Here is a 57,671-nt window from a genome sequence, read left to right as displayed (position 1 = left end):
CGGCGAGCGCCAACCTGTCCCGCCAGCAGACCGAGGACCTCGAGAAAGGGCTCCGCGACGTGAAGGGCTTCCGCGGCCTCGCGCGCGCCAAGCTCGCCGAGGACGGCTCCTGGACGCAGTCGCCGCTCACGAAGTCGATCACGCCGGAGCTCCGGCAGAAGCTGAACGAGGTGCTCGGCGCCAAGCCGGGCGACGTCCTCTGCTTCCAGTTCGGCAAGGAAGCCGTTGTGCACACCGTGATGGCGAAGCTCCGCATCGACGTCGCGAAGAAGATGGGGCTTATCCCGGAGTACGGGCATGGCGACCAGTGGAGGTTCCTCTGGGTGACCAACCCACCTCTGTTCGAGTTCGACGAGGACACGGGGCGCTGGGCCGCCGCGCACCACGCGTTCACGCGGCCGATCGACGAGCACGTCGCGCTCCTCGAGAGCGATCCGGCGCGCGTGGAGTGTTACCGCTACGATCTCGTGCTGAACGGGTTCGAGATCGGCGGCGGCTCGATCCGGCTGCACGATCCCGAGGTGCAGGCGCGCGTCTTCAAGACGCTGGGCATCGACGAGAACGACGCGCGCGACAAGTTCGGGTTCCTCCTGGACGCGCTCCGCAGCGGGGCGCCCCCGCACGGCGGCATCGCGCTCGGCATGGACCGGCTCGCGATGCTGCTCAGCGGCGCGCCGACGCTCAGGGACGTCATCCCGTTCCCGAAGACCAACCAGGGCACGGATCAGATGACCGGCGCGCCCGTGATCGTCGACGCCGCGCAGCTCACCGAGCTTCACGTGAAGACGGCGGTCGCGGCCGCGGACGCCCGGCAGGGCGCGACGGGCACCGGCAGCGCCGGCGCCTGATGCCAAGTCGGGGGACGCGCGCGCGATCGGGCGCACCTCCGGCGGCGGCGGCGCGGCGGCGCGGCGGGCCTCTCGCCGGTCGCGCGCGCCGCCGCGACCGCGCTCGCTGTGCTCTGCCTCGCCACGCGTGGCCGTCCGCGTTGGCCTTTATGTTTGCAGGCCGCGCACTTCTGGTAGGGTAGGGCCTGTATCCTTCGCCATGGCCTCCCCGGCGCGAGTCCTCGTTGTCGATGACAGCCCGACCATCCTGAAGGTCGTCAGCGCCATCCTCGCTCGCAATGGGTTCGACCCGACCGTGGCGCGCGACGGGCTCGCGGGGATCGAGCTGGTCAAGAAGGGGCCGAAATACGACCTCGTCCTCCTCGATTTCGTGATGCCGAGGATGAACGGCTACGCCTTCTGCCGGGAGCTCCGCTCGAACCCGTCGCACCGCAACGTGCCCGTGGTCCTGATGAGCGCCAAGGGCGACAAGCTCAGGGGGCAGTTCGTCCAGCAGACCGGCGCCGTCGACGCGATCACCAAGCCGTTCGACGCACGCGCGCTGGTCGCGGTGATCGAGGGCGCGCTCTCGAAGGCGGCGGAGGGGCGCGCGCGGCCCGTGCCCGAGGGCGCGAAGATGCCCGACGAGGACACGATCGCCGAGAGCGTGCGGCCGAGCCTCCTCGCCAGGAACATGCGCCAGCGCACCGGCGCGGAGTTCGCGCAGCAGCTGTCGACGGTGATGACGCCGGCGATCATGAGCCTCTCGCCCGAGGCGCGGACCAACGAGGCCGCAGTGATGCAGGCGGTCGCCCGCGTGATGACGAGCGAGGTCGTCTCCAAGCTGACCCTGACGCTCCGCGACCTCGACGATACGCCCGCGGACGCGAAGGAGGTGATGAGCGGCGACGTCTCGGCGATCCCGCTCGCCGAGATCCTCCAGCTGCTCCAGATGCAGCGGCAGACGGGCGTGCTCCGGGTGACCACGAACCGCGCGTCGGTCACGATCTCGCTCCGCCAGGGGCTCATCGATCTGGTGCAGGCGCGCAACTCGTCGGACGAGTTCAAGCTGGGCCGCTACTTCATCGAGCGCGGGCTCCTGACGCGGGAGCGGCTCGAGGCGCTGCTCCGCGCGAAGCGGCCGCACGCCCTGCTCGGCCAGGTGCTCGTGGAGGCCGGCGTCGCGACGAACGACGACCTCATCGCCGTGCTGGAGCGGCAGTCGAGCGAGCTCATCTACGAGGTGCTGCGCTGGCCCTACGGTCGCTTCTCGTTCACGCGCGAGCCGTTCCGCCCCGAGGTCGAGCAGGCGCACCTCGGCCTCCCGGTGTCCGCGCTGGTCCTCGAGGGGTTCCGGCGCGTCGACGAGTGGCGGCTCATGGAGGGGACGATCAACTTCGACCAGGTGGTGGTCGTCGACCAGGTCGCGCTCGACGGCGTGGGCTCCGGCAAGCTGACGCGCATCGAGCAGCTCGTGCTCGGCGCGGTCAACGGCTCGCGCACGGTGAACGAGGTGATCAAGGAGAGCGCGGTCGGCTCGTTCGACGCGATCAAGACGATCTACCAGTTCCTCCAGTCGCGGGTGCTGAGGACCAGGGCGGCCTGAGCGCCGCGGCCGCGAGGGCCACGCGGTCCCGCGTGAGGCCCGCGTGAGGCCCGCGTGAGGCCCGCGTGAGGCCCGCGTGAGGCCGCGACGGCGCGATGACCACCCACGCGCTGCTCGCCGCAGCGGCGCGCTCGAGCGCGGCCCGCATCACCCGCGGGTCGTCTGTTTGTGTTCGCGTGTTCGCGTGTTCGCGTGTTCGCGTGTTCGCGGTGCTCAGGCCGCCGCACGACGGGCGTAGCGCTGAGCGTTCTCGCGGCGGAGAGGGCGGGATTCGAACCCGCGGATCAGTTTCCCGATCGCACGCTTAGCAAGCGTGTGCCTTCAGCCACTCGGCCACCTCTCCTGGTACCCAGGATGGTCCACCCGCCCCGTGCTCAGCGCAGGAGCAGCGCGGACCTCGATGCATGACGATAGAAAGAACGCTGGCTCGTCCGACGCTCGGCGCGGCGGCGAGGGAGCGGCAACATACCAAAGAGGTTGTCGCCGTGCACAAAAGATCGTGCAGGGGGATGCCGGTAGCGACGGATCCCGAGCGGGCGGGACGGACGGCCCGGGAAGCGGGCTGCCAGGCTCGTCCTTTGGCGCTCGGATCGGCCGATCACCGTCGGGCGAACGGGGAGCGCTGAACGCGCCGGGACAGCTCCGGTCGCCAGGATCGCGCGTCCGTCATTGCGGCACCACGTAGGCCAGGGCCAGCAACACGGCGCCGAGCGCTGCGCAGACCCCCCACGCGCGGGCCGCGCTGCGGGCCAGGAAGGCGAAGCACATCGCCGCGAGCCAGAGCGGTACCACGAGCGAAAAGCCCAGCGCGGACCGCGTGTCCTCGGCGAGCGGCGCGAATCGCGCGAGACACACGCTCGCCAGGACGGCGAGCGGCAGGGTCCCGATCAGCGCCGCGAGCACGCGCAGCGCGGAGTCGAGGTGGGCGAGGCGTCGGCTAGCCATGGCGCGCTCCGAGGAGCGAGAGCGCGGCGATGGCCGGCGGACACAGGAGGGCGAGGCCCCAGACGGCGCGCGGCCAGACCGGCGCGAGCAGGACGAACGCGCTCGCGGCGCAGAGGAGCGTCGCGAAGGGGACGAGGAACGCCGCGACGCCGGCCTCGGCTCGGCTCCACAGCCACACCGAGAGCGAGAAGAAGGCGGCGGCCAGGACCCGGGCCGAGGCGCGCCATTCGCGCCTCGCGCGCAGCCGCGCCGCGACGCCGAACGGCAGGCGCTCCGGCCGCGCCCCGTGGAGCAACGCGAAGGCGAGATACGCCGAGAGGACCGACGCGGTCTCAACCATGGGACGCCGTCTGCCGCCTGGCCACGAGCCCTGCCCCGCCGTGGGCCAACGAAGGCTGCGGCGCATGGCGCGTCACCAGCAGCCGCGCCGCAGGTCGCGAGGTCGCCCGGCGAAGCGCCCACGCAGAGGCGCAGAGCGCCGCGGCCGTGAGCAGGAGCGCGACATCGACGGCGACGACGGCTCCGAGCTTCGGCCCCGCGCCGAAGAGCCCCGCCCCCGACCAGCGCGTCGCGAGCGCGGGGACCGGCAGCAGCAAGAGCCCCGCGAGCCCGAGCTGGCGCGACCAGAGGCGCCCGCCATCACGCGCGGCGAGCGCCCAGGCGATGCAGAGCACGAGCACCCCCAGGAACGTCAGCTCCTCGGCCGTCGCGCGCGCGCCCCAGTCGAGCGGGAACGCCCGGCTCACCAGGAAGAGCGCCGCTGTCGCGACGACGGTCCCAGCGCCGAAGCCCACGGTGAGCCGCGCGAGGAGGCGGTTGCCGAGGCGCTCTTGCCGCGCCTCCCGTCGAGCGAGCCAGATCCAGTTGCCGGTGAGGATCGTCGCGCACGTCGCCAGGGCGAGCACGAAGAACAGGATGCGAAGCGTGGTGCCGCCGAAATCGGCGTAGTGGAGGCCATAGATCCAGCGAAACACGTCGCTGCGCGCGCCCTCGGCGCCCGGCGCGTCGAGCGAGAGGACCGCTCCGTCGATCGCCCGCAGCCGCATGCGCACGCTGCCACGCGTGAACGGGACGCCCTCGAGCGAGCCGCGGATATCGACGGTCCCGCTGTCGAGACCGAGGTGCCAGATACGCAATCTCTCGGGCACGAGCCGGGGCTCCGCGGCGCGCGCGCGGGCCATGAGCTCGTCCAGCGTCAGGCCACGAGCGGGTGTCCCCTGCGCCGGCTCGTCCGCGAAGGACGCCCCCCAGGCGGAGAGGTCCGCCCGCGCGGCGTCGCCGCCGAACACGGGGCCCGTGAACACCCCGACGAGCACCCCCAGGAACACGATGAACGCGCCGGAGTACGCGTACAGGAGCTGAAACGGAAGGCCTATCACGCCAAGCACCTTGTGCATATCCGACCACAGGACACGGCGCGTCTTGTCCGGCCGGAACTGATGAAACTGCCGGACGATGTCCTTCAGGTGGATGAGCACGCCGGTCGCCAGCGCGAGCAGGAGCGCGACGCACAGGAGACCGGCCACATAGAACAGCCACACTCCGGTCGCTCGGTGCCAGAGGTAGTGCAGGTCGTAGAGGAAGTCGGACAGCCGCTCTCGCTCGGGCACGAGCCCCTCGTGGACCCACGCCGTGACCGCCTCGCCCTGCGAGAAGTAGAGTAGCCGCGCGGCGCCCAGCCCACCTTCCGGCACGTCGAACCAGAGCTGCTCCGGCGTCGTCCCCGCAGCGGCGAGCCCCTCATCGAGCGTGGCCTGGAGCCCTACCTGCTCGACGGTGGAGCGCTGCTGGGTCAGGGGCTCCTCCCACACCGCGAGCTGCCTGCGGAAGAGCGTGATCCCCCCCGACAGGAACATCACGTAGAGCAAGAGCCCACCTATCACGCCTGCCCATGCGTGCACGCTCCAGAAGGTCGTGAAGGCATGGCGGGAGAGCTTCTTGGCCATCGCGAGTCACCCTGTTCCCTCGCGCGGAGCGCCGCGCGCCGCGCGAGATTATCTCACCTTCGCCAGCCCGTGCAGGTATCCCGGCGTCTTCAGGCCGAGCTTCGGGCCGCCCTCGGCCGTGAGCTCGATCAGCGTGCTCTCCGTGGAGCCGCTCCCCTCATCGATCGTGAAGACCCGGCCGTCGACCTCGAAGAAGGAGACGTTCGCGGGCGAGGGGGCCAGCTCCCCGACCGCCGTGGCCTCGTTGGTCGCGGTGTCCCACCGCCACCAGTGCCACGCCGGCTGGCTCGTGACTCCTGACGTCTTGGTCTCCTCCTCGATCGTGGCGAGCTCCGGTTCGAACACCCGGAGGAAGAGGCTGTCCCCGCCCGCAGGGATGGGATCGCCCGCGATCGCGCCGTCCGAAAGCTCGCTCAGGAGCAGATGGAAGTCCGGGTCGAAGGCGTCCGCGTCCTTCAGGATGCGCAGCGCGCAGGGCTCGGACTCCAGGCGCTCGAGGTGATAGGCCGCCCCCGCCAGCGCCGAGCTCACGAAGTAGGCGTCGCCGGAGGCCGTCTCGATGGGCTGCGTGATCCCGCCGCACCGGTCGTCGACGTCGAACCGCACGACGGTGTCCGTCTCGGTGTCGATCGCGATGAGCCCGGTCTCCGGAAGAATGGTGTCGGTCGTCTTCCAGTCGAACCACCCCACCGAGATGAGCAGCGTCTTGCCGCGCAGAACAGACCCGTATCCGTACAGCGCCAGGTAGCCCTCGCGGTGCGTGTCCGGCAGCGGGATCGTCCCTTCTACCTCCATCGTCGTGGGGTTCCACACGACGATCTGCTCGCCCGCGCGATCCGGATGATAGACCTTCGTCGACGAGATGAGGTAATTCGTAGGCCAGAGGGACTGCACGCCGAAGGGCTGGAAGCTGATCGAGTCTCCCTTGACCAGCTTGTTGGAACCATCGAGCGTGTAACGCGAGATCGTCGGCGCCTCGGCCTCACCGATGCCGAACCAGCCCAGCCCCTCGAACGCGAACAGCCGTGCCGATCCGGGGATCTCGAGCGCCTGGGACGGGTCGACCTCCGTGCCTGGCTCGATCGACGGCAGCACGTGAAAGTAAGAGTTGGTCGCGGTGTCGTCCCAGACGCGCGTGGCGACGATGAACGCGTCGCCGCCGTCCTGCCCGCCGCCGCCGCCGCCCTGCCCGCCGCCACCGCCGCCCTGCCCGGCTCCGCCCTGCCCGCTGCTGCCGCTGTGATCGACGGGGTTCGACGTCTCGTCGTCGCCGCAGCCGCTGCCGAGCACGCCGGTCAGGAGCACGAGCACGAAGGCCGTCGCGCTCGTTCGGGTCGATGACCGCTGCTTCCGCTGAATCACACTCATCCGTGTCTCCTTCTGTCGTGCGAGCGAAAGGGCTCACCTCGACATCGTCGTCATCACATCTCCAGCGTCGCCTTGGAGAACAGCGTCCGCCCGGGTCGCTGGATACCGTAGAAATCGAAGGCCCGCTCGTTGGTGAGGTTGTGAGCCTCGATGGTGAAGCTCACCGTGCGCGGCTCGTCGCGCGCGACGTAGGTGAGCGCGAGCGAGTGCAGGAGCTGCGAATCCACCTTGGCCTTGGACTCGGGCTGCCCCCAGTTCTCGAAGCCGAGGTAGAACCCGTGCACGTAGCGCGTATCCCAGGTGAGCGAGATCGCGTCGCGCGGCGCGACGACCTCCTGGAGCTGCACGCGCGCCGAGCCGTTGGCGAAGAGCCACGGCCGGTTCGGCAGCCGTTGGCCCTCGGAGCCAGCGAAGTTCCCTTCGTCGGACACCTTGCGAAAATCGTCATAGGTGATGTTGCCGTCGAGGGCGAGGTGCTCCCCCGGCGACGTCCAGCCGGCGGCGGCCTCGACGCCCAGCGACCGTGCCCCCGAGACGTGGATGTACTGGATCGATTCCGTGCGGTTGTTCAGCACGATGAGCCGCTCGACCGCGCGGACGAACCCGTTCGCGTCGAGCCGCCACGCGCCCCACGCGGTGTCGCGCGCGTCGATCGTGAAGCCGAGGTTCCCGTTGTGGCTCGTCTCGGGCTTGAGCGCGAGGTTGGAAACGATCATCATCCCGTCGCCGAACACCTCGACGGGCCGCGGGAGCCGCGTCGTCCACTCGTACGACGCCTTGGCGTAGAGCCATTCGGAGAAGCGATAGCGGAGGCCATCGCCGACGCCGAGGCGGTGGGTGTCGCGCTCCCGCTGGTCGAAGTACCCGTGCAGCCCCGGGAGGCGCCCCGTCATGCGGAGAAGCTGCACGTAGTCCTTCACGAAGGAGCTGTTCTCCAGGCGATCGTCGAGCAGGTTGAGCTGATGCTCGACGCCGAGCACCAAGGTGAACAGGCTGTGCGCGCCCCTGAGCTGCTCGCGGGCATCATTGTCCAGCCTGCGCTCTTCTGCCGTGCGCGTGATGAACGTCGGAGACACGGAGAGCTGCAGCGCGTGCTCCGGGTGGGGCCGATAGCGGAGGTTCAGGCGGCCGAGACCGCTGTGCTCCAGGAACACCCGATCCCGGGGGGACGTCTCGTCCTCGCCTGGATTGGGGCGCTTGCTGCGGCAGCGACCGAACCAGTCGTAGTTGCACTCGCTGACATCGAGGAAGGTGGCGCGCCCGTACGTGTACCCGACGAGCGCTTCGAGCGCGACGCCGCGGCCGAGCCCTTGCTCGTACTGGAGCGTCGCCCCCGGCGCGGTCTCGCCGTTCGTGACCTCGCCATAGGGCGTCTCCATGACGCCGAACTTGTGCTGATGCTCCTTGTCGTAATCGGTGACGTAGGCGCGCAGGAGCAGGCGCCGCGCCCAGGGCCGATTGACGAAGCCGACCTCGGCGCTGGCGCCCGCCGCCCGGTAGGCGTCGTGGAATCGGCGGACGCGGGTGAGCTCGGAGTCCCTGCGCCCGGTCTTGAAGTCCACCACATGGACATCCACCGGATAGTCGTTCTTCGCGTAATCGAAGAAGCCGCTCACGCGGGTGAAGAAGCCGCTCGGCTCGTGCAGGTGCCGCGCCGAGAGCGTGAGCCGGTGGGTGTCGTAGGAGCCGACCTCGTACGACGCCGCGCCATGGGTGCCGCGGACGTCTCGATCCGTGACCAGGTTGACGGCCCCGCCCAGCGCGTCGGCGCCGAAGCGCACCGGGACCACGCCGCGGTAGATCTCGACGCGCTCGACCAAGTTCACAGGCACGTTCGAGACGCCGAACGGGTACCCCGCGAGATCGAGCGGCACGCCGTCGATGAAGAAGCGTATCTGTTCGTCCGTGAGGCCGTTCAGCGAGAAGCGCGCCCAGGAGCCGAGCCCCGCGCTCTTCCGCACGCCGACGCCCTGGGTGCGGGCGAGCACCTCGCCCATGTCCGCGGTCCTCCGCTGCGCCTCCTCGGTCTCGATGACCGTGACCGCCTGCGCGGATTGCCGGAGGCGCTCGGCCATCGCGGCGCCGCGCACGGTCACCTCGGCGGGCGCTGCGCTGTTCGCCGGGTCGGACCCCGTGGCCGGCGGGGGAGCTGCGTCGTTCGCCGGGTCGGGCCCCTTCGCCGGCGAGGGAATGGTCGCCGCCGCGCCCGTGGCCGCGACCCCGCTTCCCCCCGTCGCCGAGGGGGAGGGCTCGGCTTTCGGCTCCTCGGGGAGCCGGAACGCGTAGCTGTAGAGGATCCGTGCAGCGACCGGCGTGCCGTCCCGGCGCGCCGGCGTGAAGCGGGACCGGAGCACCGCCGCGCGGGCGACCTCGTCGAAGCCGTCGCCCAGCGGGCTCGTGACCTCGGCCTCGGTCACGCGCCCCGCCGCGTCGATCAGGAGCTTCAGCACGACCGTGCCCTCCCGTCGTGCCGCTCGGGCCGCCTGCGGGTACTCGGCCTCGGCGAGCTCGAGGAGCTGCGGCGGCTCGATGCGGGGGCCCCCTCCGCCGGGCGGTGAGCGATCGAGGCCCGGCGAGCCAGCGACGGGCGCGCTCACGGTCGGCTCCCGGTCCCCCGCGGCGCGCTCGGGCATGCCTTCGTCCTGCGCGTGCGCTGGTGCCTGCAGGCCAAGCAGCAGGAAGGTCAACACGCCTGCAAGCGGGCCTCGAAGCGCGAGAACACCTCGCGCCACCGCGTCCATCTTGAACCCGGCCCGCGGCTCGGGACGCGGCGGTTGGGGAACCGAACTGACAAACATGTCCGGAACTTCCGGTACCCAAGATGAAAACAGAATTCAATTTCATTCGTCGATGGGTCGCATCGTTCAGAACCCAAGATTCCAGCTGTAATGGATTGTCCGCGCGCCTCTGAACCGTGGCCTGGTCCCTCCGAGAGTGGACCGGGAGCACCTCGCTGACCGGACCGCCCCCCTCCCCGTCCGGCCACGCCCCGCCAGGCCTCCCTCAGCGCCCCCAGACCCCATCCCGCCGCTCCGCTCGCCCTCGTCGCGCATCCTCGCGGACCAGTGTCGGTTTTTGCCTTGACAGCAATCGGATCTGTATTCCATAGAACCGCCGTTCAGAAGTTGATCATCATTTTCATTTTCAACATTGCAACGTCGCATCGACAGGCGGGTGACGCGGTCGCCGAAGGAACTGTCCGGCGCTTTCGCTCACAACGCTTTGCGTCATCAAGCTCGGAGCCCAGAGCCTGGTGAGCGGGACCTCTTTTTGTCGGGCTTTCTTCGTCGGGAGCTGAGGTGGCGATGGAGTCGAACCGATCCGCTGGGCGTGCGATCAGCGATCGCGGCGCAAACGAGCCTGTGACGCTGGTCGCGCTGCTCCGGCGTCGCGCGGAGCAGCGCCCGTCAGGGCACGCAACCACCTTCCTGGTCGACGGGGAGGCGGACGCCCGCGCGATGACGTACGGCGAGCTCGATCGGCGGGCGCGCGCGCTCGCGGCGGAGCTCCAGGCCGACGCGCGGGCGGGTGACCGCGCGCTCCTCCTGGTGCCGCCGGGGCTCGACTTCATCGCCGCTTTCTTCGGCTGCCTCTACGCGGGGCTCGTCGCGGTGCCCGTCCCTCTGCCGCAGCGCAAGAGCGGGCTGATGCGCGTGCTGGCCATCGTGCGCGACTGCCGGCCGAGCGTCGTGCTCACCACCGAGGCGTTCCTGGGCGCGGTGACGATGCTCCGCGACGACCCGAGCTTCGCCGAGCTGAGCCACCTGCGCTGCATGGCCGTCGACACGATCCGGGACGGCCAGGAAGACGCGTGGCGAGCGCCGCGCGTGACCGCCGAGACCGTGGCGTTCCTCCAGTACACGTCGGGCTCGACCGGGACGCCCAAGGGCGTGGTGCTCACGCACGGCAACCTGCTGCGCAACGAGCTCATGATCCAGCGCGCGTTCGCGCACACCGCGGAGAGCGTGATCGTCGGGTGGCTGCCGCCGCACCACGACATGGGGCTCATCGGCAACATCCTCCAGCCGCTCTACGTGGGCGTGCCGTGCATCCAGCTCGCGCCCGAGCACTTCCTGATGAGGCCGCGGCGCTGGCTGGAGGCGATCTCGCGCTACCGGGCCACGACGAGCGGCGGGCCGAACTTCGCCTACGAGCTGTGCATCCGCAAGATCCCCCCGGAGCAGCGGGAAGGGCTCGATCTCGGCTCATGGAAGGTGGCCTTCAACGGGGCCGAGCCGATCCGGGCGGCGACGCTCGACCGCTTCGCCGAGGCGTTCGCGCCCGCGGGGTTCCGGCGCGAAGCGTTCTATCCCTGCTACGGGCTGGCCGAGGCGACGCTGCTCGTGACCGGCGGAGCGGCCGACGCGCCGCCCGTCGTGCGCGCCGTCGACCGCGCGGGTCTAGCCCAGGGACACGCGGTGTTCGAGCCGCGCAGGCCAGAGGACGGTGTCGCCCTCGTGGGCTGCGGGGGATCACCCGCAGGCGACGAGGTGCGGATCGTCGATCCAGAGACGCTCAGGCCCTGCAAGGACGAGCGCGTCGGGGAGATCTGGGTCGCCGGAGCGAGCGTGGCCCAGGGCTACTGGGAGCGGCCGGAGGAGACGGCGCTGACGTTCGAGGCCCGGCTCTCCACGGGAGAAGGGCCGTTCCTGCGGACCGGCGATCTCGGGTTCTCCTCGCGCGGCGAGCTGTATGTGACGGGCCGGCTCAAGGATCTGATCATCGTCCGCGGGCGCAACATTTACCCGCAGGACATCGAGCTCACCTCGGAGGAGAGCCACCCGGGCCTCCGCGCCGGCGGCGGCGCGGCGTTCTCGGTGGACGTCGACGGCGAGGAGCGGATCGTCATCGTCCAGGAGCTCGGGCGGCGCGCGCCCGCGTCGGAGCCGGCGGAGCTCGGGGCGGCGATCGAGCGCGCCGTGGCCGACCGGCACGAGGTCGCGGTCCACGCGGTCGTGCTCATCAAGCCGGGGAACCTGCCGCGGACCACGAGCGGCAAGGTGCAGCGGAGGGCGTGCCGCGCCCGGTTCCTGGACGGCTCCCTGGACGCCGTGTGGCAGTCGACGCGCGTCGACCGCGCGCCGCGCGCGGAGGCCGAGAGCGCGGAGCCGCCGCAAACGGCGCTGGAGAGCGCGCTGGCAGGCATCTGGGCCGAGGTGCTGGGGCGCGGGCGGGTCGGCCGCAGCGAGGAGTTCCTGAGCCTGGGCGGCGATTCGCTGCGGGCCATGCAGGTGAGCGGCCGGGTGAGCGAGGCGCTGGGCGTCGACGTGGGACCGGCGCAGCTCTTCGAGTCGACGACGGTCGCGGCGCTCGCGGCCTGGATCGAGGCGAGGCAGGCCGGCGCGTCGACGGACGGATCGACGGGCAGACCCGCGGCGCTCGCGCCGGTGGAGCGGCCGGAGCGGCTGCCGCTGTCCCTCGTGCAGGAGCGCCTCTGGTTCCTGGAGCAGCTGGTCGCGGGGGCGCCGGTCTATCACATCGCGGCGGCCGTGCGGCTCGCCGGGGCCCTCGACGCGGGGGCGCTCGAGAAGGCGGTGACAGAGCTCGCGGCCCGCCACGAGGCCCTTCGCACGAGCTTTCCCTCCGTCGAAGGGAGGCCCGTCCAGCGGATCACACAGCCCGCGCCGGTCGCGCTGCCGCTGGAGGACATGAGCGCTCTTGCAGAGGAAGCGCGGGAGTCCGCCCTGCAAGCGCGCCTGCGCGAGGAGGCGCGGCGCGCGTTCGACCTCGCCGAGGCGCCGCCCGTGCGCTGGACGCTCCTCCGCACGGGCGAGCGAGAGCACGTGCTCTCGGTCACCTGCCATCACCTCATCGCGGACGGCTGGTCGATGAACGTGCTCCTGCGGGAGCTCTCGCTGCTCTACGGCGCCTTCGCCGCGGGGCGGCCCCCGGCGCTCGCGCCGCTCGCGCTGCAGCAGGCGGATCACGCGCTGTGGCAGCGCCAGAACGAACAGGCGGCAGCGCGCGAACGGGAGCTCTCGTACTGGCGCGACCGGCTGAAGGGGCCCGTGCCTCCCCTCGAGCTCCCCACCGATCGGCCGCGGCCCGCGGTCCAGACCTACGCGGGGGCGCGCGAGGAGCTCGCGCTGCCGCCGGAGCTCGTGGCGCGGCTGAGCGCGCTCGGGCGGCGGACGGGCGCCACGCTGTTCACGATCGTGGCGGCGGGGCTCTTCTCGCTGCTGCACCGGTACACGGGCCAGAGCGATGTGTGCATCGGGACGCCGGTGACCGCGCGGCCGCGGGCGGCGCTGGAGGGCGTCGTCGGGTGCCTGCTCAACACCCTGGCGCTGCGCGTCGATCTCTCGGGGAATCCGAGCGTCACCGAGCTCCTCGCCCGCGTCCGCGCGGCGGTCCTCGAGGGGCAGGCGCACCAGGAGGTGCCGTTCGAGCGCGTCCTCGAGGCGCTGTCCCTCGAGCGGAACCTCAGCCACACGCCCCTGTTCAACGTGATGATCGCCATGGATCCCGCGCCCGAGCAGGCGCCGGAGATCCCCGGCCTGTCGATCGGCGCGCAGCGGGTGGACACGGGCACGGCCCAGTTCGATCTGGCGCTCAACCTGGTCCCCGACGGCCAGGGAGCGCGCGGCGCCTGGGAATACAACACCGATCTCTTCGACGGCGCGACGGTCGCGCGGATGACACGGCACCTCCTCGCCCTCATCGAGGGCTTCGTCGCCACTCCGGAGATCCGGCTGGCCGATCTGCCGATGATGGATGCGGCCGAACGAAGGCAGGTCCTCGTCGGCTGGAACGCGACCGAGCGCGCGACTCCGGACGAGCGGCGCGTCCACGAGCTCTTCGAGGCGCAGGTGGAGCGGGCGCCGGACGCCGCGGCGGTGATCTTCGATGAGGAGCGGCTGAGCTATCGAGAGCTCAACGAGCGCGCCAACCAGGTGGCTCACGCGCTCAGGAAGCGCGGCGTGGGGCCGGACGTGCTCGTGGCCATCGCGGCAGAGCGCTCCGTCGAGCTCGTCGTCGGGCTGCTCGGCATCCTCAAGGCCGGCGGCGCCTACGTGCCGATCGACCCGGAGTATCCCGCGGACCGCATCGCGTTCATGCTCGAGGACGCGGGAGCGCCGGTCCTGCTGAGCCAGCGGTCCGTGGCGTCGCGCCTGCCGGCGCACGGCGCCCAGGTACTGTGCCTGGACGCGGATCGCGCCGAGATCGACAGGGAGCCGACTGGCAACCTCGCGACCCCGCTGTCGCCGGACAACCTCGCTTATACGATCTACACCTCCGGCTCGACCGGTCGACCCAAGGGCGCCGGCAACAGCCACCGGGGCCTGCTCAACCGCCTGCAATGGATGCAGGAGCGCTACGGCCTCACCCGGGATGACCGGGTGTTGCAGAAGACGCCCTTCAGCTTCGATGTCTCGGTCTGGGAGTTCTTCTGGCCCTTGATGATCGGCGCTGGCCTCGTCGTCGCCAGGCCCGGCGACCACCGCGACGGCGAGCGGCTCGTCGAGCTGATCACGCGGAACGACGTCACCACGCTGCACTTCGTCCCGCCCATGCTCCAGGCCTTTCTGGAGGCGCCGGGCGCGGCGTCGTGCCGGTCGCTGCGCCGGATCATCTGCAGCGGCGAGGCGCTGCCGGCGGAGCTCGCGCGGCGGTGCTTCGAGCGGCTCGAGCAGGCAGAGCTGCACAACCTCTATGGCCCGACCGAGGCCTCGATCGATGTGACGTCCTGGGCCTGCGAGCGAGGGGACACCTCCGCCTCGGTGCCCATCGGGTACCCCATCGCCAACACCCAGATCTACCTGCTCGACCGCCACGGCCAGCCCGTGCCCGCGGGCGTCGCCGGCGAGCTCCACATCGGCGGCATCGGCCTCGCCCGCGGCTATCACCGTCGGCCCGCCCTCACGGCGGAGCGCTTCGTGCCCGATCCGTTCGGCTCCGCCCCGGGAGGGCGCCTGTACAGGACTGGCGATCTGGCGCGCCACAGGCCCGACGGAGCCATCGAGTTCCTCGGCCGCCTCGACTTCCAGGTCAAGATCCGCGGCCTGCGCGTCGAGCTCGGTGAGATCGAGGCCCGCCTGCTCCAGCACCCCGGCGTCGGCGAGGCCGTCGTCCTCGCCCGCGACGAGGCCCACGGCGGAAAGCGCCTCGTCGCCTACGTCGCCGGCCGCGACGGCGCGGCGCTGGAGCCCGAAGCGCTGCGCGCCTGGCTCGCCGAGGCGCTCCCAGCCTACATGGTGCCAGCGCCCATCCTCGTGCTCGACCGCATGCCGCTGTCGCCCAACGGCAAGGTCGACCGCCGCGCCCTGCCCGCGCCCGAGCAGCTCGACGCGCCCGCCAGGGCCGTGACGCCGCCGCGAACCGACCTGGAGCGCACCATCGCGGCGCTCTGGCGAGAGGTGCTGTCGGTCCCGCAGCTCGGCATTCACGACAACTTCTTCGATCTGGGCGGACACTCGCTCTTGCTGGCCAAGGTCCACAGCCGGCTGCGCGACACGGTGGACCGTGATCTGCGGCTGCTGGTCCTGTTCCAGCACCCCACCATCGCCTCGCTCGCGGCGGCGTTGAGCCGGGATCCCAGCGCCAAGACGACGCCGCCGGGCGGAGCGCCGGAGGGCGAGCGGGCGAGAGCCGCCCAGCAGCGACGCGGAGAGATCTTCGCGCGTCGGCGCGGCGGACTGGAGACCAAGAAATGACCACACCGACCAGCGGCGAGCCCCGCCCGGGCCTGGACATCGCGATCATCGGCATGGCCGGGCGCTTCCCTGGCGCGCCGGACGTGGCGACGTTCTGGCGAAACCTCTGCGCGGGCGTCGAGTCCGTCTCGATCCTCACCGACGAGGAGCTCCGCGGCGCGGGCGTCGACCCCGCGCTGATCGCGCGGCCCGAGTACGTGCGGGCGCGCGCGGTGCTCGACGACATCGAGATGTTCGACGCGGAGCTCTTCGGGTTCACGCCGCGCGAGGCCGCGGCGCTGGATCCGCAGCACCGGCTGTTCCTGGAGTGCGCGTGGGAGGCGTTCGAGAGCGCCGGGATCGACCCCGAGCGCGCGGGCGGCCCGGTCGGCGTGTACGCCGGATCGAGCCTGAGCGGGTACCTGGCCCACCTCTTCCCCGACGGGCCGCGCCTGCAATCGGCGGCGGACGTCGCGGCGCTCCTCGCGCTCGACAAGGACTTCCTCACGACCCGCGTGTCGTACAAGCTGAACCTGGAAGGGCCGAGCATCGCCGTGCAGACGGCGTGCTCCACGTCGCTCGTCGCCGTGCACCTGGCCTGCCAGGGGCTCCTCGGCGGCGAGTGCGATCTGGCGCTGGCGGGCGGCGCCTCCGTCAGCGTCCCGCAGAAGAGCGGTTACCTCTACCAGGAAGGCGCGATCGCGTCGCCCGACGGGCACTGCCGCGCGTTCGACGCAGGCGCCCGCGGCACCGTCGGCGGCAGCGGCGTCGGCGTGGTCCTCCTGAAGCGGCTCGACGACGCCATCGCAGATCGGGACGCGATCATCGCGGTCATCAAGGGATCGGCCATCAACAACGACGGCCGGGCCAAGGTCGGGTACACGGCGCCGCGCGTCGACGGCCAGGCGCGCGCGATCCGCGCGGCGCACGCGGCCGCGGGCGTGGACGCGGACTCCATCACGTACGTGGAGGCGCACGGCACCGGGACGCCGCTCGGCGATCCGATCGAGATCGCCGCGCTCACCCAGGTGTTCCGCGCGACGACCGACCGGAAGGGCTTCTGCGCGATCGGCTCGGTGAAGACCAACGTCGGGCACCTGGACGCGGCCGCGGGGGTCACCGGGCTGATCAAGGCGGCGCTGGCCGTGGCCCACGGGAACATCCCGCCGAGCCTGCACTTCCGCGCGCCGAACCCCGCGCTCGACCTCGAGAACAGCCCCTTCTGCGTGGCCGCCGAGCTCGCGGCGTGGTCGACCCCCGGCGCGCCGCGCCGCGCCGGCGTGAGCTCCTTCGGCATCGGCGGCACGAACGCGCACGTCGTCCTCGAGGAGGCGCCGCCCCCGCCGGAGGCGGACCCGCCCAGGCCGTGCGAGCTGCTCGTGCTGTCGGCCCGGTCGAGCGCGTCGCTCGAGCGCCTGACCGACGCGCTCGCGGAGCACCTGGGGACCCACGGCGATCTCGAGCTCGGCGACGTGGCGCACACGCAGCAGCTCGGGCGCCGGGCGTTCGGCCACCGCCGCGCCGTGGTGTGCCGCTCGCGGGAGGAGGCAGCGCGCGCGCTGCGCGATCGCAGCGACGCGGTGCGCACCGGCGGGCCCGCGGCCGGGCCGCGGCCGGTCGCGTTCCTGTTCCCCGGGCAGGGTACCCAGCGGCCCAACATGGGACGCGATCTCTACGAGACCGAGCCCGTGTTCCGGGCCGAGGTCGACGCCTGCGCTGCGCTGCTCCAGCGCCACCTGGGCACGGACCTCCGGGCGCTGCTGTTCCCGGCGCCCGCGGACGTCGAGGACGCGGCGAGGCGGCTCGACCGGACGTCGATGACGCAGCCGGCGCTGTTCGTCGTGGAGTACGCGCTCGCCCGGCTGTGGATGGCCTGGGGCGTGACGCCCGACGCGATGCTCGGGCACAGCGTGGGCGAGTACGTGGCCGCCTGCATCGCGGGGTGCCTGTCGCTCGAGGACGCCGTGGCGCTGGTGGCGGCGCGGGGGCGGCAGATGGAGGCGACGCCGGACGGGGCGATGCTCGCGGTGTCCGCGGCCGAGGCGGACGTCGCGGGCTGGCTCGGCGACGAGGTCGCGCTGGCCGCCGTCAACGGGCCGCGGCAGTGCGTGCTGTCCGGAAGGGCGGCGGCGATCCAGCGGGTCGAGCAGGAGCTCGCGGGCCGGGGGATCGAGGCGCGCCGGCTGCGCACGGCGCGCGCCTTCCACTCGCACCTGATGGACGGCGCCCTCGCGGCGTTCCGTGAGGCGGTGGGCAGGGTCACGCTGCGCACGCCGCGCATCCCGTGGATCTCGAACGTCACCGGGAACTGGATCACCGCGGCCGAGGCGCAGGACCCCGCATACTGGGTCCAGCACCTCCGAAGCACGGTCCGCTTCGCCGATGGTGTGCGGGCCCTGCGGGAGCAGTCGGAGCGGATCTTTCTGGAGGTCGGGCCGGGGCAGACGCTCACGGCGCTGAGCCGGCAGCTCGCGGCGGAGTCGCTGGCGCTCGCGTCGATGCCCATGGGGCGCGCGCCTGGAAACCAGGGCGCGGCGGGGGCGGCGCTGCTCGACGCGGTCGGACAGGTCTGGGCGGCCGGCGCTGCGGTGGACTGGGCAGGCCTGCAGGCGGGGCGACGCCGGCGGCGCGTCGCGCTGCCGGCGACCCCGTTCGAGCGAAAGCGGTACTGGCTGGAGCGGCCCGACGCGAGGGGGGCGACCTCAACCTCGGTCGGTTCGACCTCAACCTCGGTCGGTTCGACCTCAACCTCGGTCGGTTCGACCTCAACCTCGGTCGGTTCGACCTCAACCTCGGTGCGGGCGTCGTCCGATCTGGATGGATTTTTCTACGTCCCATCGTGGAAGCGCTCCCCCCTGGAACCGCTCGCACCCGCGGCTGACGCGGACGAGGCGCACTGGCTCGTCTTCACGGACGAGGAAGCGATCGGCCACCGGCTCGTGGAGCGGCTCGAGCGCGCCGGCCGGCGGGTCACCCGTGTCCGGAGCGGCGAGCGCTTCGAGCGCATCGCGGAGCGCTCCTTCACGCTCCGCCTGGACCAGCCCGAGGACTACGCCGCGCTCATCCGCGACCTCGGCGCAAGCGCGGGGCCGCCCACGCGCGTCGTGCACGCCTTCAGCCTCGGCGATCGGCGCGGCCACCACGACGCCACACGAGAGACGCAGCTCGACCCGGACGCGTTCCGCGAAGCGCAGCGCCGCGGCTCGGCCACCCTGCTCTGGCTGGCACGGGCGCTGGGCCAGCAGCCCGGCGGCGCCCACCTCGTCGCCCTCGCCAGCGGCCTGCACGACCTGACCGGCCGGGAATCCCTGCGCCCCGAGCACGCCCCGCTCCTCGGCGTCTGCAGGAGCGTCCCGCTGGAGTACCCCCACGTGCGCTGCCGCGTGATCGACCTCGAGGCCCCCGTCCCGGACACCTCCGAGGCCGATCGCCTCGTCGAGCGGATCCTCGCGGAGGCGCGCTCCGACGCCGCCGACACCGTCGTCGCCTACCGCGGCCACCACCGCTGGGCGCCCGCCGTCGAGCCGGTCGCGCTGAGGCCAGCCCAGGCGGCGCCCCCCTTGCTGCGAGAGCGCGGCGTCTACCTCATCACGGGCGGGCTGGGAGGCATCGGCCTCTGGCTCGCGGACCACCTCGCCCGCACGACGCGCGCGCGGCTCCTCCTCACGGGTCGCTCGGCCCCGACCGACGAGCAACGCGCGCGGCTCCTCGCGCTCGAGCAGGCCGGCGCCGAGGTGGTCGCGCTGCGCGCCGACGTCGCCGACGCCTCGCAGATGCGCGCCGCCGCGCGCGAGGCGATCGACCGGTTCGGCGCCCTGCACGGCGTGATCCACGCGGCCGGGGTCGCCGCCGGCGGGCTCATCGACCGGCTGACCGCGGACACGCTGGACGCGGAGCTCAGCCCCAAGGCGCTCGGCGCGCTGGCGATCGACGAGATCGCCCGCGCCCTGAAGCCGGATTTCGTCCTGCTCTGCTCCTCGATCACCGCGCTGAGCGGCGGCCTCGCCCACGCAGGCTACGCGGCCGCCAACGCGTTCCTCGACGCGTACGCGCAGGCCTGCGCGCGCAGGGCCGGGCCGTACACGGTCTCCGTCAACCTCGATCGGTGGCGCAACGTCGGCATGGCGGCCCGCGCCGAGGCGCGCCTCCTCGCCCTCGGGATCGACGACGTGATCCGCGACGGGATGAGCCCGGAAGAAGGCCTCCAGGTCTTCCACCGCGTCCTGAGCCAGGCGGCGCTGCCGCAGGTGATCGTCTCGGTACGCCCGCTCCACGGCCTGCCCAGCGACGACGAGGGCGCCGCCCTGGCGCGGCGGCTCGGCGCTGCGGCAGGCCGCAGCCACGAGCCGCCCCGGCGCGCCGAGGCAGCGGCCGCCAGCGCAGCCGAGGGCCTGTCGCCCGAGGCGATCACAGCGCAGGTGACCGCGATCTGGGCGCGGGCGTTCGGCATCGATCCCATCGATCCCAGGAAGGACTTCTTCGCCCTCGGCGGCGAGTCGCTCCTCGCCCTGCAGATCCTCAACCGCGTCCGCGAGGCGTTCCAGGTGGAGGTGCCGCTCCGCGAGTTCTTCGAGCGGCCGACCATGGCCGCGCTCGCGGAGCGCATCCACGAGGCGCGCGGCCAGGCGCCCGCGGGCACGAGCCCCGAGCCGGCGCTGGTCGCGCTTCCGCGGACCGCGCGGCGGCTCCCCGGCGCCGGAGGCCCGAAGGCGCCGGCGCGCCCGGACGGCGAGCCGGTCCCCGCGAAGGAACCGAAGGAGGACGGGCGATGAGCGTGCTCGGCTTCCTCGTGCGCCGCGACCTCCGGCGCCTCCTGCTCGCCATCGCCGCCGGCGCGATCAGCGGGCTCGCGGGCGCTGGCATCATCGCGCTCGTCCAGGAGGCGCTCTCCGCGGACGGCCGCCCCGCCGCGCGGCTCGCGTGGGCGTTCGCGGCGCTCGCCGTCCTCGGCGTGCTGAGCAAGGCCGTCTCCCAGGTGCTCCTGACCCGGCTGGGACAAGCCATGATCGCAGAGCTGCGCATGCAGCTCGGCAAGCGCATCCTCGAGGCGCCGCTGCGCCGCATCGAGCAGATCGGCCCCCACCGGCTCCTGGCGGCGCTCAACGACGATCCGGCCGTCATCACGCAGGCGTACGTCTTCCTGCCCCTCCTCTGCGTCAACGTGGCCACCGTCCTCGGCTGCCTGGCCTACATCGGGCGGCTCTCGTGGTCGGCGCTGGCGATCGTGCTCGGCGCCATGGCGCTCGGCGCCGTGCTCTTCCGGGCGCACAACGGGCGCGCGATCCGCTCTTTCACGCGCGCCCGCGAGACGAGCGACGCCCTGTTCCAGCACTTCCGCGCGCTCACGGGCGGGATCAAGGAGCTCAAGATGCACGGCGGGCGCGGGCGGGCGTTCATGGAAGGCGCCCTCGGCACGAGCCTCGCGACGTACCAGCGGGACTTCGTGGCGGGCACGACCGAGTTCTCCGTCGCGATCGGCTGGGGCACGCTGCTCTTCTACGCGATCCTCGGGCTGACGCTCTTCGCCCTCCCGGCCTGGGCAGGGCTGACGTCGACGGCGATGTCGGGCGTGGTGCTGGCGATGCTGTTCCTGCTGACGCCGTTCGCGCAGACGGTCGAGCTCCTGCCCGCGGTCGGGCGCGCCAGCGTCGCGCTCTCGAAGGCGAACGCGCTCGGCCTCTCGCTGACGCCGGAGCTCACGGGCGCCGCGCCACAGCCGCCGCGCAGCGGCGCGGAGGGCGCGCCCGCGGCGTGGAAGCGCCTCGAGCTGGCCGGCGTCACGCACCGCTATTACCGGGAGAAGGAAGACGGGAGCTTCCAGCTCGGGCCCATCGATCTGACCTTCCGGCCCGGCGAGATCGTGTACCTCGTCGGCGGCAACGGCAGCGGCAAGACGACGCTGTCTCTCCTGCTCCTCGGGCTCTACACGCCGGAGTCCGGCGAGATACGGCTCGACGGCGTGCCCATCGACGACGCGGGCCGAGAGCGGTACCGGCAGCTCTTCTCGGTCGTCTTCGCGGAATACCACCTCTTCGAGAGGCTGCTCGGCCTCGGCGGCCCCGACCTCGACGAGCGCGCCCGCCGCTACCTCGAGCGGCTGCAGCTGGATCACCGGGTGCGCGTCGAGGAGGGCGCCCTCCGCGTGACCGGGCTGTCGCAGGGGCAGCGCAAGCGCCTCGCCCTGCTCACCGCCTACCTCGAGGACCGGCCGTTCTACGTCTTCGACGAGTGGGCCTCCGACCAGGACCCGCAGTTCCGGAAGATCTTCTACACGGAGCTCCTGCCCGAGCTCCGGGCGAGGGGGAAGACCGCCCTCGTCATCACGCACGACGACCAGTACTTCGCGCTCGCGGATCGCTGCCTGCGGCTCGACTTCGGCCGCCTGACCGAGCTGCCCGCGGCCCCCGCCGGGGACGGCGAGGAGCCGCGAGCGGCGCGGGAAGCGCTCGCCGCGAGCGCCCGCGCCGACGAGGGCGGTCGGGCTCGCTCCGCGGAGGTCCACCGCCTCCACGCCGAGCAGCAGCAGGTCGCGCTGGAGCCGGGTGTGCGCGGCCACGCGGTGCTGAAGGCAGCGGAGCAAGAGATATGAGGCGCAACGTCCGCTCACTCCTCCTCTCGGCGCTCGCCTCGCTGGCGCTCGCCGGCTGCGCGGAGAGGACCCAGGGCACCGCCCGCGCCCCGGCGCCGCGCGCCGACAAGGCAACGACGTTGGCCGGCCTGGAACACGCGGTGACGGTCACGTCCGATCACCTCGGGATCCCCAGGATCCGCGCCGCCTCGCGCCTCGACGCCCTGCGGGCGCTCGGCGTCGTCACGGCGCGCGATCGGCTGTTCCAGATGGACCTACTCCGGCGGAGCAGCGCGGGGCGGCTCGCGGAGGTCCTCGGGCGCGATCTGGTGGAGGCCGACGCCCAGCAGCGGTCCTACGGCGTCCCGAAGGCCGCGGCGGCGATCCTCTCGCGCCTGCCGGAGCGCCAGCGCGCCGCGCTCGACGCGTACGCCGAGGGCGTCAACGCCTATCTCCGGAGCGCGGAGACGCTGCCCGTCGAGTTCCAGGAGCTGGGCTATCGGCCCGAGCCGTGGCGCTCGGAGGACAGCGTGCTCGTGGTGCTGGGGATGTTCAACGCCCTCAGCGCCACCGAGGACCTGGAGCGGACGCGCACGGTCCTGACACGCACCCTCCCGAAGGGCGTGACGTCCTTCCTGCTCGACGACACGGACCCTTACACGAGGTCGCTGCTCGGCGCGCAGGCGCCCGCGTCTCCGCCGCTTCCGCGCGAGGAGCTGCGCGCGCTGGTGGCGCAGAGCCGAGGGGACCACGCGCGGACCGCCGGGCTGCTCAGCGAGGACGCCGGCGAGGCGCCGGTGGGCTCGAACGGCTGGGCGGTGGCCGGCCAGAGGACGCGAGACGGCCGCGCGATCCTCGCGAACGACATGCACCTCGAGCTCGGCGTGCCCAACATCTGGTACCGCGCGGAGCTCCGTTATGGCGACACGGAGCTCGCGGGCGTCGTGCTGCCCGGCTTGCCCATCGTCATCGTGGGGACCAACGGCCACGTCGCCTGGGGGATGACCAACCTCGACGGTGATGTGAGGGATCTCGTGCAGATCGAGGGCCGCCCCGAGCACCCCGACGAGTACCGGACACCCTCCGGGTGGAGGCGGTTCGACGTCGCAGAGGAGACGATCAAGGTCCGCGGCGAGCCCGACGTCACCGTCACGGTCCGCAGCACGATGTGGGGCCCCGTCTCGCCGCGGCCGCTCCTCGGAGCGCCGGTCGCGGTCCGCTGGACGGCGCTCGATCCGGCGGGGGTCGACCTCGGGCTCCTGGAGATGGATGAGGCCCGGAGCGTCGATGAGGCGGCCTCCGTGATGAACGCCGCCGGCGGGCCCGGGTGCAACATCCTCCTGGCCGACCGGCGCGGCCGCGTGGCGTGGACGGTCACCGGGCGCCTGCCCCGGCGCCGCGGGTTCGACGGCTCGGTCAGCGTCTCCTGGGCAGACGGGCGCGCGGGCTGGGACGGATACCTGCCGCCCGCCGCGCTGCCGCGCGCCGTGGATCCCCCGTCGGGGTTCGTCGTCAACGCCAACCACCGCATGCCGCTCGGCGAGGGCGCGCCGGCGCTCGGCCGCGACTACGCGAACGGCTACCGCGCCTACCGCATCACCGAGCGCCTGCGCGAGGCACGACAGGTCACCGAGGCGGACCTGCTCGGGCTGCAGCTCGACACCCGCGCCGAGTTCTTCGGCTTCTACCGCGACGTCGCGCTGCGCGCGCTCAGCGAGGAGGCCGTGTCGAGACGGCCAGCGCTCGCCGAGGCGCGGCGCGCGCTCCTGGCATGGGACGGCCGGGCGGACGTGTCCAGCGTCGGGCTGCCGCTCCTTGCGCGCTTCCGGCGCGTCCTGGCCGACGAGGTGTTCGCCGCGTGGCTCGGCGCGAGCCGCGCAGCGGAGCCGACCCTGGAGCTCGCGCCGCCGGACATCGACACGCCGCTGCAGCGCGCGCTCGGCGAGCGGTCGGCCGATCTCGTGCCCGCGCCGGAGGGCAGCTGGGACGCCTTCGTCCTCGCGGCGCTGGAGAAGGCCATGACGGCTGTCCAGCGGCAGCACGGCGGGCGACCCCTCGATCAGCTCGAGTGGGGCGCGGTGAGCCGGGTGCGGATCGCGCACCCGCTCGGCGCGGCGCCGGAGCTCGCCGCGCGCCTCAACATGCCCGACGAGCCGCTCCCGGGCTGCATCACCTGCGTGCGCCTGGTGGGCCGCACGCTCGGCGCCAGCGAGCGGCTCGTGGTCTCGCCGGGCCACGAGGCGGAAGGAATCCTGCACATGCCCGGCGGGCAATCGGGCGATCCGAGGTCGCCCCACTACCGCGATCAGCAGCGCGCCTGGGTCGACGGGCGCCCGCTGCCGCTCCTTTCGGGGGCGGCCACACACACGATCACGCTCGTTCCCGAGCGCCCATGACATCGATCACCACATCTCGAACGGAGGAGTCCATGGCCAGCGAAGAACATGAAGACAACACCATTTACAAAGTCGTCGTGAACCACGAGGAGCAGTACTCGATATGGCCCGAGTACAGGGAGAACCCCCTCGGCTGGCGTGACGCGGGCAAGGCCGGCACCAAGGCAGAGTGCCTCGATCACATCAAGGAGGTCTGGACCGACATGCGTCCGCTCAGCCTCCGCAAGCAGATGGAGGAGGGCCGGTCGCCGTGACCGACTCGAGCGCTTTGTCAGCGCCGCGCGAGGCGCCGCGAGGGACGCCCGCGGACACCGCGCTCCGCGAGGCCGCGGGCCTCTCGCGGTCCTGCTTCCCCGGCGGCGCGCTGCCGCTGGTCGTGAGCCCGCTCGGCCGCGGCGATGTCAGCGTCCCCGCGCTCGCCGCGGCCATCCGGGCGTGCGCGGAAGAGGAGCTGATCCGGCACGGGGCGGTGCTGTTCCGCGGCTTCCCGGTCCGATCGACCGCCGACTTCCACGCCTTCGTCCGGCTCGTGACGCCGGATCTGCTGGACTACACGTTCGGGTCGACGCCGCGCTCCCACGTGCAGGACCGCATCTACACGTCGACGGAGTACCCCGCTCACCAGCACATCCCGCTTCACAACGAGCAGTCGTACACGCTCGATTGGCCGCTCAAGATCTGGTTCCACTGCGCGGTGGCCGCGCCCGAGGGCGGCAGCACCCCGATCGCGGACAGCCGCGAGGTCTTCCGGCGCATCCCGGCCCGGCTACGCGAGCGATTCGCGGCGAAGAAGGTGATGTACGTCCGCAACTACGGCAACGGCCTGGACCTGCCGTGGCAGAAGGTCTTCGGCACGAACGACCGGGCCGAGGTCGAGCGCTTCTGCCGGGCGGCAGGCATCGAGTGCGTGTGGAAGGCCGACGGCGAGCTGCGCACGCGCCAGGTGTGCCAGGCCGTGGCCACCCACCCGCGCACCGGAGAGCACGTGTGGTTCAACCAGGCCCACCTGTTCCACGTCTCCAACCTGGAGCCGGCCGCGCGAGAGGCGCTCCTCTCGATCTTCGCCGAGGAAGACCTGCCCCGCAACGCCATGTATGGAGACGGATCGCCCATCGAGGGCGCCGCGCTCGACGAGATCCGCGAGGTGTACAGGCAGCTCGCCGTGGAGTTCGCCTGGCAAGAGGGCGACGTGCTCCTCGCGGACAACATGCTGGTCGCTCACGGGCGCGCGCCATTCCGCGGCCCGCGCAAGGTCCTTGTCGCCATGGCCGAGCCGTACCGGGCCAAAGCCTCCTGAGGTTCTTTCATGCTTGAGGATGTCTTCGTTTTTCCGATGAGCTTCGCCCAGGAGCGGCTGTGGTTTCTCGCCCAGCTCGATCCGGAGAGCGCTTCCTACAACCTGGCCACGGCCGTGCGGCTCACAGGAGCGCTCGAGGTCTCCGTGGTGGAGCGGTGCCTCTCCGAGATCGTGCGCCGGCACGAGATCCTGCGCACGACGTTCACGGTCGTCGACGGCGAGCCCGCCCAGGTGGTCCACCCCGACATGGCGCCGCGGCTCGGGCGCGTGGACCTCGGCGCCTTGCCGGCGGCGCAGCGGGATGCGGAGCTCGGGCGCCTCATCGAGCGCGAGGCGCGGCAGCCCTTCGACCTCGTGAGCGGTCCGCTCCTGCGGCTCACGCTCCTGCGGCTCGGACCGGAAGAACACGTCCTCCTCTGGGTGGTTCACCACATCGTCTTCGACGGGTGGTCCACAGGCCTGGTCCTGCGGGAGTTCGCCGCGCTGTATGCGGCGTTCGCCGAGGGCCGGCCCGCCCCGCTCGCCGACCTGCCGCTGCAGTACGCGGACTTCGCGCACTGGCAGCGCGAGCGCGTCAAGGGCGGCCTGCTCGAGGACCAGCTCGCCTACTGGACGCGGCAGCTCTCGGGGCAGCCCCCGCTGCTGGAGCTGCCCACGGATCGCCCCCGGCCCCCGGAGCAGCGCTACCGGGGAGCGCGGCGCTCCTTCCGGGTGCCCGGCGCGCTCGCCGCGGCGCTCGGCGCGCTCGCGCGGCGCGAGGAGACGACCCTGTACGCGGTGCTGATGGCCGCCTTCCAGGCCCTCCTCGCCCGCCACGCGGGGACATTCGATATCAGCGTGGGCACGCCGGTGACGAACCGGAGCCGCGCCGAGCTGGAAGGGCTGGTCGGCTGCTTCGCCAACACCGTCGTGATCCGCGCCGATCTCTCGGGGGATCCGCCGTTCACGGCGCTGCTCGCCCGGGTCACGAGCGCCGTGCGAGAGGCGCAGACGCGCCAGGAGGTGCCGTTCGATCAGGTGGTGGAGGCCGTGAGCCCGGCCCGCGATCTGAGCCACGCGCCGCTCTGCCAGGCGATGTTCGCGCTCCAGCCGGCGGCCCGGCAGCCGCTCTCGATCACGGGCCTCGAGGTGCGCCTCCTCGACCTCGAGGTGGGCGGCGCCCAGTTCGATCTCTCGCTCGACATCGCGGCGGACGACGAGGGGCTGACGTGCGCGCTCGATTACGACACCGACCTGTTCGACGAGCGCACGACCGCGCGGATGGCCGACCATTTCCTGCGCCTCCTCGCGGGCGCGGCGGCGAGCCCGGGGACGCGCCTCTCGGAGCTGCCGATGCTCGCGCCCGAGGAGCAGCGGCAGGTGCTCGGGTGGCGGACGACAGGGGCGCCCCACCGGCCCCCGCGCGCCGTGCACCGGAGGGTCGAGGAGCAAGCGGCGCGCGCGCCCGAGGCGACGGCCGTCGTCCACGAGGGGCAGGAGATCACGTACGGCGAGCTCGATCGGCGGGCCAACCAGCTAGCGCAGCTGCTCCGGCGGCGCGGGGTGGGGCCGGAGGTCCGCGTGGGCCTCTGCCTGCCGCGCTCGATCGGGGCGATCGCCGCCTCGCTCGGCGTGCTTAAGGCGGGCGGCGCCTACGTCCCGCTCGACCCGAGCGACCCCCGGGAGCGGCTCGCCGCGAGGATCGACGGCGCCGGGATCCGCGTGGCGATCGCCCAGGGCGACGCCGAGCCGCCCCCCGGCGTGGAGGTGATCCGCCTCGACGCCGACTGGACGTGCGTGCGCGGTGAGCCCTCCGCGCCGCCGGCCGGGGAGCCGGCGCCCGAGCAGGCGGCGTGCGTCCTCGATCCCTCCGACGCGACGGGGGAGCCGAGGGGCGTCGTGATCCCGCACCGCGCGCTCGCGAGCGCCGTCGACGCCGCGGCGGCGGTCCAGGAGATCTCGCCAGGCGACCGGGTGCTGCAGCTCGCGCCGCTGACCTCCGGCGCGAGCGCCGAGGAGATCTTCCCGTGCCTCGCGCGCGGCGCGACGCTCGTGCTGCACGCCGAGGCGGCGCTCGAGTCCGCGGCCGGGTTCCTGGCGGCGTGCGGCGCGCGGGGCGTGACCTCCGCGGTGCTGCCGACCCAGCGCTGGCACCGCCTCGTCGCGGCGCTCGGCGAGGGGCTGACCCTGCCGCCGTGCCTCCGGCAGATCGTCCTCACCGGCGAGGCGCCCTCGCCCGGGCGCGTGAGCGCGTGGCGGGCGTCGCCGGGGGCCGCGCGCGTTCGCCTGCTGGGCGCGTACGGTCCGATCGAGACCGCGGCGATCGCGGCGGTCGGCAACCTGGCGGCGGCGGATCCGCGCGAGGCGCGGGCGATCCCGATCGGCCGGCCGCTCTCGAGCGCGCGGGCGTACGTGCTCGACCCCGCCGGTCAACCGGTGCCGGCCGGCGTCGTCGGAGAGCTCTACCTCGGCGGCCAGGGGCTCGCGCGCGGGTACTGGGCGCGCCCGGCGCTGACCGCGGAGCGCTTCGTCCCCGATCCCTTCGCGGAGGAGCCGGGAGCGCGGCTCTACCGGACGGGGAACCGGGCGCGGTGGCGGGCGGACGGACAGCTCGAGCTCGCCGGCCGCATGGACCACCCGGAGACGGTGCGCGGCTTCCGGATCGAGCCCGCGGAGCTCGAGGCGCGCTTGCTCGACCTGCCCGGCGTGCGCGACGCGGCCGTGATCGTGCGGGAGGACCAGCCGGAGGCGCGGCGGCTCGTGGCGTACCTCGCGGCCGGCGCGGGCGTGACGCCGGAGCAGATCCAGCGCGCGCTCAAGGAGCAGGTGCCGGACTACACGGTGCCCTCGGCGTTCGTGGTGCTCGCGGAGCTGCCCCGCACGCCGCGCGGCGCGGTCGACCGGCGCGCGCTACCGGCGCCCGTCGCGCCGAGCGGCGAGGCCGTGACGCCGCGCACCGAGGCCGAGGCGGCGCTCGCGGGGATCTGGGCGGAGGTCCTGGGACGGCGAGCCGTCGGGGTCCAGGAGAACTTCTTCGAGCTGGGCGGCGACTCGATCCTCGCGCTCCAGGTCGTCTCGCGCGCGCGGGCCGCGGGCCTCTCGCTCACGCCGCGACAGATCTTCCAGCAGCAGACGATCGCCGGCCTGGCCGCGGTGGCGACGTCGGCCTCGGCGCCGGTCGTGGAAGCGCCGCTCACGGGCGACGCGCCGCTCACGCCGATCCAGCGCTGGTTCTTCGAGCAGAGCGGGCCGAGCCCGCACCACTGGAACCAGACGGTGCTGCTCGAGCTGCGGCAGCGGGTCTCCGTCGAGGCGCTCACGGCCGCGGTCCAGGCGGTGATCGACCATCACGGCGCGCTGCGCCTGCGGTTCACGCGCGAGGCGGGCGGGTGGAGCCAGTATTTCGCGGACGCCGTCGCCGCGGAGGTCGCGCGGGTCGACCTGTCGCACCTCCCCGCCGAGGCGCAGCCCGCGGCGCTGGCCCGCGCGGCAGGGGAGCACCAGGCGCGCCTCCACCTGACCGAGGGGCCGCTCTTCCGCGCGGTGCTGTTCGATCTGGGCCCGGAGCGCCCCGGCCGCCTCCTGCTGATCGCCCACCACCTCGTCGTCGATGCCGTCTCGTGGCGGATCCTGATCGAGGATCTCCAGACCGCCTGCCGGCAGCACGAGGGCCGCGAGGAGATCCGGCTCCCGGACGAGATGGTCTCCTTCGGTGAATGGGCATGGCGCCTGGGCACGCACGCCCGGTCCGAGGCGGTGGCCCGGCAGGCGGACGCGTGGCTCGCCGCGAGCCGGCCGACGGCGGCGCTGCCCGCGGACGATCCGGCGGGCTCGTCGCTCGAAGCGGACACGGTCCATCGGACGCAGCTCCTCGGCGCCGAGGACACGCGCGCGCTGCTGCAAGCGGCGCCCGCGTACCGGATGCGCGTGGACGAGGTGCTGCTCGCGGCGTTCGCCGGAGCGCTCGCGCAGTGGACGGGCGATCCCGCCGTGCGCGTCGACCTGGAGGGCCACGGTCGCGACGCGCTGGACGAGCTGGACCTCTCCCGGACGGTCGGGTGGTTCACGAGCATCTATCCCGTCCGGCTGGAGGTCCCGGCCGACGCGGCGCCCGAGCGCGCGCTCAAGGCGCTGAAGGAGCAGCTCCGCGCGGTCCCCCGGGGCGGCGCGGCGTACGGGGTGCTCCGGTACCTGGGCGAGGACGAGCGGGCCGCGCGCCTCCGGGAGCGCGCCGCGCCAGAGGTGCGCTTCAACTACCTCGGGCGGTGGGACGACCTCTTCGCGTCGAGCGCGCTGTTCGCGCACGCCGAGGGCGAGGTCGGGCGCGACCACGATCCGCGCGCGCCGCGGCGCCACGAGCTGGAGGTCGACGCGGCCATCGTCGGCGGGCGCCTCCGGGTGATGTGGAGCTACAGCGGGGCCCGCTACCGGCCCGAGACGATGGCGCGCCTCTTCGAGGACTTCGCGGCGCGCCTGCGCGCCCTGGTCGAGCACTGCCTCGCGCCGGGCAGCGGCGGCGCCACGCCGTCGGATTTCCCCCTGGCGCGGCTCGATCAGGCCAGCCTGGACCGGCTGCTCGGGCCCGGGCGCGACGTCGAGGACGTCTATCCCCTGAGCCCACTCCAGCAAGGGCTGCTCTTCCACAGCCTGTGGGAGCCCGGCTCGGGCGTCTACGTCCAGCAGGTCACGTGCACGCTGGACGGGGCGCTCGACGTCGACGCGTTCCGCCGGGCCTGGGAGGCCGTGATCGAGCACCACGGCGCCCTGCGCACCACCTTCGCGTGGGAGGGCGCCGACGAGCCGCTCCAGATCGTGCGGCGCGGCGCGGCCGTGGAGATCGAGGTCGAGGACCTCCGCGGCGCCGGGGACGAGGAGCAGCGGGCGCGCCTGTCGGCCCGCATCGAGAAGGATCGCGCGAGGGGCTTCGATCTGGCGCGGGGCCCGCTGACGCGCGTCTCGCTCCTGCGCCTCGGGGACGAGGTCCACCACGTGCTCTGGAGCCACCACCACCTCCTCCTCGACGGGTGGGCGGCGGCCCTCGTGCTGCGAGACGCCTTCTCCGCCTACGACGCCCTGCGCGCCGGCCGCGCGGTCGCGCTGCCGGCCCGGCGCCGCTACCGCGAGTACATCGCCTGGCTGCGCGAGCGGGACGCGGGCGCGGACGAGCCGTTCTGGCGAGGCGCGCTGTCGGGCTTCAGCGCGGCGACGCCGCTGCCCCTCGAGCGCCCGGCGCGCGAGGCGTCCGAGGCGCCGGCCGAGGGGAAGAGCGGTTACGGGGCGAAGTTCGTCTCGCTGTCGGAGCCGGCCACGGCGCGCCTGCAGCGCTTCGCGCAGCAGCACCACGTGACGTTGAGCACGCTCGTCCAGGCCGCGTGGGCGCTCCTGCTCAGCCGCGCTGCCCGGAGCGACGATGTGGTCTTCGGCGTCACGGTGGCCGGGCGATCGGCGCCGCTCGCCGGGATCGACGCCATGGCGGGGCTCTTCATCAACACGCTGCCCCTGCGCGTGGCGGTGCCGCAGGCCGCGACCGTCACAGGCTGGCTGCGCGATCTCCTGACGACGACCACCGAGCTCGGCCCGCACGAGCACACGCCGCTGTCCCAGACGCGGGCCTTCAGCGCGGTGCCCGCGGGACAACCGCTGTTCGAGAGCCTGCTGGTCTTCGAGAACTATCCCACCGATCCTCGGACCCTGCAGGGCTTGCCCGGGCTCGGGGTCCGCGACGTCGCGTTCACGGACCAGACCAACTACCCGCTCACCCTGCTCGCCCTGCCGGGAAATCGGCTCCAGCTCTGCCTGTCCTACGACAGGCAGCGGTTCGACGAGGAGAGCGCCGCTCGCCTGCTCGACCTCGTGGAGGTGGCGCTCGGGCAGCTCGTCCGCCGCCCCGAGGCGCGGGTCGGCGAGCTGTCGCTCCCCGGTGAGCTGGAGTCCCGGCGCGTCGTGACCGAGTGGAACGCGACCGAGAGGGCATATCCGGGCGAGCGGCTCGTGCACGAGCTGTTCGAGGCGCAGGCCGAGCGGACCCCCGACGCGACCGCCGTGATCTTCGGCGAGCGGCGGCTGAGCTATCGAGAGCTCAACGTGCGCGCCAACCGCGTGGCCCACGCCCTGCGCCGCCGCGGCGTCGGGCCCGACGTGCTCGTGGCCATCGCCGCGGAGCGCTCGATCGAGCTGGTCGTCGGCCTCCTCGGCATCCTCAAGGCCGGCGGCGCCTACGTGCCCATCGACCCGGATTATCCGGCCGACCGCATCGCGTTCATGCTCGACGACGCGGCCGCCTCCGTCCTGCTCAGCCAGTGGCCCGTCGCCTCCCGCCTGCCGCCGCACCGCGCCGAGGTGCTCTGCCTCGACGCCGATCGCGCCAAGATCGACCGCGAGCCCGCGACCAACCCCGCTGTCGCGGTCTCGCCGGACAACCTCGCTTACACCATCTACACCTCGGGCTCGACCGGCCGGCCCAAGGGCGCCGGCAACGGCCACCGCGGCCTGCTCAACCGGCTGCAGTGGATGCAGGAGCGCTACGGGCTCACCCCGGATGATCGGGTGCTCCAGAAGACCCCCTTCAGCTTCGATGTCTCGGTCTGGGAGTTCTTCTGGCCCTTGATGACCGGCGCGGGCCTCGTCGTCGCCAGGCCCGGCGATCACCGCGACGGCGAGCGGCTCATCGAGCTCATCACACGCAACGCCGTCACCACCCTGCACTTCGTCCCACCCATGCTCCAGGCCTTCCTGGAGACGCCCGGCGCCGCGTCCTGCAGGTCGCTGCGCAGGGTGGTTTGCAGCGGCGAGGCGCTGCCGGCCGAGCTCGCGCGGCGGTGCTTCGAGCGGCTGCCCGACGCCGAGCTGCACAACCTCTATGGGCCCACCGAGGCGTCCATCGATGTGACCTACTGGGCCTGCCAGCGACAGGACACGTCGGCCTCGGTGCCCATCGGGACACCCATCGCCAACACCCAGATCTACCTGCTCGACCGCCATGGACAGCCCGTGCCGGTGGGCGTCGCCGGCGAGCTGTACATCGGCGGCGTCGGCCTCGCCCGCGGCTATCACCGGAGGCCCGCGCTCACCGCAGAGCGCTTCGTGCCCGATCCGTTCGGCGCCGCCCCCGGAGGCCGGCTCTACCGCACCGGCGATCTCGCGCGCCACCGGCCCGACGGCGCCATCGAGTTCCTCGGCCGCCTCGACCACCAGGTCAAGATCCGCGGCCTGCGCATCGAGCTTGGCGAGATCGAGGCGCGCCTGCTCCAGCACCCGGATGTGCAGGAAGCCATCGTGGTCGCGCGCGATGAGGCCCACGGCGGCAAGCGCCTCGTCGCCTACGTCGCCGGAAAGGGCGGCGCCGCGCCGGAGCCGGCGCCGCTGCAGGCCTGGCTCGCCGAAGCGCTGCCGGCCTACATGGTGCCCGCGCCGATCCTCGTGCTCGACCGGCTGCCGCTGTCGCCCAACGGCAAGGTCGACCGGCGCGCGCTGCCCGCGCCGGACGCGGCGGCGGCGGCGCGCCGCGCGTACGTCGCGCCGCGGACCGAGGCGGAGCGGATCCTCGCCGAGGTCTGGGCGGAGGTGCTGCACCGCGATCGGGTCGGGATCGAGGACAACTTCTTCGAGCTCGGCGGCGACTCGATCGTCACGTTGCAGGTCCTCTCGCGCGCCTTCCAGCGAGGGCTTCAGCTGACGCCAAAGCAGCTCTTCGAGAACCCCACCGTGGCCGAAGCCGCGGCCGTGGCGACCGTGGCCGCCGCGCCGGCGCCGCCCGAGCCGCCGCGGGACCCCGAGACCCCTGACGCCGGCCTCTCCGCGGAAGAGTGGAGCGATCTCCTGGACGAGCTCCAAAGGTGAACCGTGTCTACCAAGCCTGATCCCTCTGCAAACATCGAAAGCGTCTATCCCCTCTCTCCCATGCAGGAGGGGATGCTGTTCCACACGCTGCTGCGCCCGTCCTCGGGCGTCTACCTCATGCAGAATCGCTATCGTATCGAGGGCGATCTGCAGCTCGACGCGTTCGTCAGGGGCTGGCGAGAGGTGGTGGCGCGACACGCGATCCTGCGCACCTCCTTCGTCTGGAGGAGCCAGAAGCGCCCGCTCCAGGTGGTCCACAAGACGGTCGAGCTGCCGTTCGAGGTGCTCGACTACCGGGGCCTCACCGGAGAGGCCCAGGAGGCGCGCCTCTCCGAGGTGCTCGGCGCCGAGCTCGATCAGGGGCTCGACTTCGGCAAGGCGCCGGTGATGCGCCTCCGCCTCGTCCGCCTGAGCGACAAGACCTATGAGCTCGTCCACAGCTTCCACCACATCCTCCTCGACGAGTGGTGCACGTCGCTCCTGATGATGGACTTCCTCGCTCACTACGAGGCGCTGGCCCGGGGCGAGGTGCCGCGCCCCGCGCCCGCGCGCCCCTACCGCGATTACATCGAGTGGCTCGGGCGAAAGGATCCTCAGGCCGGAGAGGCCTTCTGGCGGGACGCCCTCCAGGGCTTCTCCGCGCCGACGCCCCTCGGGTTCGAGGAGCGCTCCGCCCAGGCGGCGGCCGCGGATCACGCGCAGATCGACAGCCTCGTGATCCGGCTCGGCGCGGAGCCTTCGGCCGCGCTGCGCGCGCTCGTGCAGCGCCACCGCCTCACGCTCAACACGCTGGTGCAGGGCGCCTGGGCCCTGCTCCTCAGCCGCTACAGCGGCGAGCCCGAGGTGCTCTTCGGCGTCACCGTCGCCGGACGCCCGCCGGAGCTGCCAGGGGTCGAGTCCATCCTCGGCCTCTTCATCAACACGCTGCCGCTGCGCGTCCCGGTCCCCGCGGAGGAGCCGCTCCTGCCGTGGCTCGCCGCGCTCCTCGATCGGAACCTCAAGCTGCGGCAGCACGAGCACACGCCGCTCGTGGACATCCAGCGCTGGAGCGAGATCGAGCGCGGAAGGTCGCTGTTCCAGAGCCTCCTCGTGTTCGAGAACGCGCCGATCGACCCCGCGCTCCGCGAGGGGCGGATCGTCTTCCGGATCGCGGACTTCCGCGCCCGCGTCCACACGAACTACCCGCTCACGGTCATGTCGTGGCCCGGCGCCGAGCTGCCCCTCCAGCTCGTCTACGACCGGTCGCGCGTACGGCCCGAGCTCGCCGAGCGGCTGCTCGGGCACCTCCGCGCGCTCCTCGAGGCCATGGCCGCGCGGCCCGACGCGCGCCTCGGCGACCTGCCGCTCCTCACGCCGGCAGAGCGAGAGCAGGCGCTCGTGGCCTGGAACACGGCGCCCGCGGCCGAGGAGGATCTCTCGTCCTACGCCGCGCGCTTCCGCGCCCAGGTCGCCCGGACGCCGGACGCCGTCGCCGTGTCCTGCGCGGATCAGCGGCTGACGTACGCCGCGCTGAACCGCGACGCGAACCGCGCGGCGCACGCGCTGCGCGCGCGTGGCGCCGGCCCCGAGCAGCGGGTCGCGCTGCTCGACGACCGCGGCATCCCGCTGCTCACCATGATCCTCGCCGTGTTCAAGGCCGGCGGGGCCTACGTGCCGCTCGACCCCGCCTACCCGGCCGAGCGCGTGGCGCAGATCCTCGCGTCGAGCGAGCCCCGGGTCGTGCTGACCCGCGAGCGGCACCGCGAGGCTTTGGAAAGAGCCATTTCTTTGCTGCCCGGGCCGCGCCGGCCGGCGATCGCGATCCTCGAGGACGCCCTCGACAAGGCCTCTTCCGACGAGGACCCCGAGGAGCGCGGGGGGCCCGATCACCTCGCCTACGTCATCTACACGAGCGGCTCCACCGGGGTGCCCAAGGGCGCGATGGTCGAGCGGCGCGGGATGCTCAACAACATGCTGAGCAAGGTCCCGCGGCTCGGCCTCGCGGCGGGCGACGTCATCGCGCAGACGGCGTCGCCGTGCTTCGACATCTCGGTCTGGCAGTTCCTCACCGCCCTGCTCTTCGGCGGCACGGTCGACATCGTGCCCGACGAGATCACGCGCGATCCGGGCCGCCTGCTCGAGCACGTCGAGCGCCGGGGGATCGCCGTCATCGAGGTCGTCCCCGCCGTGCTCCAGGGCATGCTGGACGCGGCGCTCGAGCGCCCCGCGCCGCCGGGCCTCGAGCGGCTGCGCTGGGTCCTGCCGACCGGCGAGGCGCTCCCCGCCGCGCTCGCCCGGGCGTGGCTCGAGCGCTTCCCGGCGGTGCCCCTCATGAACGCCTACGGGCCCGCGGAGTGCTCGGACGACGTGGCGCTGCACGCGCTGACGGCGCCGCCCGCGGCGGACGACGCTCAGGTCCCGATCGGGCGGCCCGTGGACGGCCTCCGGCTCTACGTCCTCGATCGCCTGCTCGCCCCGTCGCCGGTCGGCGTGACCGGCGAGCTGTACGTGGGCGGCGTCGGCGTCGGGCGCGGCTACCTGGGCGACCCGGGCCGGACCGCCGCCGCGTTCCTCCCCGACCCCTTCAGCAAGGCGCCGGGGCGCCGGCTCTACCGGACCGGGGATCTCGGCCGCTACCGCGACGACGGCACGATCGAGTTCGCCGGCCGGCGCGACCACCAGGTCAAGCTGCGGGGCTACCGCATCGAGCTCGGCGAGATCGAGGCGCGGCTCGCCGAGCACCCCGACGTGAAGGAGGCCGTGGTGCTCGTCCGCGAGGACCGGCCGGGCGTGCGGCGGCTCGTCGCCTACGTGGCCGCCGCGAGCCCTGCGCCGGCCGCGGAGGCGCTGCGCGCGTGGCTCGCGGAGCGCCTGCCCGAGTACATGGTGCCGCCGGTCGTCGTGTCCCTGCCGGCGCTCCCCCGCACGGCGAACGGCAAGGTGGACCGGCGCGAGCTGCCCGTCCCCGAGTCCGGCGACGCGATCCGCCACGTGGCGCCGCGCACGGCCACCGAGGAGCTGCTCGCGGGGATCTGGGCCGAGGTGCTGGGCGTGGAGCGCGTCTCGGTGGAGGACTCGTTCTTCGACCTCGGCGGCCACTCGCTGCTGCTGACGCAGGTCCTCTCGCGCGTGCGCCGCGTGCTCGACGTCGAGCTGCCGCTCCGCGCGTTCTTCGAGACGCCGACGGTGGCCGCCCAGGCGCGCGCCGCGGAGGCGGCGCGGCGCGGCCCTCCGGCCCCGCCGGCGCCGCCGCTCCTCCCGCAGCCGCAGGGCGGCCCGTCGCCGCTCTCGTTCGCGCAGGAGCGCCTCTGGTTCATCGCGCAGCTCGAGGAGACCGCGGCGTCCTACAACGTCCCGGCGGCCGTGCGCCTGCTCGGGCCGCTCGACGTGGCCCGGCTCGAGCGCAGCTTCGCCGCGGTCGTCCGCCGCCACGAGTCCCTGCGCGCCACGTTCGCGGAGCGCGACGGCCACGCGGAGGCGCTCGTCCACGCCGAGCGGCCGGTGGCGCTCTCGTTCGTGGATCTCGGCGCCGCGCCGGAGGAGGCGCGCGAGGCGCGCGAGGCCGAAGCGCGGCGCCTGCTCGAGGAGCAGGCCCGCCTGCCCTTCGACCTGACCGGCGGGCCGCTGCTCCGGATCGCGCTCGTGCGCCTCCACGAGCGCGAGCACCTCCTGCTCGTCGTCCTCCATCACATCGTGTCGGACGGCTGGTCCATGAACGTCCTCGTCGGCGAGGTGACCGAGCTCTACGCCGCCGACGCCGAGGGGCGCGCCGCCGCGCTCCCGCCGCTCCCGATCCAGTACGCCGACTACGCCCGGTGGCAGCGCGGGTGGCTCACGGGGGCGGTGCTCGATCAGCAGCTCGCCTACTTCCGGCAGCGGCTCGGCACGGAGCCGCCGGTCCTGCGGCTGCCCACCGATCGGCCGCGCCCCGCCGCGCGATCGTACCGCGGCGCCCGCCACAACTTCGCGCTCCCGCGCGAGCTGTCGGCCGCGCTGTCCGCGCTCGCGCGCGGCCAGGGGGTCACGTCGTTCATGCTGCTCCTGGCCGCGTTCCAGGCGCTGGTCGCGCGCAGGAGCGGCCAGACGGACCTGTGCATCGGGACGCCGATCGCGGGCCGCACGCGCGTCGAGATCGAGGGGCTCATCGGGCTCTTCGCCAACACGCTCGTGCTCCGGGCGGACCTCGGCGGCGACCCGCGCTTCGCCGATCTCCTCTCGCAGGCGCGCGAGGAGGTGCTGGCCGCGCAGGCGCACCAGGACCTGCCGTTCGAGCAGCTCGTGAAGGCGCTCCGGCCGGCGCGGGATCTCGGCAGCACCCCGCTGTTCCAGGTGATGTTCTCGCTCCAGGAGGCCGCGCGGCGCGCGCGCCCGCTCGACGGCCTCGAGATCCTGCCCGTCGAGGTGGATCCGGGCAGCGCCCAGTTCGACCTCTCGCTCCACATGGTGACCGCGCCGGAGGGGCTGCGCGGCTCGTTCGAGTACAGCACCGAGCTCTTCGAGGAGCGCACCATCCGCCGCATGGCGGACGACCTCCGCGCGCTCCTGGAGACGATCGTCGCGCGGCCGACCGCGCGGCTCAGCGAGCTGCCGCTGCCGGAGCCGCCGGCACCGGCGCTGACCGAGCAGCCCGAGGCAGCGCCGCCCGCGGACGCGGGCCTCGAGCTCGAGGCGGCGCCGCCGTCCGGCGCGGGAGAAGCGCGCCCGGCCGCGGCGCACGACGTCGCGGCCATCGAGGCGCAGCTCGCCGAGATCTGGGCGGCGGTCCTGGGTCGCGAGCGCGTTGACCGCGACGACAACTTCTTCGAGCTGGGGGGCGACTCGATCCTGAGCCTGCAGGTCGTCTCGCGCGCGAAGCAGGCGGGCCTCCGCCTGACCGCCCGCCAGATGTTCCAGCACCAGACCCTCGCGGCGCTGGCCGCCGCGGCGGGCCTCTCCACGGGCGCCGCCGCGGCGCCGGACGAGGAGGAGCCGGCGGGGGGCGACGTGCCGCTGACGCCGATCCAGCGGCGGTACTTCGCGCGCGACCTGCCGAACCCGCACCACTGGAACCAGGCGCTGCTGCTCACGGTCGCCGAGCCGCTCGTGTGGCCGGCGCTGGAAGCGGCGGTGCAGGCGCTCCTGCGCCACCACGGCGCGCTGCGGCTGCGCTTCGTGCCCGGAGAGCGCGGCGTCCGCCAGACGCTCGCGCCGTTCAACGAGCCCGCCGCGGTCGTGCACCGGGTGGACCTCGCCCGGGTGCTCGAGGCCGAGCAGCCGAGGGAGATCGAGGCGCACGCGACCCGGTGGCAGGCGAGCCTCGACCTCGCGGACGGGCCGCTGCTGCGCGTGGTCGGCTTCGATCTCGGCGCCGGCAGGCCGGGGCGGCTGCTCCTGATCGCGCACCACCTCGTCGTCGACGGCGTGTCATGGCGGGTCCTCCTCGAGGATCTGGAGGCCGCTTACGATCAGGCCCGCCGCGGGGCGCCGGCGCAGCTGCCCGACAGGACCACCTCGTTCGCGCGGTGGGCGGAGCGCCTCGACGCCGCGGCGCAGGACGCCGCGCTCGAGGAAGAGGCGGCCTTCTGGCTCGGTCTGCCGTGGGATCGCCTCGCGCCGCTGCCGGTCGACGATCCGGCGGGGGACCGCGCGGAGACGGCCATGGCGACGCTCAAGGTGGGGCTGAGCGGGGTGGAGACGCGGTCGCTGCTGGAGGCGGTGTCGGAGGCGTACCGGACGCGCATCGACGAGTTCCTCCTGGCCGGGCTCGCGCTGGCCCTCGCCCGGTGGACCGGCCGCGCGCTCGCGGGCATCGAGGTCGAGGGCCACGGGCGCGAGGCGCTCGACGGCGACGACCTGGATCTATCGCGCACGGTCGGCTGGTTCACGAGCGTCTACCCGGTGCTGCTCGAGGTCGCGCCCGACGCGGCGCCGGGCGCCGTGCTCAAGACGGTGAAGGAGCAGCTCCGCCGCGTCCCGCGGCGCGGCCTCCCCTACGGCGCGGTGCGGGAGCTCGGGAGGGGGGCGATCGCCGACCGGCTGCGCCGCCTGCCGGCGCTCGGCGTCGGGTTCAACTACCTCGGGCAGTGGGACCAGGTGGTGGGCGCCGGCGCGCGGTTCTCCCTGGCCGAGGAGCCGCCCGGCGCCGAGCACGACCCGCGCAGCCCGCTCGCGTACGAGATCGAGATCGACGCGGCCGTGTACGACGGCCGCCTCGAGGCGACCTTCCGCTACAGCGCCGCGCGGTACCGGCAGGCGACGATCGCGGCGGTCAGCGCGCGGTGGCGCGACGCGCTGAGAGAGCTGATCGCGCACTGCCTTTCACCCGAAGCCGGCGGCTACACGCCGTCGGACTTCACCGATGTCGCGCTCGCGCCGGACGAGCTGGACTCCATCCTCGAACGACTGGACTGAGCCATGGCGAACAACAAGAAGGACGTTGAGTCGATTCACTATCTCTCCCCGCTCCAGCAGGGGTTGCTCTTCCATGCGGTCTCGGACCGGTCCACGGACCCGTACTTCGTGCAGGCGGCCTTCCTGCTGGAGGGACCGCTCGATCCGGACGCCTTCGAGCGCGCCTGGCAGGCGCTCGCGGAGCGGCACACGATCCTGCGCACCGGCTTCGTCTGGGAGGGCGTCGCCAGGCCGGTGCAGGTCGTCCGGCAGCGGGCGACGATCCCGGTGGCGCGCCACGATCTCCGCGGGCTCGCCGCGCGCGAGCGCGAGGAGGCGCTCTCCGCGCTCATGGCCGCGGACCGGCGCGCCGGCTTCGACCTGCTCAAGGCCCCCCTCATGCGGGTCACGCTGGTGCGGCTCGCGGACGACGCCCATTGCTTCATCAACAGCCATCACCACCTCTTGCTGGACGGGTGGGGCTTCGCCCTCCTGCTGAGAGAGGCGCTGTTCGCGTATCAGGCGCTCGTGCGGGGCGCGATCCCCGAGCTGCCGCGGGCGCGCCCGTACCGGGAGTACCTCGCGTGGGTGCAGGCCCAGGACGAGGGGGCGGCCGAGCGGTTCTTCCGCGGCGCGCTGGCCAGGTTCCGGACGACGACGCCGCTCCCCCTGGGGGCCGCCCCGGCCGCGGCCGCGGCGGGCGACGGCGCGTTCCCCTTCGCCGAGCAGGAGCTGCGCTTCTCGCGGGAAGAGACGCAGGCGCTCGCGGCCTGCGCGCGCCGCCTGCGCGTCACGCTGAACACCCTCGTGCAAGGCGCGTGGGCCCTCCTGCTGTCCCGGCACAGCGGAGAGCCCGACGTGGTCTTCGGCGCCACGGTGTCCGGCCGGCCCCCGGAGCTCCCCGGCTCCGAGGCCATCGTCGGCATGCTGATCAACACCCTGCCGGTGCGGGTCCGCGTGGACGAGCACGAGCCGCTCGCCGCGTGGCTCCTGCGGCTGCAGGACCGGAACAGCGAGCTGCGCCAGCACGAGTGGACCCCCCTGTCCCTCGTCCAGCGCTGGAGCGAGGTGCCGGGCGGGCAGTCGCTCTTCGACACCCTGGTGGTGTTCGACAGCTACCCCGAGGAGGACGTCGGCGGCGCGCTCCTCGACCTGCGCGTCCGCGCCTTGCCCCGGCCCGGCGGCGGGCGCGAGGGCGGCGCCCTGCTCACCGCCGGACGCAACAACTACCCGGTGTCGCTCATCGTGGAGCCGGCGGGCGATCTGGGCCTGATCCTCTGCTACGAGCGCCGCCGCCTCGCGCACGACGCCGCGGCCAGCCTGCTCGCCCAGTGCCGCGCGCTGCTCGAGGCGATGGCGGCGCGGCCGCACGCACGCCTGGCCGAGCTGCCCCTCGTGGGCGCCGCCGAGCGGCGGCGCCTGCTCACCGATCTGAACGCGACGGCCACGGCCTCCCCGCCGGCGGCCTGCGTCCACGAGCTCTTCGAGGCGCACGCCGCCGCGCGGCCCGACGCGCTCGCGGTCGCCTGCGAGGAGACGGCGCTGACCTACGGGGAGCTCGACCGGAAGACGAACCAGCTGGCGCGGAGGCTGCGGGCGCTCGGCGTGGGGCCCGAGGACCGGGTCGTCCTGTGCATCGAGCGCTCGGCGGAGATGGTCCTCGCGCTGCTCGGCGTGCTCAAGGCGGGCGCCGCGTATGTGCCCGTCGACCCGAAGTTCCCGCGCGATCGGCTCCGCGCCGTCGTGGAGGACAGCGGCGCGCGCGTCGTGGTCACCCAGGAGCAGTGGGCCGGCGCGTTCGACGGGCCGGGGCCCTCGCTGCTCTTCCTGGACCGCGACGCGAGCGCCCTCGCGGCCGAATCCGACACACCGCTCGGCGAGACGGCCCGGCCTGGCAACCTCGCCTACCTCATCTACACGTCGGGCTCGACGGGGCGACCGAAGGGCGTGGCCGTCGAGCACCGCCACCTCGTGAACTACGTGCGCGGCGTGCTCGCGCGGCTGCCCCTCGCCGAGGGCGGCGGCATGGCGCTCGTCTCGACCGTGGCCGCGGACCTCGGGCACACGTCGCTCTTCGGCGCGCTCTGCTCGGGCCGCGCGCTGCACGTCCTGTCCGAGGCGCGGATCTTCGATCCTGACGCGACCGCCGAGTACATGAGCCGCCACGGGGTCGACGCCCTCAAGATCGTCCCCAGCCACCTCGCCGCGCTCCTCGAGGCGGCGCGCCCCGAGCGCGTACTGCCGACGCGCTGCCTCGTGGTCGGCGGAGAGGCCTCGAGCTGGGAGCTCATCGAGCGGATCCGGACGCTCGCGCCGGGCTGCACCGTCGTGAACCACTACGGCCCCACCGAGACGACCGTTGGCTCGCTCACATGGCAGGTCGACCCAGCGGGCGGCCGCTCCGGAACGACCGTGCCCATCGGACGGCCGCTCCCCAACACCCAAGCGTATGTCCTTGGTGTAAATTTTGAACCGGTACCGGTGGGCGTGCCCGGGGAGCTCTACCTGGGAGGAGCCGGCGTGACGCGCGGCTACCACGCTCGCCCCGAGCTGACGGCGGAGCGCTTCGTCCCGGATCCGTTCGGGGGCGTCCCGGGGGGTCGGCTGTACCGCACCGGGGATCGGGTGCGCCTCCTTGCGAACGGCGCGATCGAGTTCCTCGGGCGCACCGATCACCAGATCAAGCTGCGCGGCCACCGCGTGGAGCTGGGCGAGATCGAGGCGCGGCTGCGCGAGCAGCCCGAGGTGCGCGAGGCGGTCGTGGCGGCGCGGGACAGCGGCGGGGCCGTGCGCCTCGTGGCCTACGTCGTGGCCCGCGAGGCGGCGGCGCTCGACGCGGAGGCGCTCCGCGCGCGGCTCGCGAAGCAGCTGCCCGAAACCATGGTGCCCGCCGTGATCGTGCCGCTGCCGGCGCTGCCGCTCACCCCGAACGGCAAGATCGACCGCGCGGCGCTGCCGGAGCCCGAGCGGGCGGGCGCGCCGGAGGCCGGCGGCTTCGTCGCGCCCCGGAACGAGGTCGAGGCCACCCTCGCCCAGATCTGGGCCGACATCCTGCGCGTGGAGCGGGTCGGCATCCACGACAACTTCTTCGCCCTCGGCGGCGACTCCATCCGGAGCCTCCAGGTCATCGCGCGCGCCAACCAGCGCGGCATCAAGCTGAGCCCGAAGCACCTGTTCGATCACCCCACGGTGGCCGCCGCCGCTGCGGTCGCGGCGTCCGGCCCCGCGGGCACAGGCCAGGCGGGAGCGCCGCCGCAGGGCGAGCCGTGCCAGGCGGCGCCGTGCGCGCCCGCGCCGCCGCCGTCGCCGTTCTCGCTGAGCGGCCTCACGCAGGACGAGATCGCGCGCAGCCTGCCGGAGACGTCGGGGCTCGATGACGTCTACCCGCTCTCGCCGATGCAGGAGGGCATGCTCTTCCACACCCGCCTGAACCCCGGCTCTGGCATCTACCTGATGCAGCAGCACTACGTGTGGCGCGGCCCGCTCGACGCCGGCCGCCTCGTCGAGGCCTGGCGCCGGGTGGCGGCGCGGCACCCGATCCTGAGGACGTCCTTCGTCTGGAAGGACCTGGAGCGGCCGCTCCAGCTCGTCCACCGCGAGGTCGACCTCTCCGAGGTGATCCAGGTCATCGACCTCCGCGATCTGACCGAGGCCGAGCAGGAGAGGCGCGTCGCCGAGACGCTCGAGGCCGAGCTCGCCGCCGGGCTCGACATGACCCGGGCGCCGCTGATCCGGATCCGGCTGTTCCGCCTGGCGGAGGACGCTCACCGCATCGTGCGGAGCTTCCACCACATCCTCACGGACGACTGGTGCTTCTCCGTGATCATGATGGAGTGCCTGTCTTATTACGAGGCATCGGTCGCGGGCCGCGCGCTGGAGCTGCCCGAGCCGCGCCCCTACCGGGACTACATCGCCTGGCTCGCGCGGCAGGACCTCTCGGCGGCCGAGCGGTTCTGGCGCGAGGAGCTCCGCGGCTTCGCCGAGCCGACGCCGCTCGGCATCGATCGGGCCGCCCCCGACGGCGCGAGGGCCGGGGTGAGCGACGAGTTCGTCGAGCTGCCCCCGGCCATGACCGAGGCGCTCCTCCGGATCGCGAACCAGCATGAGCTGACGCCCAACACCCTCGTGCAAGGGGCCTGGGCGCTCCTCCTGAGCCGCTACAGCGGCCAGCGCGACGTCGTGTTCGGCGTGACCGTGGCAGGCCGCCCGACCGATCTGCCCGGCGTGGAGACGATCGTCGGCCTGTTCATCAACAGCCTGCCGCTCCGGGTGCGCGTGTCGCCCGAGCAGCCGCTCCTGCCGTGGCTCAAGGGCCTCCTCGCCCACAACTACCGGATCCGCGAGTTCGAGTACCCGCCGCTCGTGGAGATCCAGCGGTGGAGCGAGCTCCCCAAGGGCCTTTCGCTGTTCAACAGCCTCCTCGTCTTCGAGAACGCGCCGAAGGATCCGCGCCTCGGGGAGCAGGTGGGCGACGTCGGCCTCTCCTACGAGCAGGACCGGGTCCACACGAACTACCCGATGACGGTCGTGGCCTACCCGGGCGCGGGGCTCGGCATCCGGCTCTCGTACGACCGGCGCCTGTTCGATCGCGACGCCGTCGCGCGGATGCTGGGCCACCTGATCCAGCTCCTGGAAGAGATGGCCCGCCGCCCCGAGGCGCGGCTGGGCGACCTCTCGCTCCTCGACGAGCGCGAGCGCCGGACGCTCCTGCGGGAGTGGAACGACACGAGGGGCACGGAGCCCGCCGCGCCGAGCTACGTGGCGCTCTTCGAGGCCCAGGCGCGGAGGACGCCGGACGCGGACGCCGTCACGTGCCGCGGGCGCAGGCTCACCTACTCGGCCCTGAACCGCGCCGCGAACCACGTGGCCCACGCGCTGCGGGCCCAGGGGGTCGGTCCGGACACGATCGTCGCCGTGCTCGAGTCGCGCGACATCGAGCTGGTCGTCGCGGTGCTCGGCGTGCTCAAGGCCGGCGGCGCGTACCTCCCGCTCGATCCCCACCAGCCGGAGCAGCGCATCGCCGGCGTCGTCGAGGCGAGCCGGGCGCCGGTGGTCGTGACCTCGGACGCGTGGGTCCCGCGGCTCGCGAAGGCGCTCGCGCACCTGCCGGAGCCGGCGCGGCCGCGGTTCGTGACGCGCGAGCGCCTCGCCGCGCAGCGCGGGCCCGCGCCCGAAGGCGACCTGCCGCGGCTCGCCGGCCCCGGCCACCTCGCCTACGTGATCACCACGAGCGGGTCGACCGGCGTGCCGAAGGGCGCGATGGTCGAGCACGCGGGGATGCTCAACAACGTGTGGGGGAAGATCCCCGCGCTGGAGCTCGGCCCCTCGGACGTGATCGGCCAGACCGCGTCCCAGTGCTTCGACATCTCCGTGTGGCAGCTGCTCTCGGCGCTGCTCTGCGGCGGCCGCGTGCACATCGTCCCCGAGGAGATCGTGGGCGATCCGCGGCGCCTGCTGGAGGAGGCCGAGGCGCAGGGGATCACGGTCCTCGAGCTGGTCCCGTCGCTCCTCAGGGAGCTCGTGGCGGCCGATGAGGACGCGCCGCGCCTCGCGCGCCTCCGGTGGATGCTGCCCACCGGCGAGGCGCTGACGCCCGACCTCTGCCGCCAGTGGTTCGCGCGCCACCCCCGCGTCCCCCTGATGAACGCCTACGGTCCGGCCGAGTGCGCCGACGACGTCGCGCTGCACGTGATGACGGCGGCCCCGGGGCCGGAGGTCACCCACGTGCCCATCGGCCGGCCCGTGCCCAACGTGGGGCTCCACGTCGTGACGGGCGACGACCTCGCGCCCGTCGGCGTGACCGGCGAGATCTGCGTCACGGGCATCGGCGTGGGGCGCGGCTACCTGAACGACCCCGCCCGGACCGCCGAGGCCTTCGTGCCCGACCCGTTCGGCGGCGCGCCCGGCGCGCGCATGTACCGCACCGGCGATCTCGGCCGGCGCCTCGCGGACGGCACCCTCGAGTTCGCGGGGCGGCGGGATCATCAGGTGAAGATCCGCGGCTTCCGCATCGAGCTCGGGGAGATCGAGGCGCGCCTCGCGCGGCACCCGGAGGTCCGGGAGGCCGTGGTCACGGTCCGGGAGGAGCGCACCTCGGGCAAGCGGCTCGTGGCCTATGTCGTCGGCGAGGGCGGCGCGACCCCTGCGCCCGAGCGCCTGCGCGACTTCCTGAAGGAGGCGCTGCCCGACTACATGGTGCCGCCCGTCTTCGTCGCCCTGCCCGCGCTGCCGCTCACCCCGAACGGCAAGGTGGACCGCAAGGCGCTGCCGGCGCCGGAGGCGCCCGCGGTCGATGCGGGGAGCGCGGCGGCCGGCGCCCCGACGACGCCGACCGAGGAGGCCCTCGCGGGCATCTGGGCGGAGGTGCTGGGGATCGAGCGGGTCCCCGTCCACGCGGGCTTCTTCGAGCTGGGCGGGCACTCGCTGCTGGCCACGCAGGTCGTGTCGCGCGTGCGCAAGGCGCTCGGCGTCGAGCTGCCGCTCCGCAGCCTGTTCGATCACCCCACGGTGGCGGAGCTCGCCCGCGACGTCGATCGGCGCCGCGCTCCGGCCGGCGGCGCGCCCGCGGCCGCGGCGCCGCCGCTCGTCGCGGTGCCGCGGCAGGGGCCGCTGCCGCTCTCGTTCGCGCAGCAGCGCCTGTGGTTCCTGGCCCAGCTCGAGCCCGACAGCGCCGGGTACAACATGACCGCGGCCGTGCGCGTCGAGGGGGAGCTCGACCTCGCGGTGCTCCAGGAGAGCCTCGCGGCGCTCGTCCGGCGCCACGAGTCGCTGAGGACCACGTTCGGCGTGGTCTCGGGCGAGCCGGTGCAGGTGATCGCCCCCGAGGGGGCGCCGGGGTTCGAGGTGGTGGACCTGTCCGCGACGCCCGACGTGGAGCGCGGCGCGGCGGTCCAGCGCCTGGCGACGGACCGCGCGGAGCGGCCCTTCGATCTCGGTCGCGGGCCGCTCCTGCGGCTGACCGCGATCCAGCTGCGCCACGACGAGCTCGTGCTGGTCGTCGTCGTCCACCACATCGTGGCGGACGGCTGGACCATGAACGTGCTGGTCGCGGACCTGGCCGAGCTGTACGCGGCGGCGAGGGCCGGGCGGCCGCCGGCGCTGCGGCCGCTGCCCGTCCAGTACGCGGACTTCGCGGTCTGGCAGCGGCAGTGGATCAAGGGGCCGGTCCGCGAGGCGCTGCTCGGCGCCTGGCGCGAGCGGCTCGCCGGGCCTCCGCCGGCGCTCGATCTGCGCCCGGATCACCCCCGGTCCGCCGCGTCGACCTACCGCGGCGGGCGCCGCACGATCGCGGTGGACCGCGCGCTCTCCGAGGCGCTGCGCGCGCTCGGACGGCGCGAGGGCGCCACGCTCTTCATGACGCTGCTCGCGGCGTTCAAGGTCGTGCTCCTCGGGCGCACGGGCCAGAGCGACGTCCTCGTCGGGACCGACGTCGCGGGCCGCAACCGCGCGGAGACCGAGGGGCTCATCGGGTTCTTCGTGAACCTGCTGGTCCTGCGCACGGATCTCGGCGGCCTGCCCACGTTCCGGGAGCTCCTTCAGCGGGTCCGGGAGGTCACGCTCGACGCGTACGCGCACCAGGATCTGCCGTTCGAGCAGGTGGTCGACGCCGTGCGGCCGGCCCGCGAGCCCGGCCGCCACCCCCTCGTGCAGACGCTGTTCGTCCTGCAGAACGTGCCGGCGTCCGAGATCTCGCTGCCCGGCGTGCGCTTCAGCGCCATGGATCTCGACCGCGAGGTGTCGCGGTTCGACCTCGGCGTGTTCGTCGAGGAGACGGACGAGGGGCTCGCGTGCACGTGGAAGTACCGCGCCGATCTGTTCGAGCCGCCCACCATCGAGGCGATGGCGGCCCACTTCATGGCCGTGCTGCGGGCCATCGTGGACGACCCCGACCGCCGCGTGACGGCGCTCGCGGCAGCGGAGAGGAAGGAACGCACCGTGGAAGGACGCGCGCGCGACGAGGGCCGGCTCCGGAGCCTCAAGCGCATCACCCCCCGCAAGGTGGACATGGGCCCGAGCGCGCTGGTCGCGACCAGCACGCTGAGCGACGGGCCGCTGCCGCTGGTCGTGAAGCCGGCGGTGGCCGACGTGGATCTCGCGGCCTGGGCCCGCGAGGAGCGGGCGTTCGTCGAGGCGCAGCTGCTCCGGCACGGGGCCGTGCTGTTCCGCGGCTTCCCGATCCGGTCGGCCCCGGAGTTCGAGCAGGTCGCGCAGGCCATCTGCGGCGAGCTGTTCGGCGAGTACGGCGATCTTCCCCGGGAGAAGACCGGACAGCACATCTACAGCTCGACGCCCTACCCGGCCGACAAGGCCATCCTGTTCCACAACGAGAGCTCGCACCTGCCGCGCTGGCCGCTCAAGCAGTGGTTCTTCTGCGTGCAGGCCGCGCCGGAGGGCGGCGCGACGCCGATCGTGGACTGCCGGAGGCTCTACGAGGCCCTCGCGCCCGACGTCCGCGAGCGCTTCCGGCGGTCGGGGCTGCTCTACGTGCGGAATTTCACGCCGGGCTTCGACGTGGGCTGGCAGGACTTCTTCCACACCACGGATCCCGCGGTCGTGGAGGAGCGCTGCCGCGCGGGCGGCATGCGGTGCGACTGGCTCGCGGGCGGCCGGCTGCGGATCAGCCAGCGCGGGCCGGCCGTGCTCTCGCACCCGAAGACGGGAGAGCAGGTGTTCTTCAACCAGATCCAGCTGCACCACCCGGCGTACCTGGAGGCGCCGGTACGCGAGTCGCTGCTGGCGATGGTCGGCGAGCAGTGGCTGCCTCGCAACGTGACCTACGGCGACGGCGCGCCGATCGAGGTCGAGACGACGCGCGCGCTCGGCGAGGCCTACGAGCGCTGCGCCGTGCGGTTCCCGTGGCAGGAGGGCGACATCATCCTGCTCGACAACATGCTCGTGGCCCACGGCCGCGATCCGTTCTCGGGCCCGCGGAAGATCGTGGTGGCCATGGGCGAGATGATGACGGCCGAGCGGGCGACGCAGGCGACGCAGGCGTCGCGGGCGTCGGACGGCGCGGTGGCGTCATGACGATGCAGGCCACCGAGCTCGGGCCGAGCGTGCAGGGCGTGCGCCTGTCGCCGCAGCAGCGGCGCCTGTGGGCGCTCCACCGGAGCGGAACCACGGTGTTCGCGCGCGGGTTGATCCGCCTGGAGGGCGACCTCGACGCCGCCCGCATGGCCGGCGCCCTCGGCGAGGTCGTCGCGCGCCACGAGATCCTGAGGACGACGTTCCGCCGGGATCCGCGCCTCAAGTTCCCGCTGCAGGCCGTCGGCGGGGCGGCGCCCGCGTGGCACCGGGTGGATCTGGGCGGCCGCGCGACCGGCGAGCAGGAGGCGCACGTCGAAGCGCTCTGGCGCGAGGCCGCGCGGCTCAAGGTCGACCTCGAGCGCGGGCCGCTGCTCCACGTGTGGCTGGTGCGCCGCGCCGAGCGGCTGCACGACCTGCTCGTCGCCGCGCCCGCGCTCTCTGCCGACGCGTGGACGCTGGACCTCCTGTTCCGCGAGCTGGCCGAGGCCTACGCCGGCGGCGCCGGCGAGCGGCAGGAGGCCGGGGTGGAGCCCGTGCAGTACGCCCAGTTCGCCGAGTGGCAGAACGATCTTGTCGACTCGGCGGAGAGCGCTCCGGCTCCTTCGGGGATACCCGTCGTCCTCCCGTTCGAGGGCGCCGCCGAGGAGGGCGCCGCCGAGGAGGGCGGCGCTTCCGGCGAGGTCGTCGACGTCGACGTCGACGCGGCGCTGCTCGGCCGGCTGGAGTCGCTGGCCCGCGGCGAGGGCGCCTCGCTCTCGTCGGTACTGCTCGCGGCCTTCCAGCTCCACCTCGCGCGCCTCACCGGCGCGCGGGAGCTCGTCGTCGCGGTGGCATCGGCCGTGCGTAGGATCGAGGACGTCCAGGAGGTCATGGGCCCGGTGGCCAAGTGGCTCCCGGTCCCGTGCCGCGTGGACGAGGCGCAGCGGTTCGCCGAGCTGGTGCGCCGGACTCAGGCGGGCGTCGACGAGGCGACCGAGGAGGAGGAGCACTGGAACCCCGACCTGCCGGACGCCGGGGGGCCCGGGAGCACCGTCGGCTTCGAGTTCTCCTCGCTCCCCGAGCCCAGGGTGGCGGGCGGCCTCGCATGGCACGTCGAGCGCCAGTGCATGGGCGCGGGCGGGCTCAAGCTCGCGCTCTCGGCCCAGCGCGGGCGGGGCCGCGTGCGCCTCTCGCTCTGGCACGACGCGCGCCGCTGCGGCGCGGAGGGCGCCCTGGCGATGGCCGAGCAGTACCGGGCGCTGCTCGGCAGCGCTGCCGAGGCCTGGTCGGAGTCCGCCCCGCGCCTCGGCCTGCTCGGCCCCACGGAGCGGGCGCGGCGGCTCTCCGAGGGCCGGGGGGCGGCGCACGACGTCGCGCCCCCGCGGTGCCTGCACGAGGCGTTCGAGGAGCATGCGGCGCGGCAGCCCGAGGCGCTGGCGGTGGTCGCGGGCGACCGGCGGCTGACCTACCGCGAGCTCAACCAGCAGGCCAACCGGCTCGCCCACCACCTCCGCCGGCGCGGCGTCGGCGGCGGCAGCCCGGTAGGCCTCTGCGGCGAGCGATCCGTGGACATGATCGCTGGCCTCCTCGGCATCCTGAAGGCCGGCGGCGCCTACGTGCCGCTCGACCCGCACGCCCCCGTGCAGCGGCTCACCCAGCAGATCCGGCGCGCGGGCTTCTCCGTCCTGCTCACGAACGCGCCCGTCCGCGCCCGGCTGCCGGACCTGCCGGACACCGATTGCGCCGTCCTCTCCCTGGACGACGCGGCGCTGCTCGACGGCGAGCCCGAAGGCGAGCCCGCCGTGCCGGTGCTGCCCGACGATCTCGCGTCCGTCGTCTTCACGTCGGGCTCGACCGGTGAGCCCAAGGGCGTCGGCGTCACGCACCGCGGGATCGCCAGCTACACGCGCTCGGTGTGCGAGGCGCTCGGGATCATCGAGGCCGGGCTGCACTTCGCGACCGTCTCGACGTTGAGCGCCGACCTCGGCAACACGAGCATCTTCGGCGCGCTCGCCTCGGGCGGCTGCCTCCACGTGATCGGCTACGAGACGGCGACCGACGGCCGGCTCTTCTCGGAGTACTACCGGCGCTGGCCGATCGACGTGCTGAAGATCGTGCCGTCGCACCTGAGCGCGCTGCTCGACACGGGCGAGGGGGCGGCGGTGCTGCCGCGGCGGCTCCTGGTGCTCGGCGGAGAGGCGCTGCCGTTCGCCCTCATCGAGCGGATCGCGGCGCTCTCGAGCGGCTGCGCCGTGGCGAACCACTACGGGCCGACCGAGACGACGGTGGGCGCGCTGGTCTTGCCGCTGCGCGAGCTGCGCGACCGGCGCGGGTGCGCGTCGGTGCCGATCGGCCGCCCGCTGGCCAACGCGGAGGCGTACGTGCTCGACGAGCGCCTGGAGCCGGCGCCCGTGGGCACGGTGGGCGAGCTGTACCTGGGCGGCGCCGGGCTCTCGCGCGGATACCTGGGCCAGCCGGATCTGACCGCGGAGCGGTTCGTGCCGCACCCGTTCGGCGTGGGCGCGCGCCTCTACCGGACGGGTGATCGGGCGCGGTACCGGCCCGACGGCGCCATCGAGTTCATGGGCCGGCGCGATCACCAGGTGAAGATCCGCGGCTTTCGCGTGGAGCTCGGGGAGATCGAGGCGCGGGTCCGGGAGCACCCCGCGGTCGGGCAGGCGGTCGTCATCGCCGCGCGCCAGGACGGCGCGGTCGCGCCGACCATCGTCGCGTACGTCGTCCCCCGGGAGGGAGCGCTCGACGAGGCCGCGCTGCGCGCGTTCCTCAAGGACCGGCTCCCTGAGTACATGCATCCGAGCGACTTCGTGCTGCTGCACGCATTGCCGCTGACCGCGAACGGGAAGGTCGATCGCAAGGCGCTGCCCAGCCCTGCCGCGCGCCGGCGGCGCGAGTACGTCGCGCCGCGGACGCCGGTCGAGGAGACGCTCGCGGCGATCTGGGCCGACGTCCTGGGGCGCCCGCAGGTCGGCGTCGAGGACAACTTCTTCGACCTCGGCGGGCACTCGCTGATGGCGATCCCGCTGATGCACCGGATCCAGCAGGCGCTCGGCGGCGCGCTGTCGTTGATGGCGATCTTCGAGGCGCCGACGATCGCCGGGCTCGCCAGGCTGCTCGACGCCGGGCGTCCGGCGTCGAGCGTCGTCGAGCTCCGCGCGGGCGGGTCGCGCCCCCCGCTCTTCTGCGTGGACTCCTCGGGCCTGCACGTCATGGCCTACCAGGGCCTCGCTGCGGCCATGAGCGAGGAGCAGCCGGTTCTCGGGCTCGATCTGGGCCCGTCGCTCGCGGAAGACGCCGGCGCGCTCTCGCTGCCTCGGATCGTCGAGCGGCTGTCGCGCGAGATCCGGGAGCGGCAACCGCGCGGGCCGTACCGCCTCCTCGGGTGGTCCGTGGGCGGCGTGCTGGCGCTCGCCGTCGCGCGGACGCTGGAGGAGCAGGGCGAGCGGGTCGCCTTCCTCGGCATGCTGGACTCGCAGCCACGCACGCGCCTCTACGCGACGGGCGAGCCGGATGTCGTCGAGGAGCTGGCGGCGTACATCGATCAGGGCCGCAGCGCGGAGCTGCTCGCGCTCGCGCCGGCGGAGCTCGACGCGCTGCGAGCGCGGCTGAAGGGGCTGAGCGACGGCGATCGCGTGGCGGAGGCCGTGCGCTGGGCGCAGGCCCGCGGCTTCGCGTCGAGCGACATCCCGCCCGCCGCGTATTACCACCGGTACGCGCTGCTCCGAGGCGCGGCCCTGCTCACGAAGGATCTGCCGCAGCGGTGCGTCGCGGCGCCGATCCACGTGTGGTGGAGCGCCGAGACGATCGCGCACCACGGCGGCCCGCCCATGGACTGGCAGCAGTACACGGCGGGAGCGGTGCGCACAGCGATTCTTCCCGGCGATCATATCGCCGCCGTGCAGGGGGCCGACGCGCATGCGCGCATACGCGAGACCCTGGAGGTCCTGGACCCGGCAGAGCGCGCCCTGGAGCGCCCGGAGCGGAACAACCCTTCTCACCAGGGAGTCACCCCATGAGTCTGTCTGCAGCTTCCAGTTTGCCTGTGTCGGACCCGGTGCCGGCGGCCTCCAGATCACCCCTTCACGCGGGCCTCGCCGCGGAGCTCGGCGAGCGCCACCGGCGGCGCGCGCTGTACGAGCTCGGGGATCACCCCTTGCTCGAGCGGCAGCGGCAGCGCGAGTCGAACGCCCGATCGTACCCGCGGCGGCTGCCGCTGGCGCTCTCGCGCGCGCAGGGCGTGTATGTGGAAGACGTCGAGGGGCGCGTGTTCCTCGATTGTCTGGCCGGGGCCGGCACCCTGGCGCTAGGGCACAACCACCCGGCGGTCACCGACGTCCTGGTGCGGACGCTGCACTCCGGTCTACCGCTCCACACGCTCGACCTCACCACGCCTGTCAAAGATCGCTTCACGCAGGACGTGCTCGGCGTGTTGCCGGCGACCTTTGCCCGCCATGCGCGCGTCCAGTTCTGCGGCCCCACGGGGGCGGATGCCGTCGAAGCCGCGCTGAAGCTGGTCAAGCTCGCGACCGGGCGCGGCACGGTGCTGGCCTTTCAGGGCGCGTACCACGGCATGACGCAGGGCGCGCTCACCCTGATGGGCAACCTCGGGCCCAAGGCGGCGCTCGGCTCCAGCCTGCAAGGCGTGCAGTTCTTGCCGTATCCGTACGAGTACCGCTGCCCGTTCGGCCTCGGCGGCGACGCCGGCATCGCGGCCTCGCTCGCGTACATCGGCAACCTGCTGTCCGATCCGGAGGGCGGCGTGCCCACGCCTGCTGCCATCATCGTCGAGGCGGTGCAGGGCGAGGGGGGCATGATCCCGGCGCCGGTCGCCTGGCTGAAGGGGCTGCGGGAGCTCGCGACGCGCCATGATATCCCGCTGATCCTCGACGAGGTGCAGACGGGCTTTGGCCGCACCGGGCGCATGTTCGCGTTCGAGCACGCCGGCATCGAGCCGGACGTGCTGGTCCTGTCGAAGGCGCTGGGCGGCGGACTGCCGCTCTCGGTGGTGGTGTATCACGAGCGCTTCGACACCTGGCGTCCGGGCGCCCACGCCGGCACGTTCCGCGGCAACCAGCTCGCGATGGCGGCGGGCTCGGTCACGCTGTCGGTGCTGCGCGCGGAGCGCCTGGACGCGGCGGCCGCGGAGCTCGGCGCGCGGCTCATGGCGCAGCTCACCGCGCTCGCCAGGGAGCACGCCTGCATCGGCGACGTGCGCGGGCGCGGCCTGATGGTCGGCGTGGAGCTCGTGGACGCGGCGGCCGCGCCCGACGCGCTCGGGGCGCGCCCTGCCCACCGCGACCTCGCCGGGCGCGTGCAGCGCGAGTGCCTGCGGCGGGGGATGATCGTGGAGCTCGGCGGCCGCCACGGCAGCGTGGTGCGCTTTCTGCCGCCGCTCATCATCACGGCGGCGCAGATCGACGAGGCGGCGAGGATCTTCGGCCAGGCGCTGGCGGCGGCTTCTCTGTAGCTGTCGTTCGGGAGGAGGGATCTCGGGGACACGGAGGCGCCGTGTTCAGGAGCCGGTCGTGGCGAGCAGCTCCCAGGCGTCGCTGACGACGGCGGCGCGGCGGATCCAGCGGTCCAGCTCGTCGAGGTCGGTGCTCGCGAGGACACGCTCTCGCACCTCGACGGGGACCTCGAGCCCGCGGGCCTCGAGGAAGGCGAGCACGTCGTGCGCCTTGGTCCTCAGGGTGCCCTCCCGCATCCCTTCCTCTCGCCCCTTCGCCACGTAGCTGCGCGCGAATTCGCTCTGAAACTGGTATCCGGCCTTCATCATCGCCTCCAACCTCCGCCTCGCCGCTGCGTTCAGCGAGGATAGCACCAGGTCCCCGTAGACGGCTCGGCGCTCCTCATCGAGCTCGTCCGCCGCTGCCAAGAAAGCCAAGCCGATCGCCTCCGCCGCCTCGCTCTGTCCGTGCGCCATCGCCGAGAGCACGGCCACCTCGGGCGCCGCCTTCGCTTGCTCGGCGTCGGTGACGACCGGGACGCCCTGGGGCCCAAGCACCAGCGGCGTCAGCGTCCAGCCAGGGTGGCCGGTGTCGATCGGCCGCGAGCACCACCGCGCCATCTCTGCGTTGATGGTCACGACCAGCAGCCCGGTTGGGCAGCGATGCCGGGCGCGCGTCTGGGTGACGTACACGGGCCAGACGTAAGGCTTGTCCGGGTCCACCCCGAGCTGGACCTCGACCACGATGGCCATCGCGGGCTGCTGCTGCTCGCCGACCAGCAGCACGACGACGACATCCGCCCGGCGGTCGGAGGGCACGATCTCGGTGAAATCGGAGGACTCGACGCGTGCCTCCGTGAAGGTCGGGACCGGATGGCCGAGCGCGTCGTGCAGCATCTCGGCGGCCAGCGTCGGCCGGTTCTTGAACAGCTCCACCAGGGCTTCATGGGTCACTGAGGGCATCAGATCGTCTCACGAGTGGTTGCAATCATGCAGGATTTGCGTGGAGCGCCAGGCTCATGCGGTAGGACCCGCAGGAGCCGAGCAGCCACCTCCCATTCATGAATTCCGGGCTGCTCCTCGGATTCGTCACGCCGAGTGCCCTGCGTGTGCTCCGACGGTCAGGGCACGTGGGCTCCACGGGAGGGCTCGCGCGTACACGAGCGAAATCGGGCCCTCGACGGCTTCGAGACGCTACCGACGATGGGTGGTGCTCACGCAGCGGTTACCGAGTTGCTCGCCGCTGCTGCGCACGAGCGCGCCGCGCACCGCGCGCAGCCCCTCGGTCAAGCTCGCATAGCGCGGGATCGCGTACCGCTCGCACACGACATCCACGTTGCCCTTGCGCCAGAATCCCTCTGGACAGACGACATGCATCTTCCCGGAGCGCCCGAACAGGCCGAGCTCCAGCAAGCTGATCGGCGCCTTCGAGCCCGGCGCGAAGTACATCAAGACGACGTCCGCCTCCTCGAGCCCGCGGAGCTCCCATTGCACCTGCTCCACGAAGCTCGGGTTCTCGAGGCTCTGCGCCCAGCCCGGCTCCCACCGCTCCCGCCTCGGGTTGAGGATCACCACGTCGAGATCCGCGAGCTCCTCTGCGACGCTCGCCTGCCACCGCTCGGCCTGGCCGTTGTCGATGGATCCGGCGAGGAACAGCTTCGGACCCGCCAATCCGTCGAACGGCCGCGGCGCCAGCACCTCGATCATGGGGAACACCTCGCTGAGGAGACACGTGGACGACGATCGCCATGCGGGCCGCTCCCCTCCCCCGCTCCGTAACCCGTAACCCGTAACCCGTAGACGATCAGCCCGCTCCGCCGTGCCCGTGCCCGCAGCCTCGCTTCGGCTCGGGCTCGCCCTTCGACGGCGGCGGGGGCACCGGGCCGCACGTGCAGTCGAGGCACCCGTGCTCCGCGCAGCTCCCGCACATCGCGGTCACCTGCTTGCGGAGGGCCTCGCGCGCGCGGAAGAGGCGCACCGCCGCGTTGTTCGCGGTGATCGACGCCTCCTCGGCGAAGGCCTGCACCGAGAGGCCGTCGACCTCCACGCGCTGGATCGCGGCGGCGTACTCGGGCTTCAGCGTGCCGGCCAGCGCCCGGACGCACTGGCAGACGGCGCGGCGCTCCACCTCGGGCTCGGCCACCTCGTCGAGCTCGGCGGCCAGCGCGGCCATCGCCCGCTCCGACGCGCCCTTCCGCCGGAAATGGTCGACCACGGCGTTCCGGAGGGTCCGATAGAACCACGCCGTGGCCGACTCCTCGTCGCGCAGGCTGTCGATGCGCCCTATGCCCCGCACGAAGGCGTCCTGCAGGATGTCCTCGGCGATGGCGCGATTGCCCACCTTCCGTTCCAGGAAGCGCAGAAACTCGCGGTGACTCTCGACGAGAGCCGCGACCGCCCCCGCCGCCCGCGCGTCCTCGGCGCCTCCCCTCGCCTGCTCCGCGCCCTCCGGGCTTCGCTCTGGCTCGCGCTCGCTCATGACGCACCAGGCTACCCACGAGGGCCGCCCTCCGCCACCGCGCCACGGCACAAAGCGATGGCCGGCGTGACCGGTCGGGTCAGAATGTCCTCCTCTTCACCGGGAGGCTTGAATGACGCTTCAGAGGGTGCTCGTCCTGGCCAGCGTGGGGCTCCTGCCGGCCTGCTCAGGGGCAGACGCCGACGCCCCGCTGTCGTCCGCGCCGCGCTGTAGTGCATCGCCGGAGTGCGCCGCCACGCCCGACACGCCGCTGTGCGACCAGGCGCTCGGCGCGTGCGTCGAGCTGCCGCCGGGATCTTCGATCGGCGTGAAGGATGGCAGTCCGTCCTCGGTCGCGCTCGTGTCCGTCTTCGAGCCGAACCGGCAGCGCGAGCCGACCGACCTCGCCTTCAACCCGGAGCGGCCCGAGGAGCTCTGGGTCGTCAACCGCAAGGACGACAGCATGATCATCATCACGAAGCCCGGCGCACCGGACGGCTCGTGGGTCCGCCTCCGCGACCCCGCCGCGGCGCACTTCATGGACCAGCCGCCCGCGATCGCCTTCGGCCACCCAGGCACGTTCGGGGTCTGCGGCGACAACGACAACGGCGGCAACTACTTCATGGGCCCGTCGCTCTTCTCCTCGGATCTCTCGATCTTCGCCACGGAGACGCCCGACGGCCTCGGGTCGCACCTCGACATGCTCCACTCGAGCTCCTTCTGCAAGGGCATCGCGCACGAGCAGGCCAACGTCTACTGGGTCTTCAACGGCAACGACAAGGCGCTCGACCGGTACGACTTCGCCCACGATCACGGCCCCGGCCACGACGACCACTCCGACGGCGAGATCTACCGCTATGCCGCCGGCGAGGTGCTCGGGGTCGAGGCCACGTCGAGCCATATCTTCTACAGCGCCAAGGAAGAGCGCCTCTACGTCGCCGACACCGGCCACAAGCGGCTGCTCAAGCTGGATCCGACGAGCGGCGTGCCC

General features: G+C 73.3%; 22 protein-coding genes and 1 tRNA gene (2 of these 23 running past the window's edge). 14 read left to right on the top strand and 9 right to left on the bottom strand.

The features are described from left to right. Together aspS and WMF39_RS44745 are read left to right on the top strand one after the other, a co-directional pair. Positions 1-848: the final stretch of an aspartate--tRNA ligase gene (aspS, locus tag WMF39_RS44750; RefSeq protein WP_437742538.1), read on the top strand. It extends 1,102 nt beyond the left edge of the window; the window shows 848 of its 1,950 coding nt (coding positions 1,103-1,950); the start codon falls outside the window, past its left edge; its stop codon occupies positions 846-848. 199 nt (positions 849-1,047) lie between these two features. Continuing rightward, positions 1,048-2,433, top strand: coding sequence for a DUF4388 domain-containing protein (locus tag WMF39_RS44745; RefSeq protein ID WP_437742537.1), 1,386 nt, complete (start codon positions 1,048-1,050; stop codon positions 2,431-2,433). A 256-nt stretch (positions 2,434-2,689) separates the two neighbouring features. On the opposite strand, the gene WMF39_RS44740 is transcribed toward WMF39_RS44745, so the two are convergent. The 6 genes from WMF39_RS44740 to mxcH form a co-directional block, all read right to left on the bottom strand. Next, positions 2,690-2,776 (bottom strand) — tRNA-Ser (locus WMF39_RS44740). Between the two features lie 323 nt (positions 2,777-3,099). Further along, positions 3,100-3,378, bottom strand: coding sequence for a hypothetical protein (locus tag WMF39_RS44735; protein WP_437742536.1), 279 nt, complete (start codon positions 3,376-3,378; stop codon positions 3,100-3,102). Beyond that, a complete protein-coding gene (locus WMF39_RS44730) occupies positions 3,371-3,718 on the bottom strand; it encodes a hypothetical protein (protein WP_437742535.1) in 348 nt (115 codons plus the stop codon). Before WMF39_RS44730 ends, WMF39_RS44735 begins: the two co-directional genes overlap by 8 nt. Next, on the bottom strand, positions 3,711-5,324 hold the full coding sequence (locus WMF39_RS44725; protein ID WP_437742534.1) for a PepSY-associated TM helix domain-containing protein: 1,614 nt from the start codon (positions 5,322-5,324) through the stop codon (positions 3,711-3,713). Before WMF39_RS44725 ends, WMF39_RS44730 begins: the two co-directional genes overlap by 8 nt. Positions 5,325-5,372: 48 nt before the next feature. Next, entirely contained in the window at positions 5,373-6,692 is a 1,320-nt protein-coding gene (locus WMF39_RS44720; protein ID WP_437742533.1) for a hypothetical protein, read from the bottom strand. A 53-nt stretch (positions 6,693-6,745) separates the two neighbouring features. Next, positions 6,746-9,325 (bottom strand): TonB-dependent siderophore myxochelin receptor MxcH, encoded by a 2,580-nt coding sequence (gene mxcH, locus WMF39_RS44715; protein WP_437742532.1) that lies wholly within the window; start codon positions 9,323-9,325, stop codon positions 6,746-6,748. Positions 9,326-9,997: 672 nt separating this feature from the next. Here mxcH and WMF39_RS44710 point away from each other — a divergent pair. The 11 genes from WMF39_RS44710 to WMF39_RS44660 all read left to right on the top strand — a co-directional run bounded on the left by WMF39_RS44710 (position 9,998) and on the right by WMF39_RS44660 (position 54,243). Further along, positions 9,998-15,346, top strand: a complete 5,349-nt coding sequence (locus WMF39_RS44710) for an amino acid adenylation domain-containing protein (RefSeq protein ID WP_437742531.1) — start codon at positions 9,998-10,000, stop codon at positions 15,344-15,346. Beyond that, positions 15,343-20,097, top strand: coding sequence for a type I polyketide synthase (locus WMF39_RS44705; RefSeq protein ID WP_437742530.1), 4,755 nt, complete (start codon positions 15,343-15,345; stop codon positions 20,095-20,097). Before WMF39_RS44710 ends, WMF39_RS44705 begins: the two co-directional genes overlap by 4 nt. After that, entirely contained in the window at positions 20,094-21,914 is a 1,821-nt protein-coding gene (locus WMF39_RS44700) for a cyclic peptide export ABC transporter (protein WP_437742529.1), read from the top strand. The genes WMF39_RS44705 and WMF39_RS44700 overlap by 4 nt, the downstream gene beginning before the upstream one ends. Continuing rightward, entirely contained in the window at positions 21,911-24,289 is a 2,379-nt protein-coding gene (locus tag WMF39_RS44695) for a penicillin acylase family protein (RefSeq protein WP_437742528.1), read from the top strand. The genes WMF39_RS44700 and WMF39_RS44695 overlap by 4 nt, the downstream gene beginning before the upstream one ends. 32 nt (positions 24,290-24,321) lie before the next feature. After that, positions 24,322-24,543, top strand: a complete 222-nt coding sequence (locus WMF39_RS44690) for an MbtH family protein (protein ID WP_437742527.1) — start codon at positions 24,322-24,324, stop codon at positions 24,541-24,543. Positions 24,544-24,653: 110 nt separating this feature from the next. Next, positions 24,654-25,586 (top strand): TauD/TfdA family dioxygenase, encoded by a 933-nt coding sequence (locus tag WMF39_RS44685; RefSeq protein WP_437748113.1) that lies wholly within the window; start codon positions 24,654-24,656, stop codon positions 25,584-25,586. 9 nt (positions 25,587-25,595) lie between these two features. Beyond that, positions 25,596-33,404: an amino acid adenylation domain-containing protein gene (locus tag WMF39_RS44680; RefSeq protein ID WP_437742526.1), complete on the top strand. Its 7,809-nt coding sequence runs from the start codon at positions 25,596-25,598 to the stop codon at positions 33,402-33,404. 3 nt (positions 33,405-33,407) lie between these two features. Continuing rightward, entirely contained in the window at positions 33,408-39,773 is a 6,366-nt protein-coding gene (locus tag WMF39_RS44675; protein WP_437742525.1) for an amino acid adenylation domain-containing protein, read from the top strand. A gap of 3 nt (positions 39,774-39,776) precedes the next feature. Beyond that, positions 39,777-48,779 (top strand): amino acid adenylation domain-containing protein, encoded by a 9,003-nt coding sequence (locus tag WMF39_RS44670; protein WP_437742524.1) that lies wholly within the window; start codon positions 39,777-39,779, stop codon positions 48,777-48,779. Further along, on the top strand, positions 48,776-52,792 hold the full coding sequence (locus tag WMF39_RS44665; protein WP_437742523.1) for a non-ribosomal peptide synthetase: 4,017 nt from the start codon (positions 48,776-48,778) through the stop codon (positions 52,790-52,792). The genes WMF39_RS44670 and WMF39_RS44665 overlap by 4 nt, the downstream gene beginning before the upstream one ends. Continuing rightward, a complete protein-coding gene (locus tag WMF39_RS44660) occupies positions 52,789-54,243 on the top strand; it encodes a diaminobutyrate--2-oxoglutarate transaminase (protein WP_437742522.1) in 1,455 nt (484 codons plus the stop codon). The genes WMF39_RS44665 and WMF39_RS44660 overlap by 4 nt, the downstream gene beginning before the upstream one ends. A gap of 45 nt (positions 54,244-54,288) precedes the next feature. Here the strand turns inward: WMF39_RS44660 and WMF39_RS44655 are convergent, their stop codons facing one another. The 3 genes from WMF39_RS44655 to WMF39_RS44645 all read right to left on the bottom strand — a co-directional run bounded on the left by WMF39_RS44655 (position 54,289) and on the right by WMF39_RS44645 (position 56,701). Then, positions 54,289-55,185, bottom strand: coding sequence for a hypothetical protein (locus WMF39_RS44655; RefSeq protein ID WP_437742521.1), 897 nt, complete (start codon positions 55,183-55,185; stop codon positions 54,289-54,291). Between the two features lie 231 nt (positions 55,186-55,416). Beyond that, entirely contained in the window at positions 55,417-55,929 is a 513-nt protein-coding gene (locus WMF39_RS44650) for a nucleoside 2-deoxyribosyltransferase domain-containing protein (protein ID WP_437742520.1), read from the bottom strand. Positions 55,930-56,026: 97 nt separating this feature from the next. Further along, positions 56,027-56,701, bottom strand: coding sequence for an RNA polymerase sigma factor (locus WMF39_RS44645; protein WP_437742519.1), 675 nt, complete (start codon positions 56,699-56,701; stop codon positions 56,027-56,029). A 307-nt stretch (positions 56,702-57,008) separates the two neighbouring features. Between WMF39_RS44645 and WMF39_RS44640 the strand changes: the two genes are divergently transcribed. Further along, positions 57,009-57,671: the 5' portion of a hypothetical protein gene (locus WMF39_RS44640; RefSeq protein ID WP_437742518.1), read on the top strand. 312 nt of this gene lie beyond the right edge of the window; only the first 663 of its 975 coding nucleotides appear in the window; its start codon is at positions 57,009-57,011; the stop codon falls past the right edge of the window.

The organism is Sorangium sp. So ce1504, assembly GCF_051521635.1.
Taxonomy (GTDB): Bacteria; Myxococcota_A; Polyangia; order Polyangiales; family Polyangiaceae; genus Sorangium; species Sorangium cellulosum_B.
Note: the sequence above shows the minus strand (reverse complement) of the source record. Positions and strands in the feature narration are given on the sequence as shown.

Bases quoted from the DNA above. Each gene is read 5' to 3' on its own strand.
- mxcH (WP_437742532.1), bottom strand. From the start codon at position 9,325: ATGCCCGAGCGCGCCGCGGGGGACCGGGAGCCGACCGTGAGCGCGCCC.
- WMF39_RS44670 (WP_437742524.1), top strand. From the start codon at position 39,777: ATGGCGAACAACAAGAAGGACGTTGAGTCGATTCACTATCTCTCCCCG.
- WMF39_RS44725 (WP_437742534.1), bottom strand. From the start codon at position 5,324: ATGGCCAAGAAGCTCTCCCGCCATGCCTTCACGACCTTCTGGAGCGTG.
- WMF39_RS44650 (WP_437742520.1), bottom strand. From the start codon at position 55,929: ATGATCGAGGTGCTGGCGCCGCGGCCGTTCGACGGATTGGCGGGTCCG.
- WMF39_RS44730 (WP_437742535.1), bottom strand. From the start codon at position 3,718: ATGGTTGAGACCGCGTCGGTCCTCTCGGCGTATCTCGCCTTCGCGTTG.
- WMF39_RS44735 (WP_437742536.1), bottom strand. From the start codon at position 3,378: ATGGCTAGCCGACGCCTCGCCCACCTCGACTCCGCGCTGCGCGTGCTC.
- WMF39_RS44665 (WP_437742523.1), top strand. From the start codon at position 48,776: ATGACGATGCAGGCCACCGAGCTCGGGCCGAGCGTGCAGGGCGTGCGC.
- WMF39_RS44700 (WP_437742529.1), top strand. From the start codon at position 20,094: ATGAGCGTGCTCGGCTTCCTCGTGCGCCGCGACCTCCGGCGCCTCCTG.
- WMF39_RS44655 (WP_437742521.1), bottom strand. From the start codon at position 55,185: ATGCCCTCAGTGACCCATGAAGCCCTGGTGGAGCTGTTCAAGAACCGG.
- WMF39_RS44710 (WP_437742531.1), top strand. From the start codon at position 9,998: ATGGAGTCGAACCGATCCGCTGGGCGTGCGATCAGCGATCGCGGCGCA.
- WMF39_RS44695 (WP_437742528.1), top strand. From the start codon at position 21,911: ATGAGGCGCAACGTCCGCTCACTCCTCCTCTCGGCGCTCGCCTCGCTG.
- WMF39_RS44705 (WP_437742530.1), top strand. From the start codon at position 15,343: ATGACCACACCGACCAGCGGCGAGCCCCGCCCGGGCCTGGACATCGCG.
- WMF39_RS44720 (WP_437742533.1), bottom strand. From the start codon at position 6,692: ATGAGTGTGATTCAGCGGAAGCAGCGGTCATCGACCCGAACGAGCGCG.
- WMF39_RS44680 (WP_437742526.1), top strand. From the start codon at position 25,596: ATGCTTGAGGATGTCTTCGTTTTTCCGATGAGCTTCGCCCAGGAGCGG.
- WMF39_RS44745 (WP_437742537.1), top strand. From the start codon at position 1,048: ATGGCCTCCCCGGCGCGAGTCCTCGTTGTCGATGACAGCCCGACCATC.
- WMF39_RS44645 (WP_437742519.1), bottom strand. From the start codon at position 56,701: ATGAGCGAGCGCGAGCCAGAGCGAAGCCCGGAGGGCGCGGAGCAGGCG.
- WMF39_RS44660 (WP_437742522.1), top strand. From the start codon at position 52,789: ATGAGTCTGTCTGCAGCTTCCAGTTTGCCTGTGTCGGACCCGGTGCCG.
- WMF39_RS44690 (WP_437742527.1), top strand. From the start codon at position 24,322: ATGGCCAGCGAAGAACATGAAGACAACACCATTTACAAAGTCGTCGTG.